Source organism: Streptomyces sp. RGM 3693, assembly GCF_050471125.1.
GTDB lineage: Bacteria > Actinomycetota > Actinomycetes > Streptomycetales > Streptomycetaceae > Streptomyces.
In genome coordinates this window covers 1649516-1705379 of sequence record NZ_JBMPPQ010000003.1, presented here as the reverse complement: position 1 = coordinate 1705379, position 55864 = coordinate 1649516, and the positions used below count along the sequence as shown (strand labels likewise).

The 55864-nt window shown below is 72.4% G+C and carries 54 protein-coding genes and 3 pseudogenes (2 of these 57 cut by a window edge); 25 read left to right on the top strand and 32 right to left on the bottom strand.

Going from position 1 to position 55864, the window contains the following annotated elements:
• Nucleotides 1–274 carry the beginning of an MFS transporter gene (locus ACO0M4_RS36040; RefSeq protein WP_430375290.1) on the bottom strand. The gene continues 1070 nt to the left of window position 1, outside the view, so 274 of the gene's 1344 nt are visible here — the first part of the coding sequence; its start codon is at nucleotides 272–274; its stop codon lies beyond the left edge, outside the window.
• A 17-nt stretch (nucleotides 275–291) separates the two neighbouring features.
• Here ACO0M4_RS36040 and ACO0M4_RS36035 point away from each other — a divergent pair, with 17 nt between their 5' ends.
• On the top strand, nucleotides 292–1509 hold the full coding sequence (locus ACO0M4_RS36035) for an ROK family protein (RefSeq protein WP_430375289.1): 1218 nt from the start codon (nucleotides 292–294) through the stop codon (nucleotides 1507–1509).
• Between the two features lie 573 nt (nucleotides 1510–2082).
• Here ACO0M4_RS36035 and ACO0M4_RS36030 read toward each other — a convergent pair.
• The 3 genes from ACO0M4_RS36030 to ACO0M4_RS36020 form a co-directional block, all read right to left on the bottom strand.
• Nucleotides 2083–2517, bottom strand: a complete 435-nt coding sequence (locus ACO0M4_RS36030; RefSeq protein WP_430375288.1) for a glycine-rich domain-containing protein — start codon at nucleotides 2515–2517, stop codon at nucleotides 2083–2085.
• Between the two features lie 34 nt (nucleotides 2518–2551).
• Nucleotides 2552–3630 (bottom strand): IS630 family transposase gene (locus ACO0M4_RS36025; protein ID WP_430375287.1). Its coding sequence is split into 2 segments (ribosomal slippage): nucleotides 2552–3129 and nucleotides 3129–3630, totalling 1080 coding nucleotides; the frame shifts between segments, so codons are not numbered across the junction.
• A 379-nt stretch (nucleotides 3631–4009) separates the two neighbouring features.
• Entirely contained in the window at nucleotides 4010–4195 is a 186-nt protein-coding gene (locus ACO0M4_RS36020; RefSeq protein ID WP_430375286.1) for a hypothetical protein, read from the bottom strand.
• 314 nt (nucleotides 4196–4509) lie between these two features.
• Here ACO0M4_RS36020 and ACO0M4_RS36015 point away from each other — a divergent pair.
• The 4 genes and pseudogenes from ACO0M4_RS36015 to ACO0M4_RS36000 all read left to right on the top strand — a co-directional run.
• A pseudogene (locus ACO0M4_RS36015) lies at nucleotides 4510–4683 on the top strand (helix-turn-helix domain-containing protein); the annotation flags it as partial.
• A gap of 108 nt (nucleotides 4684–4791) precedes the next feature.
• A complete protein-coding gene (locus ACO0M4_RS36010) occupies nucleotides 4792–6171 on the top strand; it encodes an IS1380 family transposase (RefSeq protein WP_430368540.1) in 1380 nt (459 codons plus the stop codon).
• Between the two features lie 172 nt (nucleotides 6172–6343).
• Nucleotides 6344–6931: pseudogene (locus ACO0M4_RS36005) on the top strand (XRE family transcriptional regulator); the annotation flags it as partial.
• Between the two features lie 3 nt (nucleotides 6932–6934).
• On the top strand, nucleotides 6935–7405 hold the full coding sequence (locus ACO0M4_RS36000; protein WP_430375285.1) for an NUDIX hydrolase: 471 nt from the start codon (nucleotides 6935–6937) through the stop codon (nucleotides 7403–7405).
• 60 nt (nucleotides 7406–7465) lie between these two features.
• Here ACO0M4_RS36000 and ACO0M4_RS35995 read toward each other — a convergent pair whose 3' ends face one another.
• The 6 genes from ACO0M4_RS35995 to ACO0M4_RS35970 form a co-directional block, all read right to left on the bottom strand.
• The gene (locus ACO0M4_RS35995) at nucleotides 7466–8002 is read right to left on the bottom strand and encodes a hypothetical protein (protein WP_430375284.1); all 537 of its coding nucleotides are present in this window, start codon (nucleotides 8000–8002) and stop codon (nucleotides 7466–7468) included.
• Entirely contained in the window at nucleotides 7926–8144 is a 219-nt protein-coding gene (locus ACO0M4_RS35990) for a hypothetical protein (RefSeq protein WP_430375283.1), read from the bottom strand. The genes ACO0M4_RS35995 and ACO0M4_RS35990 overlap by 77 nt, the downstream gene beginning before the upstream one ends.
• Nucleotides 8145–8175: 31 nt before the next feature.
• Nucleotides 8176–9789: a recombinase family protein gene (locus ACO0M4_RS35985; protein ID WP_430375282.1), complete on the bottom strand. Its 1614-nt coding sequence runs from the start codon at nucleotides 9787–9789 to the stop codon at nucleotides 8176–8178.
• Between the two features lie 703 nt (nucleotides 9790–10492).
• Nucleotides 10493–11479: a phosphotriesterase family protein gene (locus ACO0M4_RS35980; RefSeq protein ID WP_430375281.1), complete on the bottom strand. Its 987-nt coding sequence runs from the start codon at nucleotides 11477–11479 to the stop codon at nucleotides 10493–10495.
• Nucleotides 11476–12063: a DUF4865 family protein gene (locus ACO0M4_RS35975; protein ID WP_430375280.1), complete on the bottom strand. Its 588-nt coding sequence runs from the start codon at nucleotides 12061–12063 to the stop codon at nucleotides 11476–11478. Before ACO0M4_RS35975 ends, ACO0M4_RS35980 begins: the two co-directional genes overlap by 4 nt.
• A 27-nt stretch (nucleotides 12064–12090) precedes the next feature.
• Nucleotides 12091–12747 (bottom strand): TetR/AcrR family transcriptional regulator, encoded by a 657-nt coding sequence (locus ACO0M4_RS35970; RefSeq protein WP_430375279.1) that lies wholly within the window; start codon nucleotides 12745–12747, stop codon nucleotides 12091–12093.
• 280 nt (nucleotides 12748–13027) lie between these two features.
• Here ACO0M4_RS35970 and ACO0M4_RS35965 point away from each other — a divergent pair, with 280 nt between their 5' ends.
• Nucleotides 13028–13345: an SHOCT domain-containing protein gene (locus tag ACO0M4_RS35965; protein WP_430375278.1), complete on the top strand. Its 318-nt coding sequence runs from the start codon at nucleotides 13028–13030 to the stop codon at nucleotides 13343–13345.
• A gap of 16 nt (nucleotides 13346–13361) precedes the next feature.
• Here the strand turns inward: ACO0M4_RS35965 and ACO0M4_RS35960 are convergent, their stop codons facing one another.
• Nucleotides 13362–13862: an ATP-binding protein gene (locus ACO0M4_RS35960; protein WP_430375277.1), complete on the bottom strand. Its 501-nt coding sequence runs from the start codon at nucleotides 13860–13862 to the stop codon at nucleotides 13362–13364.
• 175 nt (nucleotides 13863–14037) lie between these two features.
• Nucleotides 14038–14325 carry a hypothetical protein gene (locus tag ACO0M4_RS35955; RefSeq protein WP_100604005.1) on the bottom strand — a complete coding sequence of 96 codons (288 nt, stop codon included), beginning with the start codon at nucleotides 14323–14325 and terminating at the stop codon, nucleotides 14038–14040.
• A gap of 244 nt (nucleotides 14326–14569) precedes the next feature.
• On the opposite strand from ACO0M4_RS35955, the gene ACO0M4_RS35950 reads away from it, so the two are divergent.
• Entirely contained in the window at nucleotides 14570–15739 is a 1170-nt protein-coding gene (locus tag ACO0M4_RS35950; RefSeq protein ID WP_430375276.1) for a PLP-dependent cysteine synthase family protein, read from the top strand.
• 573 nt (nucleotides 15740–16312) lie between these two features.
• Here the strand turns inward: ACO0M4_RS35950 and ACO0M4_RS35945 are convergent.
• The gene (locus ACO0M4_RS35945) at nucleotides 16313–16786 is read right to left on the bottom strand and encodes an SRPBCC family protein (protein WP_430375275.1); all 474 of its coding nucleotides are present in this window, start codon (nucleotides 16784–16786) and stop codon (nucleotides 16313–16315) included.
• Nucleotides 16787–16845: 59 nt separating this feature from the next.
• Nucleotides 16846–17694: a DeoR/GlpR family DNA-binding transcription regulator gene (locus tag ACO0M4_RS35940; RefSeq protein WP_430375274.1), complete on the bottom strand. Its 849-nt coding sequence runs from the start codon at nucleotides 17692–17694 to the stop codon at nucleotides 16846–16848.
• A gap of 282 nt (nucleotides 17695–17976) precedes the next feature.
• On the opposite strand from ACO0M4_RS35940, the gene ACO0M4_RS35935 reads away from it, so the two are divergent.
• Nucleotides 17977–20385 (top strand): hypothetical protein, encoded by a 2409-nt coding sequence (locus ACO0M4_RS35935; RefSeq protein WP_430375273.1) that lies wholly within the window; start codon nucleotides 17977–17979, stop codon nucleotides 20383–20385.
• Here ACO0M4_RS35935 and ACO0M4_RS35930 read toward each other — a convergent pair.
• From ACO0M4_RS35930 to ACO0M4_RS35905, 6 genes are all read right to left on the bottom strand, one after another.
• Entirely contained in the window at nucleotides 20355–22778 is a 2424-nt protein-coding gene (locus ACO0M4_RS35930) for a right-handed parallel beta-helix repeat-containing protein (protein ID WP_430375271.1), read from the bottom strand. The genes ACO0M4_RS35935 and ACO0M4_RS35930 overlap by 31 nt on opposite strands.
• A 167-nt stretch (nucleotides 22779–22945) precedes the next feature.
• Nucleotides 22946–23548, bottom strand: coding sequence for an Rv1733c family protein (locus ACO0M4_RS35925; RefSeq protein ID WP_430375270.1), 603 nt, complete (start codon nucleotides 23546–23548; stop codon nucleotides 22946–22948).
• A 230-nt stretch (nucleotides 23549–23778) separates the two neighbouring features.
• Entirely contained in the window at nucleotides 23779–24237 is a 459-nt protein-coding gene (locus tag ACO0M4_RS35920) for an ATP-binding protein (RefSeq protein ID WP_430375269.1), read from the bottom strand.
• Complete coding sequence (locus ACO0M4_RS35915) at nucleotides 24231–25049, bottom strand: MEDS domain-containing protein (protein ID WP_430375268.1); 819 nt, start codon at nucleotides 25047–25049, stop codon at nucleotides 24231–24233. Before ACO0M4_RS35915 ends, ACO0M4_RS35920 begins: the two co-directional genes overlap by 7 nt.
• A gap of 188 nt (nucleotides 25050–25237) precedes the next feature.
• A complete protein-coding gene (locus ACO0M4_RS35910; protein WP_430375267.1) occupies nucleotides 25238–26062 on the bottom strand; it encodes an MOSC domain-containing protein in 825 nt (274 codons plus the stop codon).
• 46 nt (nucleotides 26063–26108) lie between these two features.
• Complete coding sequence (locus ACO0M4_RS35905; RefSeq protein WP_430375266.1) at nucleotides 26109–26549, bottom strand: DUF6643 family protein; 441 nt, start codon at nucleotides 26547–26549, stop codon at nucleotides 26109–26111.
• Between the two features lie 255 nt (nucleotides 26550–26804).
• On the opposite strand from ACO0M4_RS35905, the gene ACO0M4_RS35900 reads away from it, so the two are divergent.
• Nucleotides 26805–28118 carry a TerD family protein gene (locus ACO0M4_RS35900; protein WP_430375265.1) on the top strand — a complete coding sequence of 438 codons (1314 nt, stop codon included), beginning with the start codon at nucleotides 26805–26807 and terminating at the stop codon, nucleotides 28116–28118.
• 4 nt (nucleotides 28119–28122) lie between these two features.
• On the opposite strand, the gene ACO0M4_RS35895 is transcribed toward ACO0M4_RS35900, so the two are convergent.
• Entirely contained in the window at nucleotides 28123–29271 is a 1149-nt protein-coding gene (locus tag ACO0M4_RS35895; protein ID WP_430375374.1) for a glycosyltransferase, read from the bottom strand.
• Between the two features lie 159 nt (nucleotides 29272–29430).
• Between ACO0M4_RS35895 and ACO0M4_RS35890 the strand changes: the two genes are divergently transcribed.
• From ACO0M4_RS35890 to ACO0M4_RS35880, 3 genes are all read left to right on the top strand, one after another.
• Complete coding sequence (locus tag ACO0M4_RS35890) at nucleotides 29431–30228, top strand: glutamate racemase (RefSeq protein ID WP_430375264.1); 798 nt, start codon at nucleotides 29431–29433, stop codon at nucleotides 30226–30228.
• Between the two features lie 70 nt (nucleotides 30229–30298).
• Entirely contained in the window at nucleotides 30299–30913 is a 615-nt protein-coding gene (locus tag ACO0M4_RS35885; RefSeq protein WP_430375263.1) for a hypothetical protein, read from the top strand.
• Nucleotides 30914–31028: 115 nt separating this feature from the next.
• Nucleotides 31029–31520, top strand: a complete 492-nt coding sequence (locus ACO0M4_RS35880) for an NUDIX hydrolase (protein WP_430375261.1) — start codon at nucleotides 31029–31031, stop codon at nucleotides 31518–31520.
• Nucleotides 31521–31536: 16 nt separating this feature from the next.
• On the opposite strand, the gene ACO0M4_RS35875 is transcribed toward ACO0M4_RS35880, so the two are convergent.
• On the bottom strand, nucleotides 31537–32076 hold the full coding sequence (locus tag ACO0M4_RS35875; protein ID WP_430375260.1) for a hypothetical protein: 540 nt from the start codon (nucleotides 32074–32076) through the stop codon (nucleotides 31537–31539).
• Nucleotides 32077–32200: 124 nt separating this feature from the next.
• Between ACO0M4_RS35875 and ACO0M4_RS35870 the strand changes: the two are divergent.
• The 3 genes and pseudogenes from ACO0M4_RS35870 to ACO0M4_RS35860 all read left to right on the top strand — a co-directional run.
• A pseudogene (locus ACO0M4_RS35870) lies at nucleotides 32201–32494 on the top strand (SDR family oxidoreductase); the annotation flags it as partial.
• 117 nt (nucleotides 32495–32611) lie between these two features.
• Nucleotides 32612–32809 (top strand): CsbD family protein, encoded by a 198-nt coding sequence (locus ACO0M4_RS35865; RefSeq protein ID WP_430375259.1) that lies wholly within the window; start codon nucleotides 32612–32614, stop codon nucleotides 32807–32809.
• A 240-nt stretch (nucleotides 32810–33049) separates the two neighbouring features.
• Nucleotides 33050–34270: a 4-hydroxybenzoate 3-monooxygenase gene (locus ACO0M4_RS35860; RefSeq protein WP_430375258.1), complete on the top strand. Its 1221-nt coding sequence runs from the start codon at nucleotides 33050–33052 to the stop codon at nucleotides 34268–34270.
• Nucleotides 34271–34353: 83 nt separating this feature from the next.
• On the opposite strand, the gene ACO0M4_RS35855 is transcribed toward ACO0M4_RS35860, so the two are convergent.
• Nucleotides 34354–34788 (bottom strand): CBS domain-containing protein, encoded by a 435-nt coding sequence (locus ACO0M4_RS35855; protein ID WP_430375257.1) that lies wholly within the window; start codon nucleotides 34786–34788, stop codon nucleotides 34354–34356.
• Nucleotides 34789–35286: 498 nt separating this feature from the next.
• Between ACO0M4_RS35855 and ACO0M4_RS35850 the strand changes: the two genes are divergently transcribed.
• Complete coding sequence (locus ACO0M4_RS35850; protein WP_430375256.1) at nucleotides 35287–36402, top strand: chemotaxis protein; 1116 nt, start codon at nucleotides 35287–35289, stop codon at nucleotides 36400–36402.
• A gap of 143 nt (nucleotides 36403–36545) precedes the next feature.
• Here the strand turns inward: ACO0M4_RS35850 and ACO0M4_RS35845 are convergent, their stop codons facing one another.
• Nucleotides 36546–37877: a phosphoribosyltransferase gene (locus tag ACO0M4_RS35845; protein WP_430375254.1), complete on the bottom strand. Its 1332-nt coding sequence runs from the start codon at nucleotides 37875–37877 to the stop codon at nucleotides 36546–36548.
• Nucleotides 37878–37960: 83 nt separating this feature from the next.
• Nucleotides 37961–38671, bottom strand: a complete 711-nt coding sequence (locus tag ACO0M4_RS35840; RefSeq protein WP_430375253.1) for a histone deacetylase — start codon at nucleotides 38669–38671, stop codon at nucleotides 37961–37963.
• 361 nt (nucleotides 38672–39032) lie between these two features.
• On the opposite strand from ACO0M4_RS35840, the gene ACO0M4_RS35835 reads away from it, so the two are divergent.
• Nucleotides 39033–40169 (top strand): FAD-dependent oxidoreductase, encoded by a 1137-nt coding sequence (locus ACO0M4_RS35835; RefSeq protein WP_430375252.1) that lies wholly within the window; start codon nucleotides 39033–39035, stop codon nucleotides 40167–40169.
• Between the two features lie 106 nt (nucleotides 40170–40275).
• On the opposite strand, the gene ACO0M4_RS35830 is transcribed toward ACO0M4_RS35835, so the two are convergent.
• Complete coding sequence (locus ACO0M4_RS35830) at nucleotides 40276–40635, bottom strand: TetR family transcriptional regulator C-terminal domain-containing protein (protein WP_430375373.1); 360 nt, start codon at nucleotides 40633–40635, stop codon at nucleotides 40276–40278.
• Between the two features lie 130 nt (nucleotides 40636–40765).
• Between ACO0M4_RS35830 and ACO0M4_RS35825 the strand changes: the two genes are divergently transcribed.
• From ACO0M4_RS35825 to ACO0M4_RS35810, 4 genes are all read left to right on the top strand, one after another.
• Complete coding sequence (locus ACO0M4_RS35825; RefSeq protein ID WP_430375251.1) at nucleotides 40766–41020, top strand: hypothetical protein; 255 nt, start codon at nucleotides 40766–40768, stop codon at nucleotides 41018–41020.
• 102 nt (nucleotides 41021–41122) lie between these two features.
• Nucleotides 41123–42790 (top strand): amidohydrolase, encoded by a 1668-nt coding sequence (locus ACO0M4_RS35820; protein WP_430375250.1) that lies wholly within the window; start codon nucleotides 41123–41125, stop codon nucleotides 42788–42790.
• Between the two features lie 94 nt (nucleotides 42791–42884).
• Nucleotides 42885–44420, top strand: a complete 1536-nt coding sequence (locus tag ACO0M4_RS35815) for an ATP-dependent DNA ligase (protein WP_430375249.1) — start codon at nucleotides 42885–42887, stop codon at nucleotides 44418–44420.
• A gap of 54 nt (nucleotides 44421–44474) precedes the next feature.
• On the top strand, nucleotides 44475–44966 hold the full coding sequence (locus tag ACO0M4_RS35810) for an NUDIX domain-containing protein (protein ID WP_430375248.1): 492 nt from the start codon (nucleotides 44475–44477) through the stop codon (nucleotides 44964–44966).
• Nucleotides 44967–45020: 54 nt separating this feature from the next.
• Here ACO0M4_RS35810 and ACO0M4_RS35805 read toward each other — a convergent pair whose 3' ends face one another.
• The 4 genes from ACO0M4_RS35805 to ACO0M4_RS35790 all read right to left on the bottom strand — a co-directional run bounded on the left by ACO0M4_RS35805 (nucleotide 45021) and on the right by ACO0M4_RS35790 (nucleotide 49005).
• Complete coding sequence (locus ACO0M4_RS35805) at nucleotides 45021–45872, bottom strand: carbohydrate ABC transporter permease (protein ID WP_430375247.1); 852 nt, start codon at nucleotides 45870–45872, stop codon at nucleotides 45021–45023.
• Complete coding sequence (locus ACO0M4_RS35800) at nucleotides 45869–46780, bottom strand: carbohydrate ABC transporter permease (RefSeq protein WP_430375246.1); 912 nt, start codon at nucleotides 46778–46780, stop codon at nucleotides 45869–45871. The genes ACO0M4_RS35805 and ACO0M4_RS35800 overlap by 4 nt, the downstream gene beginning before the upstream one ends.
• The gene (locus ACO0M4_RS35795; RefSeq protein WP_430375245.1) at nucleotides 46761–48146 is read right to left on the bottom strand and encodes an ABC transporter substrate-binding protein; all 1386 of its coding nucleotides are present in this window, start codon (nucleotides 48144–48146) and stop codon (nucleotides 46761–46763) included. Before ACO0M4_RS35795 ends, ACO0M4_RS35800 begins: the two co-directional genes overlap by 20 nt.
• Nucleotides 48147–48243: 97 nt before the next feature.
• Nucleotides 48244–49005 (bottom strand): DeoR/GlpR family DNA-binding transcription regulator, encoded by a 762-nt coding sequence (locus ACO0M4_RS35790; protein WP_430375244.1) that lies wholly within the window; start codon nucleotides 49003–49005, stop codon nucleotides 48244–48246.
• Nucleotides 49006–49342: 337 nt separating this feature from the next.
• Between ACO0M4_RS35790 and ACO0M4_RS35785 the strand changes: the two genes are divergently transcribed.
• On the top strand, nucleotides 49343–49753 hold the full coding sequence (locus tag ACO0M4_RS35785) for an STAS domain-containing protein (protein WP_430375243.1): 411 nt from the start codon (nucleotides 49343–49345) through the stop codon (nucleotides 49751–49753).
• A gap of 184 nt (nucleotides 49754–49937) precedes the next feature.
• On the opposite strand, the gene ACO0M4_RS35780 is transcribed toward ACO0M4_RS35785, so the two are convergent.
• The gene (locus ACO0M4_RS35780) at nucleotides 49938–50897 is read right to left on the bottom strand and encodes a LysR family transcriptional regulator (RefSeq protein ID WP_430375242.1); all 960 of its coding nucleotides are present in this window, start codon (nucleotides 50895–50897) and stop codon (nucleotides 49938–49940) included.
• Between the two features lie 258 nt (nucleotides 50898–51155).
• On the opposite strand from ACO0M4_RS35780, the gene ACO0M4_RS35775 reads away from it, so the two are divergent.
• From ACO0M4_RS35775 to amaB, 3 genes are read left to right on the top strand one after another with little or no spacing between them, the layout of a single operon-like run.
• The gene (locus tag ACO0M4_RS35775; protein WP_430375241.1) at nucleotides 51156–52373 is read left to right on the top strand and encodes an NAD(P)/FAD-dependent oxidoreductase; all 1218 of its coding nucleotides are present in this window, start codon (nucleotides 51156–51158) and stop codon (nucleotides 52371–52373) included.
• A gap of 27 nt (nucleotides 52374–52400) precedes the next feature.
• Entirely contained in the window at nucleotides 52401–53834 is a 1434-nt protein-coding gene (hglS, locus tag ACO0M4_RS35770) for a 2-oxoadipate dioxygenase/decarboxylase (protein ID WP_430375240.1), read from the top strand.
• A 31-nt stretch (nucleotides 53835–53865) separates the two neighbouring features.
• Nucleotides 53866–55440: an L-piperidine-6-carboxylate dehydrogenase gene (amaB, locus tag ACO0M4_RS35765; RefSeq protein ID WP_430375239.1), complete on the top strand. Its 1575-nt coding sequence runs from the start codon at nucleotides 53866–53868 to the stop codon at nucleotides 55438–55440.
• 17 nt (nucleotides 55441–55457) lie between these two features.
• Here amaB and ACO0M4_RS35760 read toward each other — a convergent pair whose 3' ends face one another.
• Nucleotides 55458–55864: the 3' portion of a hypothetical protein gene (locus ACO0M4_RS35760; protein ID WP_430375238.1), read on the bottom strand. 379 nt of this gene lie beyond the right edge of the window; 407 of the gene's 786 nt are visible here — the last part of the coding sequence; the start codon falls outside the window, past its right edge — the gene reads right to left on this strand; it ends in the stop codon at nucleotides 55458–55460.

Sequence of the window (55864 nt, the reverse complement as noted above, 5' to 3'; positions counted from 1 at the left end):
ACACGCCGAGCAGGGCCAGGCCCAGGGCGCCCGCACCGGCGCCGGTCTGCGCCTTGATCGCGGGGATCCGGACGACCCAGCCGGCGAAGAGGAAGCCGTCGACGGCGAAGAACGCGGTGAGCGCGATGCGCAGACGGGTCAGCCGGGGGCCGGCCGGCCCCCGGGAGGTGGTTGCCGTCCCGCTATGCGGCGATATCGAGGTTTTCGAGAGGTCGGTAGGGGTGTGGGCCCGATTGAGCGTCAAGGCCGTGCGTATTTTGTTTAGCGTCGGCACAAAGCCAGAATAGAGGGGTGACCCAGACTCGGACAACCAGGTTGGAGCGGGGCCGTAGCGCCCTCGGACCCGCACTGGAGCTCGTACACACCGGACGCGCGCCCACCCGTGCCGTCCTGACCACCGAACTCGGCGTGACCCGGGCGACCGCGGGGGCGGTGGCCGCCGAGCTCGAAGCGCTCGGCCTGATCACCGTCGACTCCCGGCCGCACGCCTCCGCGGGCTCCCAAGGGCGGCCCTCCCACCGGTTGTCCCTCAAGGAGAACGGCCCGGTCGTACTCGCCGCACAGATCCACGCCGACGGATACCGCGCCGCCCTGGTCGGCCTCGGCGGCCGGATCGTCGCCACCACGCCCAGCTGCGGCATCATCCCCGCGGACCCCGCGCACGTCCTCGCCGAGGTGGTCGAGGCCGGCGCCGCCCTGCTGCGCGAGACCGGGCGGCGCTGCCTGGGCGCGGGCCTCGCGGTGCCGTCCGCGATCGCCGAACCCGACGGCGAGGCGCTCAACCCGCTCCACCTCGCCTGGCCTTCGGGCGCCCCCGTGCGCGAACTGTTCCTGCGCGCGCTGGCCGACGCCGGCATCCCCGGCGTCACCGAGAAGATCGGTTTCACCGGCAACGATGTCAACCTCGGCGCCCTCGCCGAACACCGGCACGGCGCCGGCCGCGGCGCCCGCCACCTGCTGTGCGTCGCCTCCGGTCACCGCGGCGTCGGCGGGGCACTGGTACTCGACGGCCGCCTGCACAGCGGCAGTTCGGGCCTCGCCCTGGAGGTCGGTCACCTCACCGTCAACCCGGAGGGCGCCCCCTGCTACTGCGGCAGCCGCGGCTGCCTGGACGTCGAGGCCGACCCGCTCGCCTTCCTCGTCGCCGCCGGCCGGGAACCAGGACCGGAGGTCTCACTCCTCCACCAGGCCAGCGAACTGCTCCGGAACGAGTACGCCGACCCCGGCGTACGCACCGCCGCCGACCTGCTCATCGACCGGCTCGGACTGGGCCTCGCCGGCCTGGTCAACATCCTCAACCCCGACCGCATCATCCTCGGCGGACTGCACCGCGCCCTCCTGGAGGCCGACCCCGAGCGACTCCGAGCCGTAGTCGCCGACCGCAGCCTGTGGGGCCGCAGCGGCGGGGTCCCCATCCTGCCGTGCAGCCTCGACCACAACAGCCTGGTGGGCGCGGCGGAACTGGCGTGGCAGCCGGTGCTGGACGACCCGTTGGTCGTCCTCGCCTAGCCGCGGCCCTTGGCTGGCTTCCCACGTTTTTGGCTGCCCGAAGCTCATAACTGGTACTTCTGTGACGGGCCTGAGAGTGCCCCGCCCGGGGATGGACCGGACGGGGCGGGGTGCGGGACTACGCCAGTTCGCCAGACAGGGGGCTAGGCACGATGTGCACGGCGCAGTTGGGGCAGGCATAGATGGTCACATCAGGGCCGCTTGCGCGGGGAACGTACGTCAGCGACCGCAGCGGCAAGGGTGACGCGTAGACGGGGCGAGGCGTGTGGAGAGGCCCCCGCCCTGATATGAGCAGGGGCCTCCAACCCGACTCCCCGCCACGGGGGATGCATCAAGCTGTGGGGAAACGCGAGTCTGGTTACTCGTCGCCACTAGTCGGCGGAGCCTCCGGGGTCTCGCGTCCCGGCCAGATGAACCCCCGTTGGGGTGCCGTGGCATCCTGGTTTCCTGCTTGCGTCTGGGTGTCGCGCCACGCTCGTACGAGCGATGCGTACCGAGGGTTGATCCACTCAGTCATGGAGCCTCCAATCCAGCGCCCAACCTACGCCCAATCGGCCAGTCAGCTACGAGGGTTCACTGGCGGGGGTCTTGCGGTGTGGGCATCGGTTTGATGGCGCATTCCGTGGAATGCTGGCAGTTCGCCGCCACGGACACGAGAGGGGCATCAGCGCCGGCAGGCGGCCCCCACAGTTCTTCATCGACGTTGTAGCCGCACTGCCGGATTCGGTCGCGGGTGCGCTCCAGGACGCTGGGGTCGTAGTTCATCGGGTCCCAGCCGGGGAAGTGGTGCACGAAGGCTCCGCCCAGTTGCTCGCACAGGTCCGCGTACACCTTTGTGTGGAGGATGAGCCCATGCCAACCTTCGTCCACCACTCGGGACGGGGCCAGGCCGTCACCGGGAAAGCGGGAGCAGGCGGCAACGAACTTCAGCCCCTCCGCAACGATCCGTTCGGCGAGGCCAAGTTCCATGCCGGGGTTGTTGTCCTTCACCGTGTTGACGACGCCCACAAAGGACGCCTCACTGACTACTGACTTCGGCTCGTCAGGGTGACGTTGGGTTGTCGAGGGTCAGGCCGGTGCCGGCTATGAAGCCGTCGAGGGTGTCGGGCCGGTACTGGAGGCGTTTGAGCCGGTTGTGGACGAGGGCTTCGAGCCGGTCAAGGGCCATGACGGCGAGATTGGCCAGGCTGTGTTTGACGTGGGCCCAGACCCATTCGACCGGGTTGAGGTCCGGCGAGTAGGCAGGCAGCAGGAACACCGTCAGCCACTCCCGGTCGTCGGTCAACTGCCGCATCCTGCGGGAGACGTGGGTGTTGAGCCGGTCCCACACGAGCACGATCGGGGCCTTGACCAGCTGATGGACGCCGTCGACCAGCGCGATGAAGTCCCGCTCGCTCATGCTGCGGCGTTTGCCCCTGCCTGCGGGGTGGGTCCGCAGACGGTGGCACAGCCGGGTCCGGGAGCCAGGGCGCATCGCGATCAGCCCGGCCACCGACAGCCGTCCCGAACGCCGTCCGCTGACCGTCACGACCGGGGTGCGGCCGCGCCGACCCCAGGTGCGTCCCCGGGGCGGCCGTCGGGTGAAGCCTGCTTCGTCCTCGAAGCAGACGTAGCCCCCGCAGGCCGCCCGCACCCTTTTACCTCCGTCCAGGTCGCCTCCTTCCACGCGGTGACGGCCTGCTCGTCGCGCTCGGCCACCCGACGTGCGGGCACCTGCGGGCTGAAGCCGAGCCGGTGCATCAGCCTCGTGGCACCCGAGACGCTGTAGGAGACGTGGAACTTCCTGCCGATCAGCGTGGCCACCCGCGACGCTGTCCACACCTGGTCCTCCACCCACCCGTGCGCCGCTGGACCCTCCTCCAGGAATCCGGCCAGCTTCTCCAGGCAGTACGGCGACAGCCGGCACCGCGATCCACTCGGACCCCGTGAGGCAAGAGCCGCAGCCCCGCCGTCCCGCCACAGCCGATGCCATTCATAAGCCGACTTCCGGCTCACCCTCAGCCGCTGGGCAACCTCCGGTGGCTTGACCTTCTGCTCGAACAACTCGGCCGCCTGAACCCGAACCGATTCACGACGCTGACGCCCCGCGGCGGTCAACCCGCCCCCATCCGGATATCTCACACACCACGGATACAGCCACCTACCCACGCCCATCAGCGACTTCGCGATGAATCACCCCGACAAGCTGAAGTCAGTAATGCGCTTACCGTGTTCATGTACGACCTCTCGTAGGGGTGTGTCGTGCACGGGGCCGTCTCTGGTCGTGATCGCTGTCCAGGCTTGGCGACCAGAGACGTGCCTTGCGCCTTTCCTAGGGCGGTGGTGGAGCCTGCCCGTCCCTGCCAACCGACACTTCAGGAGGTCAGGTGCAGGAACTTATGTCGCCCAAGACCACTCAGTAGTGGGCGACCGCTTCGCGTTCCCCACTTCGAGCGCAGCCCGGGGACGCTGCCGACGAACATGCCGTCCGCAGAGGCTCGGTAATGACAGTGACACTGCGTCATCTGGCTTCCTTGAGGATCTGAGCCGGACGCTCAGCCGTGTGTGGACCGACCGTGCCGAGCCGCACACCGTTTCCGCCTATGGCCAGTTCAGGGACGCACAGGTTCAGGTCATCGAGGGCCAGCCGCAGGTGTCGGAACGACGTATCGATCACGTGCTGCACGTTGCGCACTTCGGGTTCCATCACTGGTGCTCCGGGTGCTGGCGGATCTCGATGTTGCAATCGGATGCCGCCGACCTGTCTCGGCGCTCCCGTGCCTCCGCCCGATGCTTGGCCAGCGCCGCGCACACATCACAACCGTCTACAGGCACAGGCTCCAGGTCCAGGCGTAGAGGCAGTACAACCGGTGCTGCGGCGTATCTCGTCGGCTCGGTCATGGGAGCGATCTTCACGCCCTACACCAGGACGTAGGAACCTCGTACGTTTCCCACTTCGGGACGTCCTGCAGCGGGTAGAACGTACCTGGCAACGTCCAAACGTGCAGGGTGACACTGACTATGCGGAATGAGCGTCTGCGGGCCGTCCTGACGTCCAAAGGGTGGACGCACTCAGACCTAGCCAAAGCAACCGGCGTAGATCCCAAGAGTGTTGAACGGTGGGTCAACCTTGGGTGGACGCCTAGGCGAGCAACCGCACTCAAGGCAGCCGAGGCGTTAGCCTCGCGCTTTCATGAGCGTGCTCGTCCATGCCTTGATCAAATAAGCGGAGAGTGCTCCTGACCTGCAACGATGGGACTTGTCTAGGGTCCTGTTGGCTGCACGGAAAGAAGCACTCTCCAGGTGAGCAAGCGTATCGGGTTGTACCCGCGTGTCCGTGTCGAGGGCGGTGGCAGCGGGGCGGTCTCGCAGGCCGGGGCGGTGCTGCTGGTCGAGACGGTCGGCAAGGTGGGCCTGGACACCGCGATATCGGTGGCATTGGCACCGTGGCGCAAGCCGCGGGCAGTGCACGACCCGGGCAAGGTTCTGCTGGATGTCGCGCTCGGAGTCGCTCTGGGCGGGGACTGCCTCGCCGATGTCGCCATGCTGCGGGCCGAGCCCGACGTGTTCGGCCCGGTGGCGTCCGACCCCACGGTCTCACGACTCATCGACGCCCTCGCCGCAGCCGGACCGAAGGCGCTCACCGCGATCCGGTCGGCGCGGGCCGAAGTACGGTCGCGGGTCTGGGAACTGGCCGGGGCGAACGGTCCGGCCGCCGACGCTCACGTGATCGTGGACATCGACGGCGTGCTGGTCCTTGCGCACTCCGAGAAGCAGGACGCCACCGCGACCTGGAAGAAGACCTTCGGCCATCATCCGCTCGTCGCGTTCGTCGACCACGGCCAAGCCGGTTCCGGAGAGCCGGTGGCCGCGCTGCTGCGGCCCGGCAACGCAGGCTCCAACACCGCGAGCGATCACATCACCACCACCCAACTCGCCCTGGCCCAACTCCCCAAACACCTGCGGCGGGGCCGGCAGACACTGATCCGCACGGACTCTGCCGGCGGCACCCACGCCTTCCTCGACTGGCTCTCCCGCCGGGGCCGGTGGCTGTCGTATTCCGTCGGCATGACCATCACCGACGCCATCCACCAGGCCGTCCTGAAGATCCCGAAGAAGGCGTGGACACCGGCTTACGACGCGGGCGGCACAGAGCGGCCCGGCGCCTGGGTCGCGGAGATCACCGACATGCCCGACCTGAGCACGTGGCCCAAGGGGATGCGGCTGATCGTCCGCAAGGAACGGTCGCACCCCGGCGCCCAGTTGCGCTTCACCGACGTCGACGGACTGCGACTGACCTGCTTCGCGACCAACACCCAAGGCGGCCAGCTCGCCGACCTTGAACTGCGCCACCGCAGGCGGGCCCGCTGCGAGGACCGCATCCGAAACGCCCGCGACACCGGCCTGCGCAACCTGCCCCTGCATGACACGGCACAGAACCGGATCTGGCTGGAGATCGTCTCCCTCGCACTCGACCTCCTCGCCTGGATGCCGATGCTCGCCCTGACCGCAGAAACGCGCCGCTGGGAACCCAAGAAGCTCCGCCTGCGACTGTTCTCCGCCGCCGCCCAGCTGGTCACCACCGGCCGCCGCCGCTGGCTCCGCTTCACCACGCGATGGCCCTGGACCGACGAAGTCACCCGGGCAATCGACCGGCTCAATGCCTTGCCGAGCCCCGGCTGACCAGCCACACCGACCGCCCCAACGATCCGCACCACCACACCGGGAAAGTGGAACCCGGCGCCCATCCGACGCGACAACCGGGCCCTCAACGTGCCCCAGCCCCGAAAAGACCGCACCTCGCAAACACAGAGTCCCCGTCAGCACACCGACGAGGACTCATGAACGATCGAGGTTAGGGGAAGATATGCACGCGTTGTGGCCAGCACTCAGGCAGGCGCGCTCCGCACGGGCGGTCAGTCCCGAACTGGTCGCGCTGTACGACCAACGGGCCGATGTCCCTGTTTCCATGTACGCGGACTTGTTCGCCCAAGCAGAGGAGCGCATTGATGTTCTGGTCTATGCGGCGGTTTTCCTGCATGAGGCATACCCGCGCCTGAATGACCTCCTGCGAGAGCGCGCCGCCGAGGGGTGCGCTGTCCGGATCGCCATTGGGGACGCCGATAGCGAGAACGTCAAGCAGCGAGGAAAGGAAGAACGGTTTGGTCACGGGATCGAATCGCGCTGCCGACTCGCGCTCATGCATTACCGGCCCTTGCTTGAGGTGTCTGGGGTCGAACTTCGGACGCACGGCACAACCCTCTACAACAGCCTCTATCGCAGCGATGATCAGATGTTGGTCAACGCACACGTCTGGGGCGTAAACGCGTACGGCGCACCCGTATGGCACCTGCGGCGAAACAGTGATGGCGGGATATTTGACAGCTACACGGAGAGCTTTGATGCCGTATGGGGCCAGGCAACGCCTGTACAGGAAGGCTAGAGAGTGTCACGCACTGAGTACTACGACGATCCTGATGCACCGAAGCCGAACAGTCTCGTCGTCGCTGCCTCAGCGGTCGTGACTGACGACAAAGGCCGAATCCTGCTACAGCGCCGCCGAGACAATGACCTCTGGGCGCTGCCGGGCGGCGGAATGGACATGACCGACTCACTACCAGGAACGGCCGTGCGGGAGGTCAAGGAAGAGACCGGCTACGACGTGGAGATCACGGGACTGATCGGCACGTATACCGACCCGCGCCACATCATCGCGTACTGCGACGGGGAGGTGAGGCGGCAGTTCAATGTGTGCTTCCGGGCGCGCATCGTTGGCGGCTCGCTCGCCGTCTCTGACGAGAGCACGGAAGTCCGCTTTGTTGAACCCAGCGAACTAAACGCGCTTCCTATGCATCACACCCAGCGGCTACGACTCCAACACTTCCTGGAGGACCGGCCGATGCCTTATCTGGGATAGCGAAAAGCCCCCGCACCCGTCGCCCGGTGAAGGGTGACGAGCGCGGGGGCTCTCAGTGGTTCATCCGACGAGGACGTTGGTCAGGCGGGCGGCTGCCTTGCCTCCGAACAGCGCCAGGCCACAGTAAAAGTCGATGCGGGTGCGGTAGACGGGCTTGTCGTGGGACTCGCCCAGGTCGGTGACCTGGACGCCGCCGTTGGTGAGTCCGGAGACGCCGGCGTCAGCCTCGGTCGCCCCGAAGCGAACCGCGTAGACGTCACCAGTCTGCTTTCCGTCGGCGACCGTCGTCAGCGGCAGCACATCGGTACCGTCCAGCTTCTGCCCGGCGTCCAGGAGCGGCACGCCCTTCCACGTAACGGTGCGCTTTCCCGCGATCTCCTCTCGCAGCAACTCGCCACCACCGAGCCGGCGAAACCCGGACTCGATCTTTGCCCGGACGGCAGCATTCATGTAGAGCGCGCCATTGGAACCGTTGACACCTCGCACCTGTGCGGTCAGCGAGTCCAACACGTCAAAGAAATCATGCCCGTTGATGACCGGGCCGGTCTCCTTCGCGTCGAGTACCTGACTGCCGAACAAGCGCTTGCGCAGAACCATCGAAACCCTTCGGGTTCACCTCCACGTCGCCGTTGAAGAACTGGTCAGAGAAGTGGACCGACGCGGCCTTGACCTTGAGTGCAGTCTGTACCGCCCGCTGGTCGTTGAGGTTGCCCCGGGTCTGAACGATGAACTTGTCCACGTCTGCATCCCCGCCAAGGATGGCCAGGGTTTCAACCCGCTGGTGCGAGATCTCCGGTGATGCCGAACTCCACCCGGCGCAGATCGAGCTTCCGCCATCCGCCCTTGGCGCCGCGCTTCACGTCCAGGCGTGCGCCCGCGTCTATGAGCATGGCGCGCTTACCTTCCGTGTCGGATGCGTGCCATTCGTCGGCGAACGTGCGCCCGGTGGGGACGATCTCGCGTCGGGGCTCGGTCTTCTCCCGTGTCTCCAGCTCGGCTAGCCGCGCGTCAAGTGCGTCTGCACGCCGTTGCCACTCGGCTTGCGCTGCCTTGGACTTCTGGCGCCCCTTCTGGTCCTGGTGCTCGGCGAACTCGGCGGTGGTGGCGTCGATTTCGGGCTGTGGGTCGTACCCGGGTATCTCTGTGATGCGCGTGAACTGCACGGGGCCGACCAGGCGTAGGAACTCGGCGGTTACGTATTCGTCCACCCACGTTCCGCGGATGGTGACGGGGGCAGGGTAGTGCGTTCCGTACTTGTACGAGCTGCACCCGTAGTTCCCGGACGACTTGTTCAGGTACATGCGGCTGCCGCATCCGGTGCAGTGGATCACCCGCAGCAGCAGCGCTGCCGAGTCCTTGCGCGTGGGTGCCTTCTCCGACGTCGGCTTCGGTGCCAGCAGTGCGCCGATCTGGTCGAACTCCTCGCGGGTCACGATCGGCGTTTCGGTGGCCATGGCGGGGTTGCCCTGGTCGTCACGGACAGGCTTGCCGGCGTGCATCTTCCAGCCCAGCAGTGCGGGGCTGGTCAGCATGGTCACGATGTGCTGAGAGCGCCACTGCACGGGCTTCTTCTTCGGCGCGTCCGTCTCCGTACCGTCGGCCTCGGCGGTCCCCTTGGTTCGGGCCTTGTACGCCTTCCAGTGCCCCGAGGGGGACAGCACCCCGTCCGCGTTGAGCATGAGCGCGATGGCGTGCGGGCTCTTGCCCTCCAGCAGCGCCGCAATGATCCGCTCGATGACGCGCACGGCGTCCGGATCGGGGACGAGCGTCCAGCCGACCCCACCGTGTTCCTTCGGCATGGGGGCAGGCAGGTCCCCATACGCCGAACGCCCACCGCCGCGCCACCGAAGCGCCATCTTCCGCATGGCAGCCTGCGCGCCGGTCACGTGGTCACTGATGCTCTGCGACTCCACCTGAGCGGCAAAGGCCAGCATGAGCATCATGAGTTCGCTCATGGGATCCATGGGGTTGCGGAAGTCGAAGACCAGCCGGCCCCCACCGATACCCTCGGCGAAAACGATCATCTTGCGGTGCTCGCGTGCCCACTCGGCGAGCTGGTACATGTCGTCCATGGACCGGATGGCGCGATCGAAGCGCCAGAACACCAGGGCATCAAAGGCGGTGGGTCGGGCTAGCCAGCCGCCGAGCTGCGGGCGGTCGAACGGGCCGATCTTGGACGCGCTCATGTCCAGGTCCACGGCTTCCCGCAGCTCGTCACCCTCGCCGAAGTCGATCCCGAGCGCTGCCGCTGCTATGTCGTCGGCCTCGCGCTGCCGCTCGGGGCTGGTCGTCTCGTCCGTCCGCACCGAGAGACGGATGCACCGGACTCCGCGCAGGGTCTCGTTGATGACAGTCCCGGCGGGGGCTGATTGGGTTGTATTCATGCCGCCGGTAGGGACCGGCGAGTTCCCGGACCGCTTGACCTGCGTCGATGCCACCACGGGTGATCACTCCAGAACTATGACTCTGGAGCTTCGGGGCTTTCCCGCCGTGGGGGTTCTTGGTGTTTCGCCTGTGGCGTTGTTTCGCCTGCGGTGTGGGGTGTTGTCCGCTGCGCGGGGCTGTTGGGTGCGGTGGCGGGGATGTGGGGCTGGGGTGTGCCGGACTGCTTCGCTTTACGTCCGGCACACCCCAGCCCCACATCCCCGCCCCCTCCCGTGAGTGGGTGGGAAAAGAGGGACGGTGGGGTGCGCGCCGGCGGGACCGTGTCGGCCCGTGGGTGGGTCGGTGCCGTCCGTGGGTGGAAGAGGCGCGGATTCGAAGACGTGCAGGTTCGAAGACATGCGAGCTCATGGAGGTGCGGGCTCATGGAGGGAAAGAGACCGGCACCGGACCACTCGCCTTGCCCCCCACTCACCGTCCTTCCCCACCACCACCGGGAGGGGGCGGGTTGGAGGGGTTGGTGTTCAGGACGTAAAGCGCAGCAGTCCTGAACACCAACCCCTCCAACCCGCCCCCGCACCCCGAAAGCCCCGCGCAGCGGACCACAGCCCGCCGCAGGCGAAACGACGCCGCACCCGGCAACGTACGAGGCGGCCCCGCGCAGTGGCCCCGCGCCGCCAGGCGCCAACCGCAGCGGACGGGTAACTACGGCCACTCAGCCGAAAACGCTCGACCCGGGTTCGTCGTCAGCATCCCCCGCACCGCCTCCGCGCCCACGGCGAGTTCCAGCCGTGGACGGAGCCTGCGCAGCAGATACGGCATGCCGGGGCCGCCGTTCACCGAACGGGCGGCGGCCGTCGTGGTGTCGCCGCCGAGCAGGATCCGGTCGGCGAATCCGGCGTCGCAGAGTGCCGCCACCGCGTCCGGCAGCCGCCAGTCCGTGGTGTGGTTGGCGCGTGACGGGCCGTCGAAGGCGAGGTAGGCGCCGGCTTCGGCGGCCATCCGGTGTGTCGCGAGGTCGGGTGAGCGGTTGAGGTGGCCGAGGATCACCCGGTCCGGCGGAACGGCCAATTCGCCGCACAGCAGGTCGAGGACGTCCAACGCCCCGGTGCCCAGCTCCAGGTGGACGCCGATGGCCGCGCCGGTCGCCCGATGGGCCTCGGCGGCGGCCGTCATGGTGAGTCTTGCGTGCCGGTCCAGTCCGTGGAAGCCGCCGGCCACCTTGATCATGCCGGCCCGGGGTCGGGGCTCGGGGGAGTGTGCGGCGTCGCCGGTGCCGATGATGCCCTCGGTCAGTTCGGTGACGAAGAGTGCGGCCGGATCCGCCGGGAGCCGTGTCAGGACGTCGGGGGCGTAGTGCACCTCCTGGTGCAGCCCGGTCGCGGCGACGATCGTCACTCCCGACTCCCGGGCCAGCCGTGGCAGTTCGGCCGCCCGTCGACCCATGCCGTACGGCGTCCACTGGATTACGGCCGAGCCGCCGGCCGCCCGGAAGGCGCGTAGTTCGGCGGCGGCCGCCTCGGGGTCGGCCAGTTCCTGGCCCGGCAGTTGGGGGCTGCCCAGGAAGAGGTGGTCGTGCGCGTCGCAGACGCCGAGGCGGTCGGGGGCGAGGTCGCCCAGGACGGTGCGGACGACGGGGCCGGCGGGCGGCTCGGTGCGGTGGCCGGGTGCGGCCGCGGGGGTCGGGGTCACCACTGCCGCCCGGCGCCCAGCCGGCCGGTGCCCGGCGCGGACAGGTGCAGTACCCGGAAGCGCTCCCCGCCGGCGGACTCCGGGGCGGTGTCCGCCCAGAGGGTGAAGTGGACCAGTTCCCAGTGCCGGGGGTCGAGGCCGAGGGCGGTGGTGTGCACGCCGTCGGTGGTCGCGAGCTTCTCGTGCCCGGCGAGCGCGTCCTCGATGGCGGTCGGCAGGTCGGAGCCTTCGGGGAGCGGCTGGGTCCGCTGGGTGAAGGAGCCGGGGGCGCGGTCGGCCGCGGGCCCCGGGCGGTGGTACAGGCCCTGCCAGTTGTGGACCGCCGGCCGTCCGAAGTCGCGGACCACGCCGCGGAACCCCTCGCCGGTCAGGAAGCGGTTCATCGCCTCCTGGTCGGCCCAGAGGTAGAACGGCGCGTACTGGTTGACCGGTGAGCCGTCGGTGCCGCGCTCCCGGATCCCGTACGCCTTGAGGCCGAGGCCGGCGAAGTCGTCCAGTAGGTGGCCCTTGGTTCGCACCCGGTGTCGGATGATCTCCATGTCGTAGTCGGCGGGCAGCGTGATGCGGTACTGCATGGCGTGCATGGGCGGGGCTCCGTAGGGGAGGGGAGGTCAGGGTGTGCGGGGCTCGGGGGCTGCGGGCGGTGTGGCCTGTGCGGCCAGGAGGGCCAGTAGGCCGTGTACGGCGGCGTCGAACGGCGCGGCGTCCTCGGCCGCCCGGGCCAGGACGTAGCCGCCCTGGACGACCGCGGCGACGCTGGCCGCGGTGGCCGCCGGATCGAGGGCGGTGGCCAGCTCACCGCGCTGCTGCCCCTCGGTGAGGACCTCCGCGATCCGGCGCTGGAGCCAGCCGAACATCGCGTCCAACGGGGCACGGAGTGCCGGGTCCTGCACCACGTCGCGGTCCTGCGTCATCCGCCCGATCGGACAGCCGCGCAGTACCTGTCGCTCGCGCAGCAGGTAGGCCGCTACCCGGTCGTACGCCGTGCCGGGGGCGGTGAAGATTTCCTCGGCGGTCGTCCGCATGTCCTCGGCGGTGCGCTGGATCGCCGCCAGCGCGAGATCGGACTTGCCCGCGAAGTGGTGGTACATGCTGCCCTGGCCCACCCCGGCGCGTTGCAGGATCGCCTTGGGGCTGGTGCCGACGTAGCCGCGTTCCCACAGGAGTTCCTGGGTGCTGGTGACGAGCCGTTCCTGCGTGCTGGCCGGGGGAGCGCCGGCTGCCGCTGTGCTGTCCTGTGTCGCTGCGCTGTCCTGCGTACTGTTCACACCCTGACTGTACATACCAGTAGTTACAGAGATCAAGAGTGGCGGCTGGAGTGGCGGCTGGAATGACGTCCAGGGTTCTCGGGGCGGTGCCCGGGGTGGTGTCAGAGCTCGGGTGCTCCCTGGCCCGCGTCGCGTACCCCCGCGGTCGTACGTGCAGTGCCGCCGGGCGTACGACGACGCGCGGGCCCGCGGCGGCGAGTCTCGAAGGCAGACACCCGGCGTCTCCGCCCGGCCCGCGGCCGGAGACCGTCCGGTTCATCCCGTCAAGGAGCTGACTTCCATGAACGCACTGGCAGAACACTGGTCCGGCGGCGGTCCGGGGCCCTGGATCCTCTTCTTCCCGCTCGTCTGGGCGGCCGTGGCCTTCGGCGTGGTGACCCTGCTGCGCCGCACCGGGTGGCGGCGCGGCGGTCCCGGCCGGGCCTTCCGCGGCCCGTGGCCCGGTCCCCGGCCCGCGGCCGGCGGTGACACCCCGACCCCGATCGCCGTCCTCGGTCGCCGGTTCGCGGCCGGTGAGATCGACGAGGAGGAGTACTGGCGCCGGTTGTCCGTCCTGGAGGAGCACTTCGGCGCCGGCCACAAGGGGAGCGCGGCCTGACGCGCCGGGTCTGTGGTCAGCCGACCCGCGCGCTCCGGGTCCGGGGCCGGGGGTCGGCGCCCGCCTCCTCCATCGGCGCGGGGTCCCAGTGGGTCCGCAGCGCCCGGGCCTCTTCGGGGGCGGTGGTCAGCGCGGGGAGGGTGAACCAGACGACCTTGCCCGGGCCGTGGGGGCGCACCCCCCAGCTCTCGCTGAGCGCCGCGATCAGGGCCAGCCCGCGGCCGCAGGTCTCCCAGCTCCCGGCGGTCCGCAGGTGCGGCATCCGGGGATCGAGGTCGTGCACCGAGACCGTCAACTGATCGAGCAGGACGCACAGTTCGACGGTGCACTGCTTGCTGGGCCGGGCGTGCCGGTGGACGTTGGCGAGGAGTTCGGTCACCCCGAGGGCGGCCGGATCGATCAAGGCGTCCAGATGCCAGTACCGCAACTGCGCGGAGACGATCCTGCGCACGTGCCCGATCCGGGCCGGGGCGGCCTGGAGTTCCACCGTGCAGTGTCTGCTGGGCTGCCTGATCACGACCGCGACTCCCTGATGAGGCCGGGCACCCCTCGTACCGGGGAGGGGTGAAGATCGGAACCGGCGATGCCCGCTGCGCCGCAGCGTCATCGCTGGTGAACCCTCAGTGATACGTGTCCAGAGTCCTTCAGGCGGTGCGCCGCCGCAACCGCACCGCCCCGGCCGCAGCCGGCGTTCACGCGCGTGGCCGACGTGCCGCCTCCACGGCGTTGAGGAAGCGGTCCCGGGCGCCCAGGGTCAGCGAATAGCGGTTCCCGTTGAGGACGGCGAGCGCCCGGTCGCGGGCCGCGAACAGCGGCTTGTGGGCTTCCACCGCGCCGAGCGGGGCGCTGTCGATCTCCGTGCCGTAACTGGTCAGCAGTGCCAGCCGGCCGCCGCTGATGCGGATCTGTCCCGCTCTGGTCAGGGACCGCAACGCGCGCTCGATCCGCACGCCGGTCGCGTTGTATTCCGGCTCCGCCATCCTCACCACTCCCCGATGCCATGGGCGGGTCTCGTCCACCGCCCCCCGATAGGAAGTTTGCCGCCACAACGCCCGGTTCACCAGTGCCGCACGGGGCGCAGAGGCGCACAACACCCTTCCCCCAGGGCCTTCTTGGGGCCTCTCAAAGGGTTGTTTATGCAGGTGAGAAGCGTGCGCCGGGTGGTTATAGTCGAAACCGGCCCGACCTTCCGGGCGGGCCCGTACACCCCTGAGGAGCGCGCCGGTGAGCACCGCACGACAGCCGCAGAGCCGGCCCGGACACCAGGACGCGGCCCGCACGCCGACCCCGTCGGTCCTGCCGACCGTCGACGTGGACCGCTCGGATCCGGACTACCGGGACTGGCTCAATGAAGCCGTCCGCAAGGTCCAGGCGGACGCCAACCGCACCGCCGACACCCATCTGCTGCGCTTCCCGCTGCCCGAGGCGTGGGGCATCGACCTCTACCTCAAGGACGAGTCGACGCACCCCACCGGCAGCCTCAAGCACCGGCTGGCCCGCTCGCTCTTCCTCTACGGGCTGTGCAACGGCTGGATCCGGCCGGGGAAGCCGGTGATCGAGTCCTCCAGCGGCTCCACGGCCGTCTCCGAGGCGTACTTCGCCTCGCTGATCGGCGTCCCGTTCATCGCGGTGATGCCGGCCACCACCAGCCGGGAGAAGACCCGACTGATCGAGTTCCACGGCGGCACCTGCCACCTGGTCCAGGACCCGCGGACGGTCTACGAGGTGTCCGCCCGGCTGGCCGCCGAGTCCGGCGGGCACTACATGGACCAGTTCACCTACGCCGAGCGGGCCACGGACTGGCGCGGCAACAACAACATCGCCGAGTCGATCTACCAGCAGCTGCGGCTGGAGCGCTACCCCGAGCCCGCCTGGATCGTCGCGACCGCCGGCACCGGCGGCACCTCCGCGACCATCGCCCGCTATGTGCACTACATGCAGTACGACACCCGGATCTGCGTCCCCGACCCGGAGAACTCCTGCTTCTTCGACGGCTGGCTCACCGGCGACGCCGCGACCGACTGCGCCACCGCCTCCCGTATCGAGGGCATCGGCCGGCCGCGGATGGAACCGAGCTTCGTGCCCGGTGCGATCGACCGGATGATGAAGGTCCCGGACGCGGCCAGCGTCGCCGCGGTACGCGCGCTGGAGCAGGCGATCGGTCGCAAGGCGGGCGGCTCGACCGGCACCGGGCTGTGGGGCGCCCTGAAGATCGTCGCGGAGATGGTCGCCGAGGGCCGGACCGGATCCGTGGTGACGCTGCTGTGCGACCCCGGCGACCGCTACCTCGACAAGTACTACTCGGACGACTGGCTGGCCGCCCAGGGGCTCGACATCACCCCCTACGCCCGGACCATCGAGCACTTCCTCGCCGGCGGCTCCTGGGACGCCTAGGGGCTCAGCCTGTCTGACGGATCATCAGGATCGTCGTCGGGGTCTCCTCACCGCCCGCAGGGCGGCCTCGATGGTGGTGTTCAGGACGCGGCGCAGGGTGCGGTGCGACGGCCTACCGCATTCCGCGGCCGGCTGAGCGCTCCGGCGTCCCCGCGGGTTTGGAGTCCTTGAGGAGATTCAGCTCCGGTATCGGTGAGAACGCGGTGGCGACAACGGCTCCTCGATCGAGGTGAGTTGGAGCCCGGACGCTACTTGCGTCACCCGCTGACAGTCCCAGCCGGGCGCGACGGCCGGGCTTCGGAGGCGTTCGGCTCGTGGGTGGGGGCAAGGCCCTCTCCTGGTCTTCGTTCGAAGGCCCGGGCAGGGGCGGTGACGCTCTCGCCTTGCGGGCGTGGTGGCGCGCCCGGCGTGTTCCCTGGCGGTCCGCGAGGTGCTCCACACGACACCGCCTGGCCCAAGCGGGTGGGTACATGCCGGCGCGGCGGGACCACTCATCGGGGAGCAGCCCCGCCGCGCGGGAGAGACGGTGACCCACCGGACGGGCACCGGGGCGCGCCCGGGCCGGACCGGGCGTCAGCTGCCGGCGAGCCGCCGGTCCAGGGCCCGTATCGAATCCCGGAACGCGCGCCCCAGGCCCGGCCGGGCCAGTGGCATCAGCCAGCGGAACGCCGCCGGGCCGTCCGCCGCGAACGTCCACCGCAGTCGGGTCCCGGCGCCGGCCGGCGTCAGCCGCCAGTCCTCCAAGAGGGCCCGCAGAACGGGGGCGTTGGTGGTGTCGACCCGGTAGGCGTAGCGCGCGCCGGGCTCGGTCGCCAGCACCGTCTCGTCGAAGTGGGTGCCGCCGGTGAGCCGGACGTCGCGGCCGCGGCCGTCGCGCGTCGGCGCCGCCCGGGCCACCCCCGTGAACCAGTCGGCCCAGCCGGGCACGTCGCCGGCCAGCGCGGCGTACACGGCCTGCGGCGGTGCGGTGGCCTCGGCGGTGAACACCAGTCGCAGCGGTGCCGATTCGACGAAGTCGAGGTCGACGGGGCGGAGCCGGCGGGGCATGGGACGAGCACCTCCAAGGGGGTGGGGCGGACTGCGCGGACACCCTAGCTGACGTAGTGTCAGCTGTCTGTGTCGGGCACCGGCTCGCCCGCCACCACCAGCTCCGTCGACCGGTCAGCGAACTCCGCACGCGCCTCGGCGGACAGCCCGGCATCCGTCACCAGCACGTCCACGTCGTCCAGGGCGGCGAACGAACTCAGGCCGACCGTGCCCCACTTGGTGTGGTCGGCGACCACCACCACCCGGCGCGCGGACCGCACGAAGTGCCGGTTGGTCTCCGCCTCCGCGAGATTCGGCGTGGACAGCCCCGCCTCCACCGATATGCCGTGCACCCCCAGGAAGAGCAGGTCGCAGTGGAGCGACCGGATCGCGGCGTCCGCCACCGGACCGACCAGGGTGTCCGACGGCGTGCGCATCCCGCCCGTCAGCACCACCGTCGCCGCCTCGGCCGGCGGCCGCCCGTCGCCACCGCTGGCCGCCGCCCGCTGGGCGTTGTAGAACACGTCGGCCACCCGCACCGAATTCGTCACCACGGTCAGCTCCGGCACCTCCAGCAGCCGCTGCGCCAGCGCATACGCCGTCGTGCCACCGGCCAGCGCGATCGCGCTGCCCGGCACGGCCAGCTCGGCCGCCGCCTTGGCGATCTCCGCCTTGGCGCTCAGCTCCAGCCCCGACTTCACCTCGAAACCCGGCTCGTGCGCACTGGCGTCGCTCACCGGGAGGGCGCCGCCGTGCACCTTCTCGATCATGCCCTGGCGGGCCAGCGCGTCCAGATCGCGACGGACCGTCATATCCGAGACGTTCAACCTGCGGGTGAGTTCGTTGACCCGCACTCCGCCGCGCCGTCTGACCTCATCGAGGATCAGGGCCCGCCGCTGCTCCGCGAGGAGATTCTGGTTGTCGCCCACCGCGGCCCGTCCCTTCCGCCCCGGCTCACCGCCCCGGGTCCGTGCGCCGGCTCTCCGCCGCCTGCGATCTCTGGTGCCCTCATCCTCGCACGAGGGTCTGACAGCAGCCCCGCTCCGGGGGACCGCGACCAGGAGCCACAACCGGCACCCCGGGAACCGCAACCCGGGTGCGCACGCTCTCTGAGGGAAGGGACAATCCGAGGAGGGCGGCACACCGCACGACCGACCACACCCGCCCACCACGGCACCACACCGCACCGCACTGACATCGGGGGAGAGCCAGTGGAGATCGCGGCCACCACACCACCACCCGCCCGCTCGACGGAACCGAGCCCGGCGACGGACCCGCCGCTCACCACCACACCGCAACCACAACTCGCCCTGGAGCTGCTCGTCCACGGGGTCGGCGGCACCACACCACAAGAGATGCTCGGCGACCCGCGCGTCCAACGGATCACCGGCGACGACACCGCGGCCTGCTACCGCCGCCCCGAGGACGTGGACGCCGAGCAGCGCCCCGAGGACTACCGGACCCGACCGGTCCGGGAGGCGTACTGCTGGTCCAACCTCACCTCCGGCAACGGCGCCCGCGCGCTCTGGCTGATCCTGCTGCCCTTCATGGTCGCCAACCTCGCCCACTGGATGCGCCCGGCCGCCCCGCCCGAACACCGCGGCCAGCGCATCTACGACCTGCTGGTGCGGCTGCTCGCCCTCACCCTCACCGTCCTGCTGGCCGCCGCGGCCTGCGAGGTCGCCCTCGACCTCAGCGCCTGGCAGTGCGCCGGCACCCCGGTCTGCGCCACCGGCAAATCCTGGCTGGGCTTCCTCAACCCCGCGGACGGGGGCTGGTGGAGCACTCCGGGACGGCGCCTGGTCCTCGCCTCCGCGCTGCCCCTGACGGTCATCGGCTTCCTCTGGTGGCTCTCGCACCGCACCTGGAGCGCCTACGAGTCGGCCTCCCCGCCGCCGCGCCGCCCGGGCGCCTCCCGCGGCACTCCCGCCGACGAACGCACCGCGCTGGGCCTCGACGGCTTCTGGTACGGCCGCCGGCTGGTCGCCCGGCTGCGCGCCGCCCACGCCACGGCCGGGGTGCTGACCGTCACCGCCGCCCTGCTCGTCGCCTCGCTCCGGGCCGACCGGCGGGCCGGCGCCACCACGCTGACCGCCGTCGGCCAGACCCTGACCGTCCTGGCCGTGCTGCTCGCCGTGGTCACCTTGACCATCGTCTGGCGCACCGCCCGCAGTGAGGCGGCCCGCGACGAGGAGTCCGACCGTCCGGCGGTGCGGGCGTTGCCGTACGCCGCGCTGGCCGTGCTCGCCCTCACCGCCGGCTACGCCGCCTGGGCGCGGCCGGCGGCGGTCAGCCACGGCCCGCTGCCCGGGGTCGCGGCGTTCGGCGGGATCGCCGTCTGCCAGGGCGCGCTGGTGCTGGCCCTGGCGGTGACCGCCTGGTTCCTCCAGCGCGCCGCCCGCGACGAGGCCCGCACCGCACTGCGCGGCATGGGCGGCCCGGCCGTCGCACTGCTGTCCTGTGCGGTCGCCGGGGTGCTCTCCGGGGGAGTGGCTCAGCGGTTCGCGGACTGGATCGACGGGCCCGCCACCCCCGGCCAGGACCACGCCCCGATCGCGGGGCCGCCGGTGCTGCTCTCCTGGCAGGCGTCGGTCCTGCCCGCCCTGTTGGTCGTGGTGGCCGCCGTCGCCGTCCTGGCCGGGATCCGGGTGCTGGTCGTCCGCAAGCAGGTCGGCAAGGACGTCCCCGGGCTCTACAACCCGCGTGAGCGCCCGGACGTGCTGCGCACCGAACGCATCGCGGGCACCATCGCCCGCGCCGGGCTCACCGACGCGGCGCCCGTCCTGGTGGCCGCCATCGCCGCGGTCACCCTCGTCCTGGGTGCCGGCGCGGTGGCCGGCGCCTGGCTCACCGACCGGGCCCCCGGCCGCGCCACCGAGGGCGCCCCGCCGTTCGTGCACGCCGCCGCCGAGACCGCCGAGTCCCTCGGCTCCTGGCTGATGGGCGCTGGGGTGATCCTGCTGCTCACCATGGGCCGGCGCGCCTACCGCGACCACTCTGCCCGCCGCACCATCGGCATCCTCTGGGACGTTGGCACCTTCTGGCCGCGCGCCGCGCACCCGTTCGCCCCGCCCTGCTACGCCGAGCGCGCCGTCCCCGATCTGACCTGGCGGATGGCCACCTGGACCGAGCGGTGCGACGGTCGGCTGGTGATCTCCGGCCACTCCCAGGGCAGCGTGCTGGCCGCGGCCGCCGTCTGGCAACTGGACCTGGTCACCCGCAGCCGGGTCGCCCTGCTCACCTACGGCAGCCCGCTGGAACGCCTCTACGGCCGCTGGTTCCCCGCCTACTTCGGCCCGCCCGCGCTCACCGGCCTGCACCGCGAGATGGACGACTGGCGCAACCTGTGGCGCTTCACCGACCCCATCGGCGGCCCGATCCGGCTCACCTGCGAGGACGGCCGGGCGGTCGACGAGGGACCGCTCCGCGACCCGCTCACCTTCGGCCGTACCCTCCAGAACCCGCTGCCCGCGCAGATCCTGGGCCACGGCGACTACCAGGCCGACCCGGTCTTCGACCGGGTGCGCGCCGAACTGCTCGCCCGGCTGGGCCCGGGGATACCGGGCCAGCGCACCAACGAGCCGCACTGTCAGGGGAGTTCGGGCAGGTCCTCGGCGTAGAGGAGGGTCAGGTCGTCGGTACTCGGGTCGGTGACGCGGGCGACCCGGCCCGCGTGCCGCTCGACCATCGCCTCGAACGTCTGCCGCGCGGTACGGCCGTTGCCGAACGACGGCCCCTTGGGCAGCGTCGTGAAGTACTTGAGCAGCGCCTCGTCGGCCCCCTCGGCGAGGCGGTACTCGTGCTCCTCGCCCTGCTGCTCGACGATCCGCAGCAGCTCCTCCGGTGCGTAGTCACCGAACCTGATGGTCCGTGAGAAACGGGAGGAGATACCGGGGTTGACCGCCAGGAACCGTTCCATCTCGGCGGTGTAGCCGGCCACGATGACCACCACCGCGTCCCGGTGGTCCTCCATCAGCTTCACCAGGGTGTCGATGGCCTCCTTGCCGAAGTCCCGCCCGGAGTCCTCGGGGGAGAGCGCGTACGCCTCGTCGACGAACAGCACCCCGCCGCGCGCCCGGTCGAACGCCTCCTGGGTGCGGATCGCCGTCGAGCCGATGTGCTCGCCCACCAGGTCCACCCGCGACACCTCGACCAGGTGCCCGCGCTCCAGTACACCCAGGGAGTGCAGGATCTCGCCGTACAGCCGGGCCACCGTGGTCTTGCCGGTGCCGGGGGAGCCGGTGAACACCAGATGGCGGCGGACCGACGCGGCCTTGAGGCCGGCCTCCTGCCGGCGGCGCCCCACCTCGATCATGTTGATCAGGCTGCGCACCTCCCGCTTGACGCTGTCCAGTCCCACCAGGGTGTCCAGCTCGCCCAACACCTCCTCGGAGGGGCGGCCGGGCGCCGACGCCTCCGGGGCCGCGGTGGTGGCCGGCGCCGAACGCGGCGCCGGGACGTTGCCCAGCAGTCCGGCCGTCTGGGTCGCCTGCTGCACCGTCGGGGCGGTCGCCGTCGGCGCCTGCGTGGTCCGGCTCTCGTCGCTGGTGCAGTCCTCGACCGTGGGGCTGACGCCGGTGCCGTGTGCGTCGGCGAACTCGTAACCACCGCGTGCGCAGCGCTCCGTGCGGCACCGGGTCAGCGTCGTCCGGCAGCCGTCGATCACGTGGAAGCCGAAGCCGGAACTGCCGGTGACCCGGCAGCTGTGGAAGGTGCCGCGGCCCTCCGCCGAGACGTAGAAGCCGGCCTCGGCCGGCGAACTGACCGTGCAGCCCTCGATGGTGGGGTCCGCGCCCTTGGTGACGATCACCCCGGTCTGGGCCCCGTCGATGGTGCAGTTGGCGAGCGTGCCGCCGCTGCCGTGGTCGCGGAACCACGCACCGGTCGAGGTCTCCCGGATCCGGCAGTCGTCCAGCTGGACGGTGGCGCCGTCGCTCACCGACACCGCGGTGTTGCGGACCTGCGTGATGTCGCAGTCCACGACGTCGGCCCGAGAACCCCGGTCCAGGACGAAGAGCGCGTCCGGGACGTCGTGCACCCGCGTCGAGTCGAGTACCGCGGTGGCGCCGTCGCTGACCCACACCGCCGGGTAGTCGCCCGTACTGTCGTGGATCTCGCACTGGTTGGCGTCCACCCGGGTGCCCGGGTCCCACACCGACAGGCCGTTCCGCCCGAAGTGCCGCACCGTGCTGCGGGTCAGCGTCAGCACCGACCGGGACCGCAGGTCCACCGCGTTCTCCGGGATGTCGTGGATGTCGCAGTCGGCGAGGGTGAGCACCGCATCGGTGTCCAGGGTGACGCCGTCCGCGGTGGTGCGGTGCACCGTGCAGTCGGTGAAGTGACCGGTGGCCCGGGCCGCCACCTGGATGCCCGTACCCTTGATCTCGTACAGCTCGCAGCCCACCGCCTCGACCGCGCTGCCGTCGCCGGTCAGTGACAGGCCGGCGCCCGAGGCGTGGTGGATCCGGCAGTTCTCCAGCCGCGGATGGGCGCCGCCGCGCACCGCCACGCCGGCCTGGCCGGCCGCCATCACCTCGCACTCCTCGAAGAGCCCGCCGGCGCCGTCCAGGATGCTGATGCCGACCCCGCCGGCGTTGTCGACCGTGCAGCGCCGCACCGTCGGACGGGCCCCGCCGCGCACCTCGATCCCCGCCGCGGACCGGGTCACCACCCGGATGTCGGCCAGTTCGGGGGCGCCGTCCTCCACCAGCAGCGCCGGCGACGCCGAGTCGGTCGCCTCCAGGTGCAGGTCGTGGACGGTGGCCGAGGCCCGTATCGTCAGCGCCACCCCGTCGGCCGGCGCGATCCGCACCGAGCCGCGGGCCCCCTCCGGGCCGCGCAGTGTCACCGACCGCTGCAGGACCAGGTTCTCCCGGTACGTCCCCGCCGGCACGGTCAGGACGTCACCGTCCCCGGCGGCCTCCAGGGCGGCGGCGAGCGAACTGTACTCACCGGTGCGGCGCCGCCAACGCGACGTTCCGGAGTGCGTCACCTGGACCGAACCCTGTGCCATGGCGGTGTCGTGTCCCCACTTCGTACGGCGGATGTCGCCCCGGCAGTCATCCGTCCACGGATGTCCGCTTTGAGGTCTGCGGGGCACCAGCCGAGAGGCTGGGTGCACCACCGTAGCGCGCCCGACGGGCGGCAGTTGACACGGTCCGTCGCCTGATCAGCCGCTCCTCAACTCCCGGCGTCGGCCCGGCCCCAGTCCTGTCCGGCGCGGGCCCAGGCCGCGTCCCAGCGGCGGAACCGACGTGCCATCAGCTGCCGGACGGCCAGCCGCCGGCCGCCCTCGACGAGCCCACCGGCCGCCGCCGCGGAGCCCAGCCCGGCCAGCACCGCGTGCGTCGCCGCGGTGCCCTCGTCCATCGGCCGGGTCGCCGCCCGCCCCTGCTCGTCGGCCCACATCCGGAACCGGTCACCGGCCTCCACCGGGCGCGGCGCGGTCACCTCCCCGGTCCGCTGCCCGCCGCCCGGCCCCGGCCAGCGGGCGATCACCCGTAGGTGCACATCGTGCTGGGCGGCCGACTCGGGGTCGGGGCCGACCGGGGTGGCGGCCGCCGGCCGGTCCACGGTCGCCCACACCACGTGGCGTTGTTGCCGCTGGAGCCGTACGGCCTCCAGAAGGGCGCCGTACGCGGCCCGGCCGGTGAACCAGCCGGCGCAGGGCGCCCCGACCGCGATCAACAGGGCGGCGGCCAGTGCCAGCCACGCTTCCCACCGGTCGGTCCGGCGTCGGAGCGGATTGTGCCGCCAGTGCCAGATGCCCGCGATCGCCCGCATCGTGCCCCCTCTCGTGGTCCGTGCATACCGCATGGCGGGGTGTCCATGCGCGTGTTCCGGGAAGCGAGAGCAACATCACGCCGCGGGTGCCGCCGGTGGCCGGGCACCTCCCGCCCCAGCCGACCCCGCCGTCACCGAACAACCGTGCCTACGGGGTCGGTTGGCGGCATTTCGGGAAGCTTGCGACGCCTCGGGCACTCGACCGGATACCGCCCCGTACGACGGTGCCGTCAGGGCAGCCGGACCGCCACCGTCACCACCGCGCCCCGCGGGCCTGCCGGGTCGGTGCCCGGGGCGACCGCGAACCGGTCCGCCACCAGCCGCGCCAGCCACAGCCCCCGCCCCTTGGGCGCCCCGTCCAGGCCCGGCAGCAGCTCCGGGATCACCGTCTCGCTGAAGCCGGGGCCGGCGTCACTGATCCGGCACTCCAACTCGTCGCCCACCCGCTGGAGCACCAGCCGCCCCGAGCCGCCGGCGTGCTCCACGGCGTTCCCCGCGATCTCGTCCACCGCCAGCACGAACTCCCCGCGCCGCGGCTCGTTCAGCCCCTCGCGGGCGGCGCACTCCTCGACCAACAGCCGCAGCTGCGGCAGCAGCCGCGCGGTGAAGCGCCGCTGTAGCAGTCGGCGTCCGGGCTCCTCCGCCGGTACCTTCGCCTGACCGTGACCGGCCGGTTCCGGGTTCAGCACGGCCGTACCACCTCCCTCGGCGCCAGCCGCGGCACCGCATCGGCGCCCAGCCGGCGCAGCATCCGGTGCTGCCCACGGTCGCAGCGCACCTCGACCAGATCGTGGCCCGTGGCGCCCCGGGCCAGGGTGAGTAGACCTACCGCACAGCCCACCGAAAGGAAGTGCAGCCGGGTCAGGTCCACGGTGAGCCGTCGGGCCACCGCCGTCCTGGCCAGCGCGATCTCCAGCGACCGGACGAACCCGGCCTGATTGGCGGCGTCCGCCTCACCGACGAAGGACACGACATCGTCCGGCCCGCGCACCGTCCGCAAACTGCCCAGCCGCTCCAGCGCGACGCGTGGATGCGCCTGTTCCATCGCGGTCACCACCGCCCGGTCGAACCGCCGACGGTCGTACGCGCAGACCTCCGTGTACGGCCGCCCGGCGAACAGCGCGTGGGCACCGGTCTCGCGCCGGGCCATCACCGCCACGTCGGCGCCGAGCGCAGCCACCCAACCCATGTCGATGAACGCCCGCAACCCGGTGTACCCCTCGGCCGTCGCCCGGTCGACCGCCGCGTACAGCCGCCCCATCTGCCGGGCGGTGGTGAACGCGGCGTCCGGCCGGATCAGTTCCTGCATGCTGGTGACCCTCAGCTGGCCGCGCTGGCGCGCCCGGACCGTGCTGCGACTGGGGAAGTCGATCCTGGCCAGCACCTCTTCCGCCGGCACATCCGGGCACGGCAGGACCAGCACCTTCTCACCGCGGGCCAGCCCGAGCCGGACGAAGGCCGTGACGGCCTCCCATCGCACCTCGTCGTCGCCGTAGCTCACGAAGGCGTGGTCCCCGGGGCGCAGGCGTTGAATCGGAACGAGGCGCTCGCTCAACGCGTCCCTGGCAGGAATCGGCACAACAGCTCTCTGTCTCCCCCCGCGGCCCGTCCCATCGGCGGCGCTGTGCGCTCACTGTAGGCAGCCGCCGACCGACCCGCAATGAGGGCGGCGGCGGTCGCGTACGGCCGTCAGTCGAGTATCTCGAACGGGTCGCCGACGCGGAGCGTGCCCGCCCCGCGGGGGATCAGATTCTGGCCGAAGACCAGCCCGTCATCGAAGCGGCGGTGGCGGGCGAGCGTCCGCAGTGGCTCCTTGCCGCGCGCCGCGGTGTGCTGGTCGGTGGTGGTCACCACGCAGCGGCCACTGGGCTTGGCCACGCGGAATTCCACCTCGCCGATGCGCACCCGCCGCCAGTCGTCCTCCGCCCAGGGCGCGGTGCCGTCGATCACCACATTGGGCCGGAAACGGTTCATCGGGAGGGGGCCCTCGTCGGCGTGGTCGCCCTGTGCGATGAGGGAGTTGAGGGCGTCGAGCGACGAGGTGGTGGTCAGCAGCAGCGGAAAGCCGTCGGCGAAGCTGACCGTGTCCCCTGGCTCGCTGTACCGAGGGTTCACGGGGCGGCGCTTCTCGGGGGCGTCCATGTGCACCAGGCGGCACGCGAAGCCCAGATAGCCGTGCCACCACGCGGCCGCTTCCGGGCCCGCGGGCACCGCCTCGACCACGTCGCTGAAGACCTCGACCGGGACCGTGCCCAGCGGCTCGGGCACCTCGACCACCAGTGCCGGCATCCCGGGTGCGGTCAGCCGCAGGCCGCCGCCGGGCAGCTCCTCGGCCCGGGCCAATGCCAACCTCGGCTGCTGGCGTTGGGTGATCTGCCGGCCCTCGGCATCGACCACCAGCCACCGCCGGTCCCCGGCGAGCCCCCACGGCTCGACGGCCGCCTCGCCGGGACCTGACCCCGCAAGGGCCTTGACCGGATAGACGTGGAGCGACTGGACCTGTGGTGTGGGCATGGTCCCATCCTGTCAGCCGCTCCAGGCATCCGATCGAGCGGCCGGATCAGTACCCGCGCGGATACTGGCGGCCGTACCCCGGGTCGTCGAACGGCGAGGCGGGCCGCGGTGCGACCGGGCCGGCCGGACGCATCGACTCGTACCCCGTGCCCGGTGCTGGGCGCTGGTACTGCTGAGGGTTCTGGTAGCCGCGGTTCCCGGCCTGCTGCGGGATGTACGGGGCCGGGGTGTGTTGCAACGGGGCGACCGGCTGCGCCGCGGCGCCCGGATACCCGCCGCCCGCGGACGGCGCCGCGGGCAACGCGGGCAGTGCCGAGGGCAGCGCCGGCAGCGAGGAGGAACCGGTGTCCCAGGGCGACGGGTTCACCCGGATCGGGGCGATCTGCGGAGTACCCCGCTCTGCGACGAGGCTGTCGTAGATGGGGGTGTCCGGGAAGGAGGGCGATGCGTAGTAGCCGCCGCTGTAAGTGGAGCGGGGGGAGGTCATGCCTCATAAGTTAAGCCCACCATGTGTCGAATGGGGAGCCCGACAAGAGGGTTGTTTTACCGGTTCGGAGCGGCCCCGGGTCCCCAAAGTGAGCGAACTTGTGAAAATCGGTCGCGATCGCCCGTAGGGATCGTGTAAAGACCGCGCTTTCCGCAGATGAACAGTGGGCTTTCGGGGCGTTCCCGGCCAAGTAGGTTGGTGGCAGCCACCGCTGACGGGGGCGCGAGCACACCACGACGACAGGAAGGTGCGGCGATGTCGATGCTCAAGGGCGGCAACGTCCCGGTTCCGGCGCCGGCGGTCCGGGTGGAGCTGGGTTGGCAGCCGGCCGCCGGGGCGCCCGACGTGGATGCCTCCGCGCTGCTCCTGCTGTCCGGAAGGGTCCGCGACGACGCCGACTTCGTCTTCTACAACCAACCGGTGCACGCGTCCGGCGCGGTGCGCCACGAGGGCAAGCGGCCGGCCGGCGGGGCGATGACCGACACCCTCCACGTCGACCTCGGCGCCGTCGAGCCCGCCGTCGACAGCGTGGTCCTGGCCGCCTCCGCCGACGGCGGCAGCTTCGGCGGCGTACCGGGCCTGTACGTCCGGGTGCTGGACGCCGTCAGCGGCGCCGAACTGGCCCGTTTCGACAGCCAGGACGCCACCACCGAGACCGCCTTCGTGCTCGGCGAGCTCTACCGCCGGCAGGGCGGCTGGAAGTTCCGCGCGGTGGGGCAGGGGTACGCCACCGGGCTCGCGGGCCTGGCCACCGACTTCGGCATCAGCGTGGCGGACGAGCCCCCGGCCGCCCCGGCACCGCCGGCCGCCCCCGCGCCGCCGTTGCCGACCGGTCAACCGGTGGCGTCAATTCCGCCCCCGCCCGGTCACGGTGCGCCGGCGCCCGCGCCCGGTCCCGTCCGGCTGACGAAAGTCACCCTGACGAAGGAGGCCCCGGCCGTCTCGTTGACGAAACAGGGCGGCACCTCCGGAGCGATGCGGGTCAACCTCAACTGGAACGCCGGCGGCACCGGCAAGCGCTTCACCAAGAAGCTCGGCCGCAAGGCGATGGAGGCGCTGGGCGCCCGCGGCGCGCTGCTGCCGCCCGCCGGCGACCTCGACCTCGACCTGTGCGCGCTCTACGAATTCACCGACGGCTCGGCCGGAGTGGTGCACCCGATCGCCCATGCCTTCGGCGACCTGCACGCCCCGCCCTACATCCAGCTCGACCGCGACGACCGCACCGGCGCCGTCGCCACCGGCGAGAACCTCACCATCAACCTCGACCACCAGGCCCGCTTCCGGCGCATCCTGATCTTCGTGACGATCTACTCCGGCGCCCGCAGCTTCGAGGGTCTGGACGCCACCGTCACCCTCCAGCCGCAGCACGGCGCCCCGGTCGAGTTCACGCTCGACGCCTGCACGGTGCCGGCCACCGTCTGCGCACTGGCCCTGATCACCCACACCGGCGGCGAACTCGTCGTCCAACGCGAGGCCCGCTACCTCGTCCCCGCGCCCGGCGTCAGCGCCCAGCGCACCGTCGACCACGCCTACGGCTGGGGCCTGAACTGGTCCCCGGCCAGCAAGTGAGCGCTCAGGGCGCGCCGTAGGTGCGGCCCTTCCACGCGGCGCCGCGGCCCCGGTAGTGCTGCACGGCCGAGTCCACGGTCATCAGGAGGTAGAGCAGCGCGGTGAACGGGAGCAGCGGTGCCGCCCACGGGGGCTGCCGGTAGTAGCGCAGCATCGGCAGGTACGTTCCGCCCATCACCGCCCAGGCCGCGCCGCCCAGCGCCGCCGCCAAGGGGTCGCCGGCCGCGAGCCCGGCCAACAGGGCGGCCGGCGGCGCCAGATAGACCAGCGCCAGCCCGAGGACCGTGCCCAGGAGGAGCAGCGGTTGGTGCCGCAGCTGCGCGTAGGCGCTGCGGGACACCATCCGCCACAGCTCCGCCAGCCGCGGATACGGGCGCACGCTGGTCACCCGGTCCGCCAGCCCCAGCCAGACGGTCCCGCCGGAGTGCTGGACGGCCCGCGCCAGCGACACGTCGTCGATCACCGCGTGCCGGATCGCCTCCGGCACGCCCGCCCGCTCCGCCGCCTCCCGCCGCAGCAGGACGCACCCGCCGGCGGCCGCCGCGGTCCGGGTGCCGCGCCGGTTGACCCACCGGAACGGGTACAGCTGCCCGAAGAAGTACACGAAGGCCGGCACGATGAGTCGCTCCCAGAAGGTCGCCACCCGCAGCCGGGCCATCTGCGACACCAGGTCCAGCCCCGCGGAACGGGCCGCGGCCACCAACTCCCGCAGGCTGTCCGGCTCGTGCGCGATGTCGGCGTCGGTCAGCAGCAGGTACTCCGGGGCGGTGCGCTCCCGCGCCAGCGCCATGCCGTGCCGGACCGCCCACAGCTTCCCGGTCCAGCCCGGTTCCGGCTCACCGGGCGAGGCGACGGTCAGCGGCAGCCCGCCGCCGGCGGCCGCCAGCTCGCGGGCGAGCGCGCCGGTCCCGTCCGTGCTCCCGTCGTCGATCAGGAAGACCTCGGCCCGGCCCGGGTACTTCTGCGCCAGCAGCGTCGGCAGGCTCGCGGGCAGCACCGCCGCCTCGTCCCGCGCCGGCACCACCACCGCCACCGACGGCCAGCGGTCCGGATCCCGGCGGGCCGGCAGCCGGACGTCGGTCCGCCAGAAGAAGCCCTGTCCCAGCAGCAGCCACAGCCAGGCCAGCAGCGACCCGGCACCGATCCACTCCATCGCTTCCACGGCCGCAGTCTGCCCGACCGGGGCCGCCGCGGACCGGGACCCGACACGCACTCCGGCCGCGGCGGAACGGGGTCGTCGCGGCGCCCGCCCAATCCGGTCCTTCCCGGCCCGGTATGACAAGCGGGACGGACCGTTGAGTAAAGTGTCCGGGTGAAGATCGCGCTGATGGATTCCGGAACGGGCCTACTCCCGGCGGCCGCCGCGGTACGGCGCCTGCGGCCCGACGCGGATCTGGTCCTCTCCACCGACCCCGACGGCCTGCCGTGGGGCCCGCGTACCCCCGACGACGTCACCGCGCACGCCCTGGCCGTGGCCCGCGCCGCCGCCGCGCACCGCCCGGACGCGCTGATCGTCGCCTGCAACACCGCCTCGGTGCACGCGCTGCCCGCGCTCCGCGCCGAACTGGAACCGGACATCCCGGTCATCGGCACCGTCCCGGCGATCAAGCCCGCCGCGGCCGGCGGCGGCCCGGTCGCCATCTGGGCCACCCCCGCCACCACCGGCAGCCCGTACCAGAAGGACCTGATCGCCCGCTTCGCCCAGGGCGTCACGGTCACCGGAGTGCCCTGCCCGGGCCTCGCCGACGCCGTAGAGCAGGCCGACGACGCCGCGATCGACGCCGCGGTGGCCGCCGCCGCGCAGAACACCCCGCGGGACATCCGGTCCGTCGTCCTGGGCTGCACCCACTACGAACTGGTCGCCGAACGGATCCGCGCCGCCCTGCAACAGCCCGGCACTCCGCCGCTGGTACTGCACGGCTCCGCCGAGGCGGTCGCCGCCCAGGCACTCCGCCGGATCGGCGCCGAACCGGCCCCCGCGGCCGCCCCCACCGGCACCCTCAGCGTGCTCCTGAGCGGCCGCCCGGGCTCCCTGCCCGAGGTGGTCCTGGCCTACGAGGAGGGCCGGCTGCTCGCCGGCGCCGTCCCGGCCGCACCGCGCACCGTGTGACCCGTCGGCCGGAGCACCGCGGTGCTCCGGCGCACTGCCCCAGCGTGCGAAGGCGCGTACGCTGCGTCTCATGAGGGACCACCCCCACGAGGGGGCCGCAGCCCCCGATCAGCACGGCAGCACGGACGGCGGTCCGGCCGGTGTCCGGCCGGCCGGCGGCTCCCATGCGGAGATTCCCGAGGTCTGGCACGGCAGTGCGTCCAACCGCGTCCAGTGGCTGCTGGCCGCCGCGGGCGCGGCCTGTCTGGCGCTGGGCATCGACCTGGCCGTCAACAGCACCTGGACCTCCGGCCTGGCACCCCTGGTGATGGCCGTGGTCGGCTGTGTCGCGGCCGGTCTGCTGGTGCTCTTCGGCACCCTCGCCTTCGTCCACGTCGCGGTCCGGGTCGACGAGGACGCGTTGGAGGTGCGGTGCGGCCACATAGGAGTACCGCGCCGCCGGATCCCCCTGGACACGGTCGTCGGCGCCGACTTCGCGCCCCGGGTCACCCCCCGCCACTGGGGTGGTTGGGGCTACCGCTGGCGCCCCGAGCAGGGCACGGCCGTGGTCGTCCGCCGTGGCGAGGCGATGGTGCTGCGGCTCGGCGACGGGCGCACCTTCACGGTCACCGTCGACGATGCCGAGGGCGCGGTGCGCTGCGTCCGCGAGCGGCTCCGGCTGCGCCGCCCGGCCTCGACGGCGTAGCGCGGCGGCATCCCGGGGCGGTGCACGGCACCCGTCGAGGGCCTTGAGGGGCCGTCCCGTCCGGCACGTCGCCGCACGACGGGGTTCGGTCCGCCTGGTCCCGTAGGGTCGGGGCATGGCGATCCCCGAATTCATCCGTGACCTCCGGACCGACATCGGCACGAAGCGGCTGTGGCTGCCCGGGGTGAGCGCGGTCGTGTTCGACGACGCGGGCCGGGTGCTGCTGGGCAAGCGGGCGGACACCGGCGGTTGGTCGGTGATCGGCGGTATCCCCGAGCCTGGTGAGCAGCCCGCCGAGACCGCGGTCCGCGAGGTGTACGAGGAGACCGCGGTGCACGTCGTCCCCGAGGGCGTGGTCCTCGTCGAGACCATGCCGCCGACCCACTACCCCAATGGCGACGTGTGCCAGTTCATGGACGTGACGTTGCGCTGCCGGGCGGTCGGCGGCACGGCGCGGGTCAACGACGACGAGTCGCTCGAGGTCGACTGGTTCCCGGTGGACGCCCTACCGGCACTGGACGACTACGCGCTGAGCCGGATCAAGAAGGCGCTGGAGGCCGGCCCGACGTGGTTCCAGGGCATGGCGGACGCGGAGGCGGCCGGCTAGGGCGCTTCGGCCGGGCCTACAGCTCCGTGGTCGACGGTTGTTCCATCGGGAGCGAGGAGTCGTCGGGCAGGCCCGGCATCTCGGAGGCGTTCGGCGGGCCGCTGGGGCCGGCGCCCTGACCGGTGTCCTCGGTGTGCATCGCGCGCTCGCCCCGGCGGCACTCGGTGACCCAGGTGCCGGTCGGGCCGCCGTCGTACTGACAGGACCAGCCCCGTACGGCCAGGGCTCCCGGCGGGCCGCCCGACTGCGGCGGCGCCCGCAGGAAGAACTCCTTCATCACCGCCCGCGCCTCCGTGCAGCCCACCGTGCCTGCGGCGCCAGGGTCCGCGAACAGTGCGACACCGTGCGCCTGACCCAGTACGCCGGCCATCTCGCCGCAGCTCACCGGCTGGCCCGGGATGGTGGGGGAGTCCTGCGGGGCCGGGGTGCCGTCAGGGGCCGCGGCCGGGTCGGACGCGGACGAGGTGGCCGGTGCGTCCCCGACGCCGTCCCCGGTCCCGCAGCCGGCGGCGGCCAGGGCGAGCAGCACGGTCGGCACGGCGATGAGCCTGCGCATGTCGGCCTCCTTGTGGCGGCGGTGCGGGGGCGGTGCCCTGCGTCGTTCGACGCTAGGAGGCCCGGTGCGGCGAGGCGATCCGGGGCGGCCGTTCGGGTGACCGCCGGACACCGGATCGGCGTCCGGACTGTCGAAGACGGCCGCGCTGGAGGGTGCCGCGCACGGGGTGACCAGCAACTGCGTCAATCCCGGCTACGTCCGCACGCCCCTGGTGGAGCGGCAGATCGCCGATCAGGCTGCGGCGCACGGCATCCCACAGGAACGGGTGCTGACCGAGGTGCTGCTGGCCGATTCGGCGCTCAAACGGCTGATCGAGCCCGAGGAGGTCGCCGAGGCGGTGGCGTTCCTGTGCACCCCGCAGGCGTCCTTCATGACCGGGGCGTCGCTGGCGTTGGACGGGGGCTGGACCGCGCACTGAGCGGTGCGGCGGGGCCGGGCTCCGGATGCGGCCCGTGGTGGGCTGCGGCAGCGTGGTGGCGGAGCTTCACACCCCGCCGAGGCTTCGTATCCTCCCCACCGAACGAAGGAGTTCGCCATGGCCGACAAGGGCTCGACGGACAAGATGAAGGGCAAGGCCAAGGAGATGGCCGGGAAGGCCACCGGCAACGAGCGGATGGCCGCCGAGGGCCGCACCGACCAGGCCAAGGGCAAGGCCAAGAGCGCCATGCGCAACGCCAAGGAGAACGTCCAGGGCATGAAGGACTCCCTCAAGGACCGCGACGACGCCTCCTGAGCCGCCGCGGCGCACGCGCGCCGGCCGCGGGCCCCTGTGGATACGCGCCACAGGGGCCCGCGGCCGTCCCGGGGGCCCCCGGGTGCGGTCGGGCGGGGAGTTACGTACGGATATGGCGGCAGCGGTGCGGGATTGCGCGGGAGGCGGGCAGCGCCGGGAAGCGGGGTGCCGGGCGCATGCTGTGGGCCGACCGCCATACTGCGAGCGATCTTCCGCTCGGCCCGAAGGGAACCGCCCGCCGTGTCCTCACCTTCCCCCTCTCCCGCCGCCCCGCCCCCCTCCCGTACCGCCGTCGTCATCATCGGGGCCGGACCCGCCGGGCTCACCGTGGCCAATGTGCTGCGGGCCGCCGGTGTCGACTGCGTCGTACTGGAGGCGGAGAGCCGGGAGTTCATCGAGCGGCGGCCGCGGGCCGGGTTCGTCGAGGAGTGGGCGGTGCGGGCGCTCGCCCGGCACGGCCTCGCCGACCGGCTGCTGGAACGGGCCCAGACCCAGGGGGAGTTCGAGTTCCGTTGCGAGGGGTCACGGCACACCGTGCGGACCGCCCGGCTGTCGGGGCGGCGGCATTTCGTCTATCCGCAGCCCCTGTTGGTCGGCGACCTCCTCGCCTCGTACGCGGACCGCGCGGGCGGCGCGGTGCGCTTCGAGGTGCGGGACGTGCAACTGCACGACGTGGAGGGGCCGCAGACCGCGGTCTCGTACCGCGATCCGCGGACCGGCGAACGGCACCGGATCGCCTGTGACCACATCGTCGGCGCCGACGGGGCGCGCGGGGTGAGCCGGGCCGCGATACCCGACGGGCGGGTGCGGCTCACCCGCTACGACCACGGGGTCGCCTGGCTCGCGGTGCTGGCCGAGGCGCCGCCGTCCGCGGACGGCGTGGTCTTCGGCATCCACCCGCGCGGATTCGGCGCGCACATGGCGCGCAGCGCCGAGGTCACGCGGTACTACCTGGAGGTCCCGGCCGAGGACGACGCGGCGGACTGGCCCGACGACCGGGTGTGGGCCGAGCTGCACCTCCGGCTCGCCGCGGACGGCGCCCGGCCGCTGCACGAAGGGCCGTTGAGCGAGAAGACCGTGCTGGCGATGCACAACTACGTGGTGGAGCCGATGGCGTACGGCCGGCTGTACCTGGCCGGTGACGCGGCGCACCTGCTCGCGCCGATCGCGGCGAAGGGCATGAACCTCGCGATCAACGACGCGCTGCTGCTCGGCGAGGCGCTGATCGGCCACTACAAGGGCGACGACCGCGGACTGGCCGGGTACTCGGCGGCGGCGCTGCGGCGGGCCTGGCAGTACCTGGAGTTCTCGCAGTGGCTCTCGGAGCTGCTGCACGGCGCCTCGTCCGGCGACCGGTTCCGTGCCGGGACGGCCTCGGCCCGGCTGCGGCGGCTGCTCGGCTCGGAGGCCGCGGCCAAGTCGTTCGCCGGGCTCTACCTCGGCGAGGAGGCGGATCTGTAGGACCTGGTGGCGGGCGTCGAGAGGGTCCGCCAGCGGCCGGGTGCGGGAAGAAGGGGGCGCGCTCGGCCGCCGTGCGGGGCGCGTCAGGCGGTCGCGTAGACGCGGGTGGCGAACTCGGCGACCTGGGCGTCGGTGAGGTTCTTGGCCAGGTTGGCCTCGGTGATCATGCCCACCAGTTGGTGTCCGCCCTTGACGTCGATCACCGGGAGGCGCTTGATCTGGTGCTGCTCCATGGTGCGCAGGACCTCAGTGGCGTCCGCTTCGGCGTCGATCCAGTGGATCTTGCTCTGTAGGGAACCGGCCTGCACCGTCGACGGGTCGATGCCCTCGGCACAACACTTGACGACGATGTCACGGTCGGTGATCATCCCCGTCAGCTTGTTGTTGTCACCGCAGATCGGCAGCGCGCCGACCTTCAGGTCGCGCATCATCTTCGCCGCGTCCTGCAACGACTGGTGCGCGCCGACGCATTGCACTCCGCTGGTCATGATGTCCCGGGCTCGCAGCTTGCCGGCCATGATTCCTCCCGCTGTCACAGCGTGCTTGTTGATGGCGTGCTTTTCGATGGCGTGCTTCTCGTTGGTGTGTTTCTCGATGGTCCGCGCGGCGGTCTGCGCCGCGTCCTCCCCGCCGGCCCGTCCGGTGTGCTCCGCCGTGTCCTGCCCGGCGTTCTCCGCGGGCTCGTGCGGAGCCTCGGCCGTGCCCGGCGCCTGGCGTCTGCGCGGTGCGCACGGCGCCTTCCCTTCGATGACACCACGGATGGCGCAAGGTCGCTTCCGGGGCCGGGGCGCCGTTGGCCGGGCCGAAGTCCCGCTGCCGTACGGGCCGGAGCGCGCTGCCCCGGCACCTGCTGCCCCACCGGAGAAACGGGCATATCGTTCATAGTGTGGTAGGGCGCCGGGGGCGGACGGGGTATCGGCAGCCGGGAGTCCGTTCCGGACGTGCTCCGTGAGGTCGTGCCAGCCGATCCGCTCACCGAAAGCTCCGTGAATCCGCTCGTCGAAAGAAGGGTTCCGATGCATGCTGCGCTCAGCTCTGCTGACCTCGCCAAGCTTCGCCGGCAGCGGCCCTATCCGGCCGTGTCGGTGCTGATGCCCACGCATCGCCGTGAGCCGGACAACGCACAGGACCCGGTCCTGCTGCGGAACATGCTCGCCGAGGCGAAGGAGCGGCTCCAGGCCGATCCGGACGTCTCCAGGGAGCGACGGATCGATGTCATCGAGCAGTTGGAAAAGGCGGCGTCGGAGGTCGACCTGACGCACGCCGAGGAAGGCATGGCCCTCTTCGCCGCGCCGGGGGAGCACCAGGTGTGGTCGTTGAACTGCACCGTTCCGGCCCGGGTGGTGCTCTCCGACACCTTCCTGACCCGCAACCTCGTCGCCGCGCACGCCGCCGAGCACCCCTTCTGGGTGCTGGCCCTCTCCGCCGACCACGTCAGCCTGTGGAGCGGTGCGGTGGACCGCCTCACCGAGGTGCGGCGCGGCGGCTTCCCGCTGACCCGCAGCCTGGTCGATCCCGACCCCGAGGACCAGTTGCAGGTGGGCGACGTGCCCAGCACCTTCCGCAACGAACACACCCGCAGGTTCCTGCGGGAGGCGGACACCGAACTGGCCGCGGTACTCAGGGCCGATCCCCGGCCCCTGTACGTGGTCGGCGAGGCGCCGGCGCTCTCCCTCCTCGACGACGTGGGGACGGTCATGCGGGGCGGCATCGGCACCAAGGTCACGGTGACGCAGGTACCGCAGGCCGGGCTGGCCGCCGGCCCGCCCGAGCCCCTTTGGCAGGCCGTCCGCCCGTACGCGGAAAAGCGTGCGGAGGCCGAAATCGCCGACGTGCTGGCTGAGCTGGACCGGGCGCGCGGGCGGCGGACTTTCGCGGCGGGATTGGACGAGATCCGGCAGAGCGCCGAGATCGGCCGGGTCGCCCTGCTGGCCGTGGAGGAGAACTACCGGGAGACCGTACGGGAGACCGGCGGCCATCTGGTGCCGGCCGAGCCCGGTGAGCGGGACGCCGTCGACGACATCGTGGACTCGATCGTGGAGCGGTCCCTGGACACCGGCGCGGAGGTCCGGTTCGTACCGGACGGCGTGCTCGCCGAGGTGGGCGGGATCGCGGGGACGCTGCGGTACTAGCCGGTACTAGCCGCCGTTTCCAGCCCATCACGTCACGGCAGACGACAGTAGACGGACGACAGCAGACGACAGTAGACGACAACGACAGTGACCAACGGGCCTTCCGTTGGCCACTGTCGTTGTCGTGTCGTCGTGACGTGTCGCTACGCCGGAAGCAGGCGGAAGTGGCGGGTGAACCAGTCGCGGGCGAGCGCGGACACCGTGTCCAGGGCTCCCCGCTCCTCGAAGAGATGGGTCGCGCCGGGGACGATTTCGAGCTTGTTCTCGCAGGTCAACGCGGATTGGGCCTGGCGGTTGAGGTCCAGGACCAGGGTGTCGGCGCCACCGACGATCAGGAGCGTCGGGGCCTGGACGGCGGAGAGCAGCGAGTGGCCCGCGAGGTCGGGCCGGCCGCCGCGGGAGACCACGGCGCCGATGTCCGCATCGGGGTAGGCGGCGGCCCGTAGGGCGGCCGCGGCCCCGGTGCTGGCGCCGAAGTAGCCGAGCGGGACGGACTCGCGGGCGCGCAGCCAGCGGGTGGCGTCGGCCAGCCGCCGGGCCAGGGTGTCGATGTCGAAGACCTTGGCCCGGTCGGACTCCTCGGCCGGGGTGAGCAGGTCGAAGAGCAGGGTGCCCAGGCCCGCGCGGTTCAGGGTCGCGGCCACCGCGCGGTTCCGCGGACTGTGCCGACTGCTGCCGGAGCCGTGGGCGAACATCACGACCGGACAGCCCGCAACGGGCCGGGTGAGATCACCGGTCAGCCGGACCGGTCCGGCCTCGATCCGCACCTCCTCCGTGTCGCCCGCGCCGCGCGCCGCCCGCGTACGGGTGCCGGCGGCCGCTCCGGCGCCGGCAGCGATACCGGTCGCCGCCTGCGACAGCAGCGAGACCACCTCGTCGTCCGACGTCTGGGAGAAGTCCTCGTACCACTCGCCCACCGCGGAGAACGCGTAGGGCGTGGACAGGCAGATGAACTCGTCGGCGGCGGTGCGCAGGCGCTCGGCGGCGTCCGGCGGGGCCACCGGCGCGGCCAGGACGACCCGGGCGGCGCCCTGGGCGCGGACCACCTGGCAGGCGGCCGCCGCGGTCGCCCCGGTGGCGATGCCGTCGTCGATCACGATCGCGGTTCGGCCGTCGAGCGGCAGCCGCTGTCGGCCGGCCCGGAACCGCTCGGCCTGCCGTGCCAGTTCCGCCTCCTCGGTGCGCTGCACCGCGTCGACGTCCGCCGGACCGACCCGGCCCCGGCGGATGATGTCCTCGCTGAGGACCCGCACACCGCCCTCGCCGATCGCGCCGAAGCCCAGCTCCCGCTGGTACGGGACGCCGAGCTTGCGGACCACGATCACGTCGAGGGGGGCACGGAGCGCCTGGGCCACCTGATAGGCCACCGGCACCCCGCCGCGGGGCAGGCCCAGCACGACGGGTTCGTCCTTCTCCAAGTGGCGCAACGCCTCGGCCAGCCGCCGTCCGGCGTCCGCGCGGTCAGTGAACAGCACAGTGTGCACCCCCTACCCAGGGGAGACGGAAGCTACGTCCACACCTAAATCCGGAATAACCCCACCCGAGGTCATTCCGCAAGTCAGGGCGGTCCCGTCGGGCCGGCCCCGGGCGGCTGCGGGGCCAAGAGGTCCACGATCTCGGGGACCGACCACCGAGGGTGTACTCCTGGGCACGAGGCGAGATAGGTCGCGGTCCGGTGTGCGGTCCAGCCGTGCGTGGCGCTGATGCCGGCGGCGATGTGGCGCAGGTAGGCGGCGGAGGGCGGGTTCGGGGGGACGTCCGTGCTGCGCCAGGGGGCCGTGAAGGTCAGCACCGGGTGGCCGGCGAGCCGTCCGGCGCAGACCAGCGTCTCGTAGCGGCCGGGGCCCAGTCGGTCGCGCCCGCGGGTGAGGACCTGCGTCAGGTCGAGATCCTGGCCTGGGTCCTGGTACATCTCCTGCGCCGCGATGTCGGAGAACTGAGAGAGCGTCAGGAGATAGGCGTGGCAGGGGAGTTCGCCGTCCGCGTCGGGGTCGTAGAAGGCTCGGCCGCCGGTCCACACCGCGGACTCGGTGGCGAAGTACAGCCGCCCGCGCAGCAGGAGCGGCAGGCTGCGCCGGGGGCGGCGCGGGTCGCGGCATCCCGGGACATCCCGTCGTCCGCCCGGCGGGCGGCCTCCGGCGAGGTAATGGCCGAGCCTTTCCGGGTGGGTGTTGGAGCCGTACGCGGCGTACCAGACGTGCGTGACGGCGACCGGACGGGAGGTGCTCCCACCGGCGTCGAAGGGCTCCGGGGCGCGGGGCGCGGTCACCCCCTCACGGTATCCGGCCCCGGGGAACGACGGCATGGCCGTGAGCGCCGAGCGATGGGCTTCGGACGCACACGTGGTTCGCCCCTGCACGAGCGAGAGGGCTTCGAGCCGTATGCGTGAGGGCTTCGAGCCGCATGACGGCCAGGACGGGCCGGTGTCGGCTGGTCGTCGGCGGTGGGCGGTGGCCTGTCGGTGACGTGTCGGCGAGTTGTCGACGGCTGCCGGGACCTTGGGGTTGGTCGGCGTCGGCCTCCACGGCACCGGCCACCGCCGTCGCATCGTCGCGGCGGACTGGAACGGCGCTCCCGGCGTGACCCGCCGGACGTCCGCCCAGCGGTCCACGATCAGGAAGGAAGTCCCCATGACCACTGACGTCACGATCATCGGCGCCGGACTCGGCGGCCTCGTGCTCGCCCGCGTCCTGCACGTCCACGGAATACCGGCCACGGTCTACGAGGCGGAGCCGTCCCCGACGGCGCGTTCGCAGGGCGGGATGCTTGACATCCACGACTACAACGGGCAACTCGCCCTTGAGGCAGCCGACTTGATGAACGAGTTCCGCGGCCTCATCCTGGAGGGCCGCCAGGCGATGCGGATCCTCGACCCGGACGGGACCGTCCTGTTCGACAAGGCCGACGACGGCACGGGTGGCCGCCCCGAGGTGCAGCGCGGCGAGCTGCGAGCGATCCTGCTCGACTCGCTCCCGGCCGGCACCGTCCGGTGGGGGCACAAGGTCAGCAGCGCCCGTGCCCTTGACGAGGGCCGCTACGAGGTGACGTTCGCAGGCGGTGGCACCGTCGTCACGAGCCTGTTGGTCGGCGCGGACGGCGCGTGGTCCCGGGTCCGGCCGCTGCTCTCCACCGCCATGCCCGAGTACGTCGGCAAGTCGGTCGTCGAGACCTACCTGTTCGACGCCGACACCCGGCACCCCGCCGCAGCGAAGGCGGTCGGCGGCGGGTCGATGATCGCGCCCACACCGGGCCGGGAGATCTTCGCGCACCGGGAAAGCGGCGACACCCTGCACGCCTACGTGGGGCTGTCCGAGCCGCAGGACTGGTTCGCCGGCATCGATTTCACCGATGCCGCCGTGGCCACCGCGCGGATCGCGGCGGAGTTCGACGGCTGGGCGCCGGAGCTCACCGCGCTGATCACCGACGGCGACATCGCGCCGGTCCTGCGCCCCCTCTACGCGCTGCCGACCGGGCACCGGTGGGACCGGGTGCCGGGGGTGACCCTGCTCGGCGACGCCGCCCACCTCGCGGCCCCGAACGGCGAAGGCGCCAACCTGGCCATGCTCGACGGTGCCGAACTCGGCAAGGCCCTCGCCGCGCACCCCGACGACGTCGAGGCCGCGCTCACCGCGTACGAGCAGGCCATGTTCCCCCGCAGCGCTGAGACTGCCGCTTTCGACGGTGCCGAGGCCCACGGGACCGACTCCGACAGCAACACGGCCCACGACCTGATCGCCGCGTTCACCCGACACGAGCAGGCCCCGTAAGGCGTCCGTCGATGGCGTTCTTCTGCGGCGTTCGTCCACGGCAGGCGCGAGAACTGGCGGCAGTTGAACAGGCGCACCTCCGGCCGGGCCGGGTGGCCCGGTGCGGTCACTCCGGCCGGACGATCAGCCGGCGGGCCGCCGAACGGGCCACGACCAGCGCCCGGTCGTGGTCCGTGCCGCGCTGTCCGAGGACGACCCGGGTGCTCAACCCGTCGAGGAGCGCGAGGAGTTCATCGGCCCGCGCCGCGGCGTCCATCGGTGCGAAGCGGCCGCGCTCCGCCCCCTTGGTGAGCAGTGCCGTCAGATCGTCCTGCCATCCCTGGTCCATCTCCTCCTGCGCGCGGTGCAGCGCCTCGTTGGAGGGGGTGCGGGCCCACAGTTCGATCCACAGCATCCAGCGCGCGTCGCGCGGTCCGCGCGGCAGGTAGAGCTGAAGGAAGAGGTCGAGCTTGCGCTCCGCGGTCAGTCGCCGCGCCAGGAGTGCCGCGCGCTCCTCGGCGAGCGCCGCCTCGCTCCACCGCAGCGCCTCCAGCAGCAGCAGGTCCTTGACTTAGAACGGCATTCAAGGCGTGTGTGGGTACGGAAGGGCGGGCGCGATGGCACAGCAGCAGCCGGACACCGGGAGCAGCGACACCGCCGATCCGGACGAAAGCGCAGGTCGGCGCGGTACGTCCGGCGCCCAGCGGGAGACCGACGAGGTCTTCAAGGTCGAGACCCACGGCATCGACCCCATCCCCGACGACGAGCGGCACGGCAGCGCACGCGACGTCTTCTGGCTCTGGTTCGGCTCCAACCTCACCTACTGGGCGCTCGCCCGGCGCACGGTCGCCGCCACCACCCCGGCCACCTGACCGACCCCCCCTCCCCGGGACCCGTCACCCCCCCCGGACCCGCCACACCCCGCCCAGCGACCCGAACATCCCGTACCACCGCACGACCCAGGAGCTCCCCCGATGTCCCGTACCACCGCCCCGGCCGGCCCCGCCGCCCTCGTCCTCACCGGCGCCCGCATCCACACCGTCGACCCCGACCTGCCCGAGGCGCAGGCGCTCGCCGTACGCGATGGCCGGATCGCCTGGCTCGGCGCGGACGCCGACGCCGCCCGGTGGACCGCCCCCGACACCACGGTGGTCGACGCCGGCGGCCGCCTGGTGCTGCCCGGATTCATCGACGCCCACAACCACGTCCGGCTCGGCTCCGACGACGCCTGCGTCCAACTCGCCGGCGTCCGCACCCTCGACGCCATCCACCGCCGGATCCGCGACTGGCACGCCGCCCACCCGGACGCCGAGTGGATCGAGGCCGAGGCGTTCGACTACTCCGCGATCCCCGGCGGCCGGATGCCCCGCGCCACCGACCTCGACCCGGCCACCGGCGACACCCCCGCCTTCGTCCTCAGCTACGACGTGCACACCGCCTGGCTGAACACCGCCGCCCTGCGCCGCCTGGGCATCGACCGGGACCACACCGGCCTGCCGTTCGGCGAGGCCGAGACCGACCCGGAGACCGGCGAACCCACCGGATTCATCAAGGACTTCGCGGTCAGGGGCCTCTCCCGCGATGGCCACCGCGCCCTCAAGGAACTGGGCGTCCCGTGGGCCGGTGCCGACCGCCAGTACGGGCGGCTCGCCAAGAGCCTCGACGACGCCATCCGGTTCGGCATCACCACCGTCGTGGAACCCCAGAACTCCCTCGACGACCTCGCCCTCTTCACCCGCGCCCGGGCCGAGGGCCGGCTCCGTTCCCGGATCGTCGCGGCACTCTTCCACCCGCGCGGCACCACCGACGCCGACCTGGACGACTTCGCGGCCGCCGCCCACCGCTTCGCCGACGACCGACTGCGGGTCGGCCCGCTCAAGCTCTACATCGACGACGTCGTCGAACCCCGCACCGCGGCCCTCCTCGCGCCCTACGCCGGCTGCCGCCACCACCGCGGCGAGACCTTCTACCCGGCGGCGGACTTCCGCGAGCTGCTGGTGAAGCTGGACGCCCGCGGCTTCCAGTGCTTCGTGCACGCCACCGGCGACCGCGGCATCCGCACCGTCCTGGACGCCGTCGAGGCGGCCCGGGCGACCAACGGCCCGCGCGATGCCCGCCACCAGGTCGTACACGTCGAATGCCTGGACCCCGCGGACACCCCGCGCTTCGCCGAGCTGGGCGTGGTCGCCTGCATGCAGCCCCGGCACTGCGCCCCGGAGATCGCCGGACCCGGCCAGGACTGGGCCGAGAACGTCGGCCCGGAGCGCTGGCACAAGGCGTGGCCGATGCGCAGCCTGCACTCCGCCGGCGCCGTGCTGGCCTTCTCCAGCGACTGGAACGTCGCCGAGATGGACCCCATGATCGGCATCTACACCGCCCTCACCCGGCGGCCGCTGGCCGGCGGCGCGGCCTGGCAGCCCGAGGAGACGGTGAGCGTGGAAACCGCCGTGCACGCCTACACCATGGGCTCCGCGTACGCCAACTTCCTTGACCAGGAGCGGGGTTCGCTGACCGTCGGCAAGCTCGCCGACTTCGTGGTGCTGTCCCAGGACATCCTGCGGGCCGCACCCGAGGACATCCCCGGCACGGTGGCGGAAACGGTCGTGGTCGGCGGCGAGATCGTCCACGAGAGCGGCCGGTAAACGACCGGGGGAGACGCCCCCGGCAATCGACCGCACGTTCGATGCGGGCTGCGGTGCGGGAGCGGCGACGCCGCCGCGGGGGCAGGATGACCGTATGCTGCTCGCCGCTCTCGCACAGGTGTCGGCGGAGGTCGCCGCCACCTCGGCCCGGTCACGGAAGACCGCGCTGCTGGCCGAGCTGTTCCGGGCCGCCGACCCGGCGGACGCCCCGGTGGTCATCCCGTACCTGGCCGGGCGGCTGCCCCAGGGCCGGATCGGCGTCGGCTGGAACGCCCTGCGCGACCCGCCGCCGCCCGCCGACCGGCCCACCCTCACCGTCCACGACGTGCACACCGCACTGACCGCCCTGGCCCGGGTCGCCGGACCCGGCGCCCAGACCGAGCGGCGGCGGCTGGTCCGGGAACTGCTCGCCGCCGCCACCGGCCAGGAGCAGCGTTTCCTGTACGGGCTGCTGACCGGCGAGGTCCGCCAGGGCGCCCTGGACGCGCTCGCCGTCGAAGGACTCGCCGCCGCCACCGGCGCGCCCCCGGACGCGGTGCGGCGCGCCGTGATGCTCGCCGGATCACTCCCCGAGGTCGCCCGGGCGCTGCTCTCCACCGGCCCGCCGGCGCTGGCCGACTTCCGGCTCACCGTCGGCCGGCCGGTCGGACCGATGCTCGCGCAGACCGCCGCCTCCGTCGACGAGGCGATCGGTCGGCTCGGCCGCTGCGCCGTGGAGGAGAAGCTCGACGGCATCCGGGTGCAGGTGCACCGGGACGGCCCGGACGTGCGGATCCACACCCGCACCCTGGACGAGGTCACCGACCGGCTGCCCGAGGTCGGCGCCCTCGTCCGGACCCTGCCCGCCACGCGCTTCATCCTCGACGGCGAGGTGATCGCCCTGGACGCGGACGGCCGCCCGGTGCCGTTCCAGCGGGTCGCCGGCCGGTTCGGCTCCCGGACGGACGTCGCCGCGGCCCACGCCGCCCTCCCGTTGACCCCGGTCTTCTTCGACCTCCTCGCGCTCGGCGAGCGCGCCCTGCTGGACCTCCCCGGCGACCACCGGTACGCCGAACTCGCCTCGCTCGTACCGGAGTCGGCGCGGGTGCGGCGCTGTGTCGTGGCGGACCCGGACGACCCCGGCGCCCGCGCCGCCGCCGCGGACTTCTTCGACCGCACCCTGCGCCGCGGCCACGAGGGCGTCGTGGTCAAGGCCCTCGACGCGCCCTACAGCGCCGGCCGCCGGGGCGCCGCCTGGCTGAAGGTGAAGCCGGTGCACACCCTGGACCTGGTGGTCCTGGCGGCGGAGTGGGGCCACGGCCGCCGCACCGGCAAGCTCTCCAACCTGCACCTGGGGGCGCGGGCCGCGGACGGCGGATTCGTCATGCTGGGCAAGACCTTCAAGGGGCTCACCGACGCCACCCTCGACTGGCAGACCGCACGACTGCGGGAGCTGGCGGTGGCGGACGACGGCCAGGTGGTCACGGTCCGTCCGGAACTCGTCGTGGAGATCGCCTACGACGGACTCCAGACCTCGCCCCGCTATCCGGCCGGCGTCACCCTGCGGTTCGCCCGCGTGGTCCGCTACCGGGAGGACAAGACCGCCGCGGAGGCCGACACCATCGACACCGTGCTGGCCGCGCACCGCTGACGCGCGGGCGCGGGGAGCGGGGAGCGGGGAAGGGACGAAGGGAGCGGCGGACGGATGGCCGGGAAGCGGAGCGCCGGACTGTTGTTGCACCGCAGTGGTGCGGACGGCGGCACCGAGGTGCTGCTGGCGCACATGGGCGGCCCGTTGTGGGCCCGCCGGGACGCCGGCGCCTGGTCGGTGCCCAAGGGGGAGTACGTACCGCCGGAGGAGCCGCTGGCCGCGGCCCGCCGGGAGTTCGCCGAGGAGTTGGGCGTGCCGCCGCCGGAGGGGCGGTACGTGCCCCTGGGGGACGTCCGCCAGTCCGGCGGGAAGGTGGTGACGGTCTGGGCCGTCGCGGCCGACCTCGACCCGGCGGGCATCGAGCCCGGCACGTTCGAAATGGAGTGGCCGCGCGGCTCCGGGGTGCTCCGGAGCTTCCCGGAGATCGACCGGGTGGCGTGGTGGACCCCGGAGCAGGCGCGTGCACGGCTGGTCGCGGCGCAGCGGGAGTTCCTGGACCGGCTGGCGGACGCCCTCACCGGTGGGCCAGGCGAGGGCGTCCGCTGACCGCTCCGGCCGCGCCACCCCCGGCCGATCGGACCGCTCAGGCCGGGGCCGCCGTCACTTCACCGCGCCCAGCGACAGACCCTGCACCAGCTTGTCCTGGGCGGCGAACCCGGCGACCAGCACCGGCAGCGACACCACGGTGGCCGCCGCGCACACCTTCGCCAGGAACAGCCCCTGGCTGGTGACCAGCCCGGTCAGGAACACCGGCGAGGTCCCGGCCACGACGCCGGTCAGCACCCGCGCGAACAGCAACTCGTTCCAGCTGAAGAGGAACGAGATCAGCGCGGTCGCGGCGATGCCCGGCAGGGCGACCGGCGCCACGATCCGCACCAGCGTGGTGGGCAGCCCGGCCCCGTCGATCGAGGCGGCCTCCAGGATCTCCACCGGCACCTCGGCCAGGAACGACCGCATCATCCACACCGCGATCGGCAGGTTCATCGAGGTGTAGAGGATGACCAGCAGCCAGATGCTGTCCAGCATCCGGGTGTTCTGGGCGACCAGGTAGACCGGCAGCAGTCCGGCCACCAGCGGCAGCATCTTCGTGGAGAGGAAGAAGAACAGCACATCGCGCCACTTGCGCACCGGCCGGATGGACAGTGCGTACGCCGCCGGCACCGCCAGCACCAGCACCAGCAGCGTCGAAGCGACCGACGCGGTGAGGGAGTTGAGCAACGGCGGCCAGGGACTCACCCCCGCGCCACCGAGGCCGAAGAACTGCCGGTACCCGTGCAGGGTGAGCGGTGCGAACAGGCTCGGCGGATTGGTCGCGGCGTCCGGCTCGCGGTGGAAGGAGGTCAGCACCATCCAGGCCACCGGAAGGAAGAAGGCGATCCCGCACAGCCAGGCCACCAGGCCCAGCGCCGCCCCGCGGACCCGCCGTCCGCTCCTGCGGTCTCCTCGCGTCATCGGGTGATCTCCTCGCGCAGCAGGGACGACACGGTACGCAGGGCGAAGTTCGCCACCAGCAGTGAGCAGAGCACCACCACGACGCCCTGCGCGGACGCCCGGCCGTAGTCATGAGCCTGGTAGAAGGTCTGATAGATGGTGTACGGCAGGTTGGCGGTGCCCAGCCCGCCCGAGGTGAGGGTGAACACCGCGTCGAAGTTCTGCACGATGTACACCGTCCCCAGCAGCGCCGCCAGTTCGAGGTAGCGCCGCAGATGCGGCAGGGTGAGGTAGCGGAAGACGTCGAAGGGCGAGGCCCCGTCCATCCGGGCCGCCTCCACCGCGTCCGCCGGCCGGCTCTGCAACCCCGCCAGCAGGATCAGCATCATGAACGGCGTCCACTGCCAGATGAGCGACAACTCCACTGCTAGCAGCGGGGAGTTGGTCATCCAGTCCGGCTGCGGCGGGTCGCCGGCGCCGAACAGGTGCCAGAGCCAGGTCAGCACGCCGTTGAACAGCCCGTACGAGGCGTTGTACAGCGCGTGCTTCCACAGCAGCGCGGCGGCCACCGGCACCACCAGGAACGGGGTGATCAGCAGGGTGCGGACGACGCCCCGGCCGCGGAAGTTGCGGTCCAGCAGCAGTGCCAGCCCCAACCCCAGCCCCAGGCTGACCAGCACCACCGTCACCGTCAGCAGCACCGTGGTCCCTACCGAGGACCGCAGCGCCGGATCGGTGACCACCGCCCGGTAGTTGTCGAACGCGGCGAACCCGCGGTGGTCGGGGGCCAGTGCGTTCCAGCGCATGAAGGAGATCACCACCGTTGCCACGAACGGGAGTTGGGTGACCACGATCAGGAAGACCAGTGCGGGCAGCAGCGGGGCGCGCCGGGCCCACTCCTTCGCCCGCTCAGCGACCGGTGTACGCACGGGACACCTCCCGCGCCAGCCGCTGGCCCGCCCGCAGCGCCTCGTCGACGCTCTGCTTGCCGGCGATCGCCGAACTGATCTCCTGCGACACCTTCGTCCCAAGGTCCGAGAACTCCGGTATGTCCACGAACTGGATCCCGGGCGCCGGCCGCGGCTGCACCCCCGGATCGTCCGGCCGAGCCGAGGTGATCGCCCGCTCGGTCGCCGCCGCGAACGTCCCGGCCTCCTTGAGGTAGTCCGGATCGCGGTAGGTCGAGGCCCGCTTCCCGGCCGGCACCCGCGACCAGCCCAGTTCGCGGCCCACCAGGCGCTCGTACGACTTTCCGGACGCCCAGCGGACGAACTCCCAGGCCGCCTTCTGGTGGGTGCTGGCCTTCTGGATGCCCCAGGCCCAGGTGTAGAGCCAGCCCGCGCTGCCGGTCCGCTCGACCGGCGCCGGGGCGTACCCGATCCGGCCGGCGACCGGTGAGTCCGCGCTCTCCAGCGACCCGGCCCCCGCGGTCGCGTCGTACCACATGGCGACCTTGCCTTGCTGCATGTCGTTGAGGCACTCGGTGTACCCGGCCTGTGGCGCGCCGGGCTCCCCGTGCGCGCGGACCAGCCCGACGTAGAAGCGGGTCGCCCGGGCGAACTCCGGGGCGTCCAGCCGGGCCTGCCAGTCCTTGTCGAACCACGTCCCGCCGAAGGTGTTGACCGCCGTCGTCAGTGGCGCCGTCAGCTGCCCCCAACCGGGCTGCCCGCGCAGACAGATGCCCTTCAGTCCCGGTTTCGAACCGTCCAACTTGGCTGCCATGGCGGCTACTTGGGTCCAGGTGGGCCGGGCGGGCATGGTCAGTCCGGCCGCCTTCAGCAGGTCCTTGCGGTACATCAGGAACGACGACTCGCCGTAGAACGGCTCCGCGTAGACCTCGCCGTCGGCCGCGGTGAGCGAGGAACGCACCGGTGCGAGCAGGTCCTTCTGGTCGAACTCCCGGTCCTTACCGGCCAGTTGGCCCAGAGGGGTGAGCCAGCCGTTGCGGGCGTAGAGGGGCGTCTCGTAGTTGCTGAGGCTGGCCACGTCGTACTGCCCGGCCTGGCTGGAGAAGTCCTGGCTCATCTTGTCGCGGAGATCGTCCTCCGGCAGCACGGTGAAGTTGACCTTGATGCCGGTCTCCTTGGTGAAGTGCTCGGCGGTGAGCCGCTGGAGATCCACCATCTGCGGGTTGTTCACCATCAGCACGTTGAGGGTGTGCAGCCCGTCGTGGCCGGTGTCGCCGGCGCCGCGGTAGCAGCCGGCGGTGGTCAGTGAGAGGGCGGCCGCGAGGGCGGCCAGCCATCGCCCGCGGTGGCCCGCGCCGCCGACGGCTCCGGGGGATCGTGCGCGCACGGTTCCTGCCTTTCCAAGGTGACTCGGCCCGGGAGGCGGGCATGGGCATGTCAGATGTGCCGCCGCCGGACCTGCGGCGACGGACGGGGGAGGGCGGTCAGACCCGGAGTACCTGCGGCCCCAGGAGGGAGTAGCGGTGCGCCTCCGGCGCGGACAGCCCGGTGTCGGTGACGATCACGTCGAGATCACCGATCCCGGCGAACCGGCAGAAACTGCTGGCCCCGAACTTGCTGTGCACCCCGACCAGCACCCGCCGCCGCGACGAGCGCACCGCCTGCGCCTTCACATCGGCGACCGCCGGATCGGGCGTGGTCAGCCCGTGCTCCCGGGAGATCCCGTTGGCACCCACGAACGCCAGGTCGACCACGAAACCGGCGAGCATGTCCCGGCACCACGGCCCCACCGTCGCCTGGGTCCCGGCCCGCACCCGCCCACCGGCCAGCAGCACGGTCGTCGCGTCGGACGCCGCGACCAGCGAGGCGGTCCGCAGCGACGCGGTCAGCACGGTCAGCGGCCGGTCCGTCGGCAGCAGCATCGCGACCAGTTCGGGCGTGTACCCCTCGTCGACGAAGACCGTCTCCGCCTCGCCGACCAACTGTGCCGCGGCCGCCGCGATCCGCCGCTTCTCCGGCACCTGCTGGGTCTCCCGCCGCGCCAGCGTGGTCTCGTACCCCGCGCTCTCGACCGGGTACGCCGCCCCGTGCGTCCGCCGGACCAGCCCCCGGCGCTCCAGCTCCCGCAGATCGCGCCGCACGGTCTCGCGGGCCACTCCGAATTCGGTGGCCGCCTCGGCGACCTCGACGCGTCCGGACTGCCGGGCGAGCAGCAAGAGGCGACTCTGGCGTTCCTCGGCCCTCATAGCTCTCTCCTGCCCCTGGCGGGATGTGCCCGCCGCGTTCGCTCAGCCGACTTCCGTTCGGTCGCGTTCCCCGCGGATCGCTTTCCGTTCGGTCACGGCGGTGCCCGTTTCTGCCCGCAGCCAGGTTTATAGCAACAGACCATGTGCCCGCCATGGCCCGCAACGGCACCAAACCTGCCCGTTTCTGACCGTTTCCGGGCGCTGTTCTCCGGCGCCCCGGCCCCGGGTCGCGTCCGTTCCCCGCCGTGCGCGCGCCCGCGGCGGCCGCCCAGGCTCACCGGTGTACGCCGGTGGCACCCCGGTGGTGCGAGGTCCGACGGCGCTTAGGCTGGACGGCATGAGCTCGGAGATGCGGTCGTTGGCGGTCACCGCACTCGTCCAGGAGGACGAGTGCGCGGTGCTGCGGGTCAGCGGAGAGCTCGACCTCCGCACCGAGCAGGCGTTCCTCGCCGAGGCGCGGTCGATCGTCTCGGCCGGTCACCGCTTCCTCGTACTCGATCTGACCGCCCTGCGGTTCTGCGACTCCCGGGGCCTGAGCTGCCTGCTCGCCCTGGAATGGCTCTGCCGCCGCCTGGAGGGCCGGCTCCTGCTGGCGTCCCTGGGCGTCCGGATGCTCAAGCTCCTGGTCGGGACGCAGTCGCTGGGGGTCTTCTCCTGCTACCCGACGGTCGGCCACGCCCTGGCCGCGGTCCCCGCCGGCAGCCGCCCGACGTGGCCGCCGCCCGCCGACGAGGCCACCGCGGGCTGACCGTGGCTGGACTCGGCCATGTGGGGGAGGGGTCACGCCTGCGGGCGACGCCCCGCCGGGCGCCCGGTCTGACTCCTGAGTGTGACGTTCCGCTCACCCGGCACCGGACCGGGCGCCCTGCCACCACCGGACGCGGCCCTACCACCGGCCACGGCCCCACCAGCGTTCACGGCCCTACCGCCGGTCACGGCCCCGCCGCCGGCCCCAACTCCGCCCCCGCCTCCGCTTCCGCCGCCACCTCCGTTTCAGCCCCCGCCCGCAGTGCCGAGATCAGCGCCGCCACCGAGGGCCGGTCCCGGGCGGTCCTCCCGACCGCGACCACGACGTGCCGCTCGACGGTCTCCCGCAACGGCACCGCCACGATCCCCTCCGACCGCAGCCGCAGCATCAGCCCGGTCAGCGGCGCCACCCCCAGCCCCGCCCCCACCATCGCCAGCGACGTCGCGGTGTCCGTCACCTCGTGGACCACCCGCGGCTCGCAGCCGGCCCGCCGACAGGCGGTCCGGATCGCCCGCCCGTAGTACGAGCCGGCCGCCGGCAGGATCCACTCGTACGCCGCGGCCTCCGCCAGCGACAGCGGCGCCCGCGCCACCCCGCCGGGCGCCCGCCCGGCCGGTACCGCCAACGCGAACCGCTCCGAGCGCAGCCGCACCAGCTCCACCGACCCGTCCCGGTCCAGCGGCGCGTCCGGATAGTCCAGGCCCAGCGCCAGATCCACCCGCCCGGCCAGCACCTCCGCGTACGCCTGGTCCACGTCCACCTCGCGGCTCACCACCCGCACCCCGGGATGCCGGGCCGCCAACCGGCGCAGGGCCGGCGGCAACAACACCGCCGCAGCGGTCCCGAACACCCCCAGCCGCAGCCGCCCGCTCACCTCCCCGCGGGCCCGCTCCAGGGCCGCCACCGCCTCGGCCTGGGCCCCCAGGATCCGCTCGGCGTGCACCGCCAGGATCCGCCCGTCGTCCGTCAGCTCCACCCGGCGCCCGGCCCGCCGGACCAGTTCGGTGCCGGTGGTCCGCTCCAGCGCCGCGATGTGCTGGGAGACCGCGCCCGGCGTGTAGCCCAGCGCCGCGGCCGCCGCGGTCATGGTGCGGCTCCGGGTCAGCTCCAACAGCGTCCTGAGCTGCACCCCCGGCAATTCCACGGCGGGAACCTACCCACCGGCCACCGGCACCACCCGCGTCCCGCCAAACCCTCCGGACCTCCACACCTCCTCATAGATCACCTCCAGCGACTCTGCATGGACGGGCGACCGGCCGCCCGGCACCATCGAAGAGCACCGGCCCCGCGGCCCCGCCGGCGGCCGGACGACCACGCGACGCCCCAACGCCCCAACGCCCCAACGCCCCAACGCCCCAACGCCCCGACGACCCAACGCCCCGACGACGGGAAGGCGGCCCGGATGGCCCACCCCACGGCTTCGGCTCCCTCACCCCCCGACCCGCAGCCAGAACCACAGCCCGCCCCGCTCCCCACCGCCGCCGACGTCGTGATCATCGGCGGCGGGGTGATCGGCGCGAGCATCGCCTTCCACCTGGCCGAGGCGGACGCCGGCCGGGTGCTGCTGCTCGAACGTGACCTGCCCGCCTCCGGCTCGTCCGGCAAACCGCTGGGCGGGGTCCGCGCACAGTTCTCCGATCCGCTCAACATCCGGCTCGGCCTGCGCAGCCTGGACGCCTGGCGGGACTTCGCCCGCCGCCCCGGCGCCGACGTCGGACTGGACACCGTCGGCTACCTCTTCCTCCTCGGCAGCGAAACCGAACGGGACACCTTCACCGCGGGCGTCGAGATCCAGAACGCGCACGGCGTACCCAGCCGCATCATCACCCCGCGCGCCGCCCGGGACCTCTGCCCCTACCTCGACCCCGGCACCCTCATCGCCGCCGCCTTCTCGCCCACCGACGGCTACGCCACGCCCGGTGCCGCCGTCACCGGCTACCTCCGCGCCGCCCGCCGGCTCGGCGCCACCGTCCGCACCCGCTGCCCGGTCACCGCCATCGACACCGCCGACGGCCGCATCCAGACGGTCCGCACCCCGCACGGCACCGTCCACACCCCCACCGTGATCTGCTGCGCCGGCGCCTGGTCCGCCGAGGTCGGCGCACTCGCCGGCGTCACCCTGCCGGTCACCCCGCTACGCCGCCAGATCGCCTTCACCGGGCCGCTGCGCCCCCGACCGCCCCGTATCCCCTTCACCCTCGACTACGCCTCCACCCTCTACTTTCACAACGACGGCGCCGACGGCCTGCTCCTCGGCCTCTCCGACCCGGCCCAACAACCCGGCTACGAGCGGGAGTTCAGCCGTGAATGGCTGACCCCGTTCCGCGCCGCGGCGGCCCGCCGGGCTCCGGAACTCGCCGGCGCACCGATCACCGGCGGCTGGGCCGGCCTCTACGAGATGACCCCCGACCGCAACGCCCTCATCGGCGAGGCCCCGCACCCCGGCCGGTTCCTCTACGCCACCGGCTTCTCCGGCCACGGCTTCCTCCAGGCGCCCGCCGTCGGCGAGATCGTCCGCGACCTGTACCTGCGCCGCGAACCCTTCCTCGACGTCGGCCCGCTCGCCGCCACCCGCTTCGACGGCCACCACGCCACCCGCCCCGAGGCCCACATCATCTGACCCCACCGACCCCGGAGAGGAGACCTCATGGCCCTGATCCCCACCTGGCGCCTGCGCGCCGCGTTCGCCCGCCGGCTCTCCGCCATGTACGGCACCGAAGTCCCCGCCTACACCACCCTCCTGGAGGTCACCGGGCAGATCAACGACGAGGTCGCCGGCCGCGATCCGCACGCCGGCCGGCTCGGCAGCATCGACCGGGTCACTGCCGAACGCCACGGCGCCATCCGCGTCGGCACCCCTACCGAACTCCGCCAGGCCGCCCAGGTCTTCGCCGCGCTCGGGCTGCACCCGGTCGGCTTCTACGACCTCCGGGACGGCGACATCGGCGCGGTCCCCGTCGTCTCCACCGCCTTCCGCCCCCTGGACGCCGTCGAACTCGACCGCAACCCCTTCCGGGTCTTCACCTCCCTCCTGACCACCGGCGACCGCCGCTTCTTCGACTCCGACCTGGAATCCCGGCTGGACGCCTTCCTCGCCCGCCGCCGCCTCTTCCCGCCCGCCCTCCTCCACCTCGCCGAGCGGGCGGAACGCGAACACGGCCTGGACGAGCCCGACGCGGAACGCTTCCTCACCCTCGCCGTCGGTGCGTTCACCCTCTCCACCGAACCCGTCGACCGCGCCTGGTACGCCGAACTGGAACGGATCTCCGCGGTCGCCGCCGACATCGGCGGGGTCACCACCACCCACGTCAACCACCTCACCCCACGCGTCCTGGACATCGACGCCCTCTACCGGCGGATGGGGGAGCGCGGCATCACCATGATCGACCGCATCCAGGGACCTCCGCGCTGGGCCGGCCCCGACGTCCTGCTGCGCCAGACCTCCTTCCGCGCGCTCGCCGAACCCCGCACCTTCCGCGACCCCGACGGCCGGCTCACCCGAGGCGCCCTGCGGGTCCGCTTCGGCGAGGTCGAGGCCCGCGGCATCGCCCTGACCCGCACCGGCCGGGCCCGCTACGACACCCTCACGGCCGAGACCGACCGCCGCACCGCCGGCCGCCCCGACGCCGACCGACAAGCCACCGCCCGCACCCTGTGGGAGCGCGACTTCCCCCGCACCGAGGCCCAACTCGCCGCCGAACGGCTGGCGTTCTTCACCTACCGTCCGGTGGCCGCCCGCCCCCGCGACGGCCACCGCCCGCCCGCCGACCTCGCCGCCCTGCTCGCCGGCGGCTGGCTCACCGCCCACCCCCTCGTCTACGAGGACTTCCTGCCCCGCTCCGCCGCCGGCATCTTCCACTCCAACCTCACCGGCGACGGCACCCGCGACCCCCACCGCGACGGCACCCCCTTCGACGCCCACCGTCTCTCCGAAGCCCTCGGCCGCCCGGTGCTCGACCCGTTCACCGGCTACGCCGCACAACAGGACCGCTCCTTGCGCGCGGCCCTGACCACCCTGCGTGCCGACGCAGCCCTCCACGCCCTGGACACCCCGACGCCCACCACCACATCTGATAAGTAGTCACCACCCTTTGCTCACACAGGAGTTATCGATGACCGTCAGCGCGCACCCGGCCACCCTCGGCCTCCCCGACACCGACGCCCTGCGGGCCCGCGCCACCACCGCGCTGCGTCGCTGCGGTGCCGTCGGCCTCGACGCGTACCCGGAGCGGGCCCCCGGGACCGGCGCCACGGTCGCTGCCCGCACCCCCCTCGCCGGCGCCGTCCTCGCCCACCTGCCCGCCACCACCCCCGACCAGGCCGAGGCCGCCCTCGCCGACGCCCACCGCACCTTCCTCACCTGGCGCACCGTCCCCGCCCCGGTCCGCGGCGCCCTGGTCAAACGGCTCGGCGAACTCCTCGCCACCCACCAGGAGGACCTGGCCGAACTTGTCACCCTCGAAGCCGGCAAGATCCACTCCGAGGCGCTCGGCGAGGTCCGGGAGATGATCGACATCTGCGACTTCGCGGTCGGCCTCTCCCGACAGCTCTACGGCCGGACCATCGCCGGCGAACGCCCCGGCCACCGGCTCTCCGAGAGCTGGCACCCGCTCGGCGTCGCCGGCGTGATCTCCGCCTTCAACTTCCCCGTCGCCGTCTGGTCCTGGAACACCGCCCTCGCCCTGGTCTGCGGCGACCCGGTGGTTTGGAAACCGTCCGAACTCACCCCGCTCACCGCGCTCGCCTGCACCGCCCTGCTCGCCCGCGCCGCCGCCGACACCGGCGCCCCACCCGGCATCCACCACCTGCTGCTCGGCGGACCGGAACACGGCGAACGGCTCGCCGACGACCCCCGGGTGGCCCTCGTCAGCGCGACCGGCTCGGTGCGGATGGGGCGCCGGGTGGCGCCGCGGGTCGCCGCCCGGTTCGGCCGCTGCCTACTGGAACTCGGCGGCAACAACGCCGCCGTCGCCACCCCCTCCGCCGACCTCGACCTCACCGTCCGCGGCACGGTCTTCGCCGCCGCCGGCACCGCCGGCCAGCGCTGCACCACACTGCGCCGGCTGATCGTCCACGAGGACCTCGCCGACCGCCTCGTCGAGCGCATCGCCCACGCCTACGAGCAACTCCCGCTCGGCAACCCCTACCACCCGGCCACCCTCGTCGGCCCCCTGATCAGCACCGCCGCACACACCACCATGACCGAGGCGCTGGCCGCCGCGCGGCGGGACGGCGGCACCGTGCTCACCGGCGGCGACCGCCGCTTCGCCACCGAGGCCCCGGACGCCGCCTACGTCCGGCCCGCCCTCGTCCGGATGCCCGACCAGACCGACATCGTCCGCACCGAGACCTTCGCCCCGATCCTCTACGTCCTGACCTACCGCACCCTCGACCAGGCCATCGCCCTGCAGAACGGCGTCCCGCAGGGCCTGTCCTCCAGCATCTTCACCCGCGACCAGCGGGAAGCCGAACGGTTCCTGGCCGCCGACGGCTCCGACTGCGGCATCGCCAACGTGAACATCGGCACCTCAGGGGCGGAGATCGGCGGCGCGTTCGGCGGTGAGAAGGACACCGGTGGCGGCCGGGAGTCCGGCTCCGACGCCTGGCGCTCCTACATGCGCCGGGCCACCAACACCGTCAACTACTCCGCCGACCTCCCACTCGCCCAAGGTGTCAACTTCCTCTGAAATCAGTTGTGTTGACGTCAGTTCAGGGCCCGCCCCAAGTCCGCCACCAGTGTCGGTGACGGCCGGGGGATGACCCCGAAGTCCTCGTCGTCCCCCTCCACCACCAGTCGGTTGATCACGTTCTCCAACGCGGTCGGCAGCGTCGGCGCCAGCCCGCTGTGCCACTGGACGAGCAGGTTGTGCCGGGCCTCGTCCGGCAGCAACTGCTTCTCGTCGAACGCCGCCACCGCCCGGGGCACCTCGTCGGGCGGGTGCGCGGCCTGCTCGCGCCAGTAGGCGGCATCGCGGAACTCGCCGTCCCGACGGTGCGCCAGGTACAGGCAGTACGCCGCGGTCCGGCTGCCGGCCCCGGCGCCGAAGTGCCACCAGAAGTGCGCCGCAGCGGACCGCCCGGTGATGTGCAGCAGGCACCCGAAGACCAGCG

Bases quoted from the DNA above. Each gene is read 5' to 3' on its own strand.
- ACO0M4_RS35955 (WP_100604005.1), bottom strand. From the start codon at position 14,325: ATGGCGGAGCCGGAATACAACGCGACCGGCGTGCGGATCGAGCGCGCG.
- ACO0M4_RS35930 (WP_430375271.1), bottom strand. From the start codon at position 22,778: ATGGCACAGGGTTCGGTCCAGGTGACGCACTCCGGAACGTCGCGTTGG.
- ACO0M4_RS35790 (WP_430375244.1), bottom strand. From the start codon at position 49,005: ATGAGGGCCGAGGAACGCCAGAGTCGCCTCTTGCTGCTCGCCCGGCAG.
- ACO0M4_RS35945 (WP_430375275.1), bottom strand. From the start codon at position 16,786: ATGCCCCGCCGGCTCCGCCCCGTCGACCTCGACTTCGTCGAATCGGCA.
- ACO0M4_RS35875 (WP_430375260.1), bottom strand. From the start codon at position 32,076: ATGCGCAGGCTCATCGCCGTGCCGACCGTGCTGCTCGCCCTGGCCGCC.
- hglS (WP_430375240.1), top strand. From the start codon at position 52,401: ATGGCCCTGATCCCCACCTGGCGCCTGCGCGCCGCGTTCGCCCGCCGG.
- ACO0M4_RS35775 (WP_430375241.1), top strand. From the start codon at position 51,156: ATGGCCCACCCCACGGCTTCGGCTCCCTCACCCCCCGACCCGCAGCCA.
- amaB (WP_430375239.1), top strand. From the start codon at position 53,866: ATGACCGTCAGCGCGCACCCGGCCACCCTCGGCCTCCCCGACACCGAC.
- ACO0M4_RS35975 (WP_430375280.1), bottom strand. From the start codon at position 12,063: ATGCACGCCATGCAGTACCGCATCACGCTGCCCGCCGACTACGACATG.
- ACO0M4_RS35985 (WP_430375282.1), bottom strand. From the start codon at position 9,789: ATGAATACAACCCAATCAGCCCCCGCCGGGACTGTCATCAACGAGACC.
- ACO0M4_RS35835 (WP_430375252.1), top strand. From the start codon at position 39,033: ATGACCACTGACGTCACGATCATCGGCGCCGGACTCGGCGGCCTCGTG.
- ACO0M4_RS35865 (WP_430375259.1), top strand. From the start codon at position 32,612: ATGGCCGACAAGGGCTCGACGGACAAGATGAAGGGCAAGGCCAAGGAG.
- ACO0M4_RS35785 (WP_430375243.1), top strand. From the start codon at position 49,343: ATGAGCTCGGAGATGCGGTCGTTGGCGGTCACCGCACTCGTCCAGGAG.
- ACO0M4_RS35905 (WP_430375266.1), bottom strand. From the start codon at position 26,549: ATGACCTCCCCCCGCTCCACTTACAGCGGCGGCTACTACGCATCGCCC.
- ACO0M4_RS35805 (WP_430375247.1), bottom strand. From the start codon at position 45,872: ATGACGCGAGGAGACCGCAGGAGCGGACGGCGGGTCCGCGGGGCGGCG.
- ACO0M4_RS35820 (WP_430375250.1), top strand. From the start codon at position 41,123: ATGTCCCGTACCACCGCCCCGGCCGGCCCCGCCGCCCTCGTCCTCACC.
- ACO0M4_RS35880 (WP_430375261.1), top strand. From the start codon at position 31,029: ATGGCGATCCCCGAATTCATCCGTGACCTCCGGACCGACATCGGCACG.
- ACO0M4_RS35995 (WP_430375284.1), bottom strand. From the start codon at position 8,002: ATGGTTCTGCGCAAGCGCTTGTTCGGCAGTCAGGTACTCGACGCGAAG.
- ACO0M4_RS35885 (WP_430375263.1), top strand. From the start codon at position 30,299: ATGAGGGACCACCCCCACGAGGGGGCCGCAGCCCCCGATCAGCACGGC.
- ACO0M4_RS35850 (WP_430375256.1), top strand. From the start codon at position 35,287: ATGCATGCTGCGCTCAGCTCTGCTGACCTCGCCAAGCTTCGCCGGCAG.
- ACO0M4_RS35825 (WP_430375251.1), top strand. From the start codon at position 40,766: ATGGCACAGCAGCAGCCGGACACCGGGAGCAGCGACACCGCCGATCCG.
- ACO0M4_RS35855 (WP_430375257.1), bottom strand. From the start codon at position 34,788: ATGGCCGGCAAGCTGCGAGCCCGGGACATCATGACCAGCGGAGTGCAA.
- ACO0M4_RS35810 (WP_430375248.1), top strand. From the start codon at position 44,475: ATGGCCGGGAAGCGGAGCGCCGGACTGTTGTTGCACCGCAGTGGTGCG.
- ACO0M4_RS35900 (WP_430375265.1), top strand. From the start codon at position 26,805: ATGTCGATGCTCAAGGGCGGCAACGTCCCGGTTCCGGCGCCGGCGGTC.
- ACO0M4_RS36020 (WP_430375286.1), bottom strand. From the start codon at position 4,195: ATGGAACCCGAAGTGCGCAACGTGCAGCACGTGATCGATACGTCGTTC.
- ACO0M4_RS35965 (WP_430375278.1), top strand. From the start codon at position 13,028: ATGAACGCACTGGCAGAACACTGGTCCGGCGGCGGTCCGGGGCCCTGG.
- ACO0M4_RS35925 (WP_430375270.1), bottom strand. From the start codon at position 23,548: ATGCGGGCGATCGCGGGCATCTGGCACTGGCGGCACAATCCGCTCCGA.
- ACO0M4_RS35910 (WP_430375267.1), bottom strand. From the start codon at position 26,062: ATGCCCACACCACAGGTCCAGTCGCTCCACGTCTATCCGGTCAAGGCC.
- ACO0M4_RS35895 (WP_430375374.1), bottom strand. From the start codon at position 29,271: ATGGAGTGGATCGGTGCCGGGTCGCTGCTGGCCTGGCTGTGGCTGCTG.
- ACO0M4_RS35815 (WP_430375249.1), top strand. From the start codon at position 42,885: ATGCTGCTCGCCGCTCTCGCACAGGTGTCGGCGGAGGTCGCCGCCACC.